Raw genomic sequence first — 55,799 nt, 5'->3', positions numbered from 1 at the left:
GACGAGCGGGTCCGCGCCGGGATCCTGCTCGCGGCGACCGGGCTCGCCGGGGACGACCTCGCGCCGTTCGCCCGCGAGCACTTCCCCTTCCTGCGGCCCTCGTTCGCCGAGCTGACCACACCGACCCTGGTCGTCGCGGGCGACCGTGACCAGTCGCGGATGTCGCGGCGCGGCCCCGACTGGTTCACCGACGCCTTCACGCACAGCCCCGGCGCCTCCGACCTGCTGACCCTCCACGGTGCGGAGCACTCGCTCGGCGGGATCGTCGGGGACTCGGTGGCGGAGACGACCGACGCGGACCCCGTGCGCGTCGCCGCGCTGCAGCGGCTGAGCACCGCCTACCTCCGCACCGCGCTCGGCGTCGATCCGCGGAGCTGGGGCGCCGCGCGGGACGCCTTCCGACACCACGGGGCCGCCCTCGGCCGGATCGACGGGAAGTAGCGGCTGCGGTCGACCCCCGGTGAGCACCGCCCGATGCGCGCGGTCCGCACGGCCGAGCGCGACCCCTCTCGATCCGTCGCGAACGGCCCGTCGCCGAGGGGCGGACGGGCCGTTCGCGACGGATGAGCGGAGCGGGTCCTGCCGTCAGCGCGGGGCGCGCAGCCCGGCGAGCGGGCCGTCGTGCAGCGGCTCCGTCTCCCAGCGGACGCGGGCGGTGCGGTCGGGAGCGAGCTCGACGTGCAGGCGGTGCGGGGTCTCGAGGAACACGACGTCGACCAGGACTCCGTCGCCCGAGGGTCCGGCGCTCGCCGCGAACAGCCCGTCGACGGTCCAGGCTCCCGCGCCGGGCGTCACCGTGAAGCGCTCGTCGCCCTCGGTCAGCGCGAGCGTCCAGCCGCCCTCGTCGGCCGTCACCTCGACGGCGTCGGGCCACGATCCGACCGGCGTGTAGCTCCCGGTCGCGGGGGAGGCGCCCTCGAGCGGGGGCAGGGCGAGCTCCGACAGCCGGTCGGCCAGCCGGGCGTCGGCCTCCGCCGTGGACCCGCGGCCGACGGCGGGGAGCAGGTGCTCCCAGGCGAGCGCGAGCAGCGTCTGCGTGTCCGAGGTCTGGCCGGTCAGCGCGATCACGAGCTCGCGCTCGGGCACGATCAGGCTGAACTGCCCGTACGCGCCGTCCGCGCGGTAGCCGTGCAGCGACCGCCAGAACTGGAAGCCGTAGCCCTGCTGCCAGTCCGGTCCGCCGTCCTCGTGGGTCGGGACGTGCGCGCGGGACGCCTCGGCGACCCACTCCGGCGAGAGGATCCGCCGGTCGCCCCAGCGCCCCTCCTGCAGGTACAGCAGTCCGAGCGCAGCTGCCGCCTCGGTGGTGGCGTGCAGCCCGCTGTAGCCGAGCTCGCGCCCCGAGTCGTCGCGATGCCAGGCGACCTCGCCGATGCCGAGCGGATCGAGCAGGCGCGGGCGCAGGTAGTCGGTCAGCGACTGCCCGCTCACGCGCTGCACGATCGCGGCGGCGGCGAAGGTGCAGGGCTGGTTGTAGGCGAAGACGCTGCCCGGCTCCTGCTCCGGCGGGAGGAGGAGGAAGCCGCGCACCAGGTCGGCCGGGTCCGTCTCCTCGGCGCGGTCGATCGTCTCGGCGGAGTGGCCGCTCGCCATCGCGAGGACGTGGCGGACGCGGATCGCACGCGAGCGCGGGTCGGTGATCTCGTCGTCGAGCTCGGGGAAGTACGAGAGGACGGTGGCGTCCAGGTCGACCAGGCCCTCGGCGACCGCGAGGCCGACGGCGGTCGCGGTGAAGCTCTTGCTCAGCGAGTAGAAGAGGTGCAGCCGCTCGGCCGAGTACGGCGCCCACCAGCCCTCGGCGACGACGTCGCCGCCCTGCACGACCATCAGGCCGTGCAGCTCGACGCCGGGAGCGGCCTCGACGCCTTCGACGAAGGCCAGCACTCCCTCGGCGTCGACGGAGCGGGCGGACGGGGTGCTTCTCGGCAGTGAGCGCGTCATCCTCCGATGCTACGACCGGCGCGGCGCCGCCTCCGCCCGGGGGCAGGAGGCGGCGCCGCCTAGGCGGTCGGCTCGGCGGGGAAGGGCCCGAGGCCGAGCAGGAAGCGGAGGATCGCGTCGGCCGGCACGCGCAGGGCGGGGCCGGAGCCGAGCTCCCACTCCGCGTCGGTCGGAGCGAGGGTGCGACCGCGGACGGCGGCGCGGATCGCGAGCGGCGCGCGCTGCAGGCGGTCCAGGGCCACCCCGCCGGTGATGCGGGAGGAGAGGGCGAGCGGCTCGGGGGAGAGCGCGAGCTCGACGCGGACGACCTCGACCAGCTCGGCGACCGAGCGGGGACCCGCGCCGGCGCGGCGAGCGGAGGCGAGAGCGGCCAGGGCCGGGGCGATCTCGGCGGCAGGGGGAGGGGAGGAGGCCTCGCGGGCGCCCATCCGCGTCGCGAGGCGCTGGCCGGTGCTGCTCGAGAGCCGCACGACGAGCTCTCCGAGCAGGGCGTCCCGGGAGACGGCACTGGCCGCCTCGCCTTCCGTGGTGGAGGGCGAGGCGGCCAGGACGGCGAGGCGGTCGAGCCTCTCGGCGACGAGGGGGCGCCAGTCGTTGCTGACGCCCGTCTCGTCGACCGAGGGCCCGGTGCTCAGCGGCAGGAACCGCGACCAGTCGGGCACGACCGCAGGGCCTAGCGTCCGCCCGAGCGGCGCTTGTTGTAGACGTCGAAGGCGACCGCGAGCAGGAGCACGAGGCCCTTGACCGCCTGCTGCCACTCGATGCCGATGCCCATGATCGACATGCCGTTGTTCAGGACGCCGATGATGAGGCCACCGATGATCGCGCCGCCGATGGTGCCGACGCCGCCCTGGACCGCCGCGCCGCCGATGAACGCGGCCGAGATGGCCTCGAGCTCGAAGCCGTCGCCCGCCTTCGGGCCGGCGAGGTTGAGTCGCGCGGTGAAGACGAGGCCGGCCAGCGCCGCGAGGACGCCCATGTTGACGAACAGCCAGAAGGTGACGTTGCGGGTCTTGATGCCGGACAGCTCCGCGGCGTGCAGGTTGCCGCCGATCGCGTAGACGTGGCGACCGAAGACGGAGCGGTTCATGACCACGCCGTAGATCAGGACGAGCACGGCGAGCACGATCAGGGTGACCGGGATGCCCTTGAAGGTGGCCAGCGCGAAGGAGAAGGCCGCGATCACGACGGAGACGAGGACGAGCTTGGTGACGAACCAGGCGCCCGGCTCGACGCTCTGCGCGTACTTCTGGCGGCCGCGGCGGGTGCGCACGGACTGCACGGCGAAGGCGACGATCGCGAGCGCGCCGATGACGAGCGACAGCGGGTCGAGATCGGTCTCGCCGAACAGGTCGGTGAGGAAGCCGTTGCCCAGCGCGCGGTACTCGGTCGGGAAGGAGCCGATGTTCGCGTTGCCGAGGACGACGAGCGCCAGGCCGCGGAAGATCAGCATGCCCGCCAGGGTCACGATGAACGCCGGGATTCCGACGTAGGCGATCCAGAAGCCCTGCCACGCTCCGACCAGGGCGCCGATGAGGAGGGAGAGGATGATCGACAGCCACCACGGGAGACCCATGTTGACCGCGAAGACGCCCGAGATCGCTCCGACGAACGCCGCGACCGAGCCGACCGAGAGGTCGATGTGCCCGGCCACGATGACCATCACCATGCCGATGGCGAGGATCAGGATGTAGCCGTTCTGGACGATCAGGTTCGAGATGTTCTGGGGGCGGAGGAGGATTCCGCCGGTCATCACCTCGAACAGCAGCACCACCACGATGAGGGCGATGAAGATGCCGTTCTTGCCGAGGTCGCCCAGCACGTGGCTGAGGCGCTTCGTGAAGGCGTTCTCGGTGGGCTTCACCTGCGCACCGGCCGCGGTGGACGGTTCGTTCTGCAGATCGGTCATCGTTGCTTCTCCTGGGTCATGAGGGTGAGGACCGCCTCGGGCGTCGCCTCGGCGATGGGCAGCTCGCCCGTGATCCGGCCCTCCGACAGCGCGTAGACGCGGTCGCAGATGCCGAGCAGCTCCGGCAGCTCGGAGGAGATGACGATGATCCCCTTACCCTGCGCCGCGAGCCGGTTGATGATGGTGTAGATCTCGTACTTCGCACCCACGTCGATGCCGCGGGTGGGCTCGTCGAGGATGAGGACGTCCGGGTCGGAGTAGATCCACTTCGACAGGACGACCTTCTGCTGGTTGCCGCCGGAGAGCTTCCCGGTCTTGGCGAGCACGGTCGGCGACTTGATGTTCATGCTGCCGCGGTACTCGTTGGCGACCTCGAACTCGCGGTTGTCGTCGACGAGTCCGCCGCGGGCGACCTTGTCGAGCGAAGCGAGCGAGATGTTCCGCTTGATGTCGTCGATGAGGTTGAGGCCGTAGTGCTTGCGGTCCTCGGTCGCGTAGGCGAGCCCGTGGGCGATCGCCTCCGAGACGTTGCGGATCTTGATCTCCTTGCCGGCCTTGAACACCTGGCCGGAGATGCGGCTGCCGTAGGAGCGGCCGAAGAGGCTCATCGCGAACTCGGTGCGCCCGGCGCCCATGAGCCCGGCGATGCCGACGATCTCGCCGCGGTGGACCGACAGGTTGACCTTGTCCACCATGACGCGGGTCGGGTCCTGGGGGTGGTGGGCCGTCCAGTCGACCACGCGCAGGATCTCCTCGCCGATGTGCGGCGTGTGGTCCGGGTAGCGGTGGTCGAGGTCGCGGCCGACCATGTCCTTGATGATGCGGTCCTCGGTGACGTCGTCGTGCGCGATCGTCTCGATGGTCTTGCCGTCGCGGATGACCGTGACGGTGTCCGCGATCTTCTTGATCTCGTTCAGCTTGTGGCTGATGATGATCGACGTGATGCCCTGCTCCTTGAGGTGCAGGATCAGGTCGAGCAGATGGTCCGAGTCCTCGTCGTTCAGGGCCGCGGTGGGCTCGTCGAGGATGAGCAGCTTGACCCGCTTGGAGAGCGCCTTCGCGATCTCGACGAGCTGCTGCTTGCCGACTCCGATCTCCATGATCTTGGTGGTCGGGTTCTCGCGCAGACCCACGCGGGCCAGCAGCGCCGCCGCCTCCTGGTTGGTCTTGTTCCAGTCGATCAGGCCGCCGAAGCCGCGCACCTCGTTGCCGAGGAAGATGTTCTCCGCGATGGAGAGGTAGGGGCTGAGGGCCAGCTCCTGGTGGATGATGACGATGCCCTTCGCCTCCGAGTCGCGGATGCTGGAGAACTGCATCACCTCGTCCTCGAAGACGATGTCGCCCTCGTAGGTGCCGTGCGGGTAGACGCCCGACAGGACCTTCATCAGCGTCGACTTGCCGGCGCCGTTCTCCCCGCAGATCGCGTGGACTTCGCCGCGCTGTGCGTTGAGCGTGACGTCCTGGAGCGCCTTCACGCCCGGGAACGTCTTGGTGATGCCGCGCATCTCGAGGATGTTCGAGGTCACGCCGCCTCCCTTCCTTCGTAGTGGGGGAGGGCGCCCAGTGGGCGCCCTCCCGGGGTGTTCCTTCTCGGGTGAGGAGAGAGGACTAGCCGTTCACTTCCGCGTCGGTGTAGTAGCCGCCGTCGACGAGGACGGACTGGATCTGGTCCTTGGTGACGATGACCGGCTCGAGCAGGAAGGACGGGACGACCTTCTTGCCGTTGTCGTAGGTGTCGGTGTCGTTGACCTCGGGCTCGGTGCCCTCGAGCACGGCCTGAGCCATCTTCACGGCCTCCTTGGCGAGCTCGCGGGTGTCCTTGTAGATGGTCGCGTACTGCTCGCCGGCGATGATCGCCTTGACGGAGTCGAGCTCGGCGTCCTGACCGGTGATGATCGGGAAGTCGGAGCCGACGGTGTAGCCGGCGTCGGTCAGAGCCGAGATGATGCCGCGGCTGAGGCCGTCGTAGGGCGAGAGGACGCCCTGGACCTTGGAGCCGTCGGAGTACGTCTTGGTGAGGATGTCCTCCATGCGGCTCTGGGCGACCTCGCCGTCCCAGCGCAGCGTGGCGACGGTGTTGAAGTCGGTCTCGCCGGACTTCACGACGAGCGTCTTGTCGTCGATGTACGGCTGGAGGGTGTCCATCGCGCCGTTGAAGAAGAACGTGGCGTTGTTGTCATCGGGGCTGCCGGCGAACAGCTCGACGTTGAACGGGCCGGCGGGGGCGTCGGCGGCCTTCGCGCCGGTGAGGTCGGTGAGACCGAGGCCCGCGAGGAGCGAGGTGGCCTGCTGGACGCCCACCTTGTAGTTGTCGAACGTGGCGTAGTAGTCCACGTTCTCGGAGTCGCGGATGAGGCGGTCGTAGGCGATGACGGGGATGTCGTTGGCCTTGGCCTCCTCGAGCACGCTCGTGAGGGTGGTGCCGTCGATCGAGGCGACGATCAGGGCCTTGGCGCCCTTGGTGATCATGTTCTCGAGCTGCGAGACCTGGGTGGGGATGTCATCCTCGGCGTACTGCAGGTCGACCTGGTAGCCGGCCTCCTCGAGCTGCGACTTGACGTTGTTGCCGTCAGCGATCCAGCGCTCGGACGACTTGGTCGGCATCGCGACGCCGACGAGGCCGCCGTCGCCGGATCCCGAGCCCGAGCCGCCACCGGTTCCGGAGGAGCAGGCGGCGAGGGAGAGGATCATCGCTCCGCCGGCGATGCCGGCGATGAGAGCGCGCTTCATTGTGGTCACTGTGATTCCTTCGTCATTGAATGCAGTGGATGCAGGGCCGCCCTCGGGATCGGGGCGGAGATGTGATGCCATGTGAGCGATCACATTGCGTCATGCTAGACCCGACGGCGCCGTTCGTGTCAACGCGTACGTCTCGACTCGGTAACGGGACACCGGCGGCGCGTCGTCCGCCCTCGGAGCGGTGCTGTCAAGGGTCCCCGGCCCCGGAAGGGAGCCGGAGCCGTCGGCGTTGCGTCCAGCACTGTCGAAAGGACGCACACCATGACGAAGACCTGGTTCATCACCGGCGCCTCGAAGGGCTTCGGCCGCGAGTGGGCCGAGGCGGCGCTCGAGCGCGGCGACTCGGTCGCCGGCACCGCCCGCCGGATCGAGACCCTCGACGCCCTCGTCGAGGAGTACCCGGACACGTTCCTCCCGCTGACCCTCGACGTGACCGACCGCGCGGCCGGCTTCGCCGCTGTGCAGGCTGCGGCCGAGCGGTTCGGCCGGCTGGACGTCGTGATCAACAACGCCGGCTACGGGCACTTCGGCATGATCGAGGAGCTCACCGAGGAGGAGGTCCGCGCGCAGCTCGAGACCAATGTCTTCGGCGCCCTCTGGGTCACCCAGGCCGCGCTGCCGATCCTCCGCGAGCAGGGCTCGGGGCACATCGTGCAGGTGTCCAGCATCGGCGGCATCAGCGCATTCCCCTCGATCGGCGCGTACCACGCGTCGAAGTGGGCGCTCGAGGGCTTCACCCAGTCGCTGGCCGCCGAGGTCGCCGGCTTCGGGATCCACGTGACCCTCGTCGAGCCCGGCGGGTACTCGACCGACTGGTCCGGTCCCTCCGCGTCGCGCAGCGAGCCGATCGCCGCGTACGACGAGGTCCGCGAGGCCGCGAGCCGACGCCCCTCGGCCGCTCAGCAGGGCGACCCGCGGGCCTCGCGTCTCGGGATCCTCGCGGTCGTGGACGCGGACGAGCCGCCACTGCGGATCTTCTTCGGACGCGCGCCGCTGGGCATCGCGACGGCGGACTACGAGTCGCGCCTCGAGACCTGGAAGCGCTGGAACGACGTGTCGATCGCTGCTCACGGCGAGTGATCCCGGGCGGTCGCGGCGCGAGGGCGTCGCGGCCGCCGGTCAGCGCGAGGCGGTGACGCTCGCGCTCCGGGGGACGGCCGTGGATCCGCGGACGACCAGCTGCGGAGCGATCGGCGCCGCCTTCTCCGGCCGGTCGCCCTCGATCAGGCTGAGCAGCGCGGCCACGCACCGGCGTCCGAGCTCCACGAAGTCCTGGCGGACGCTGGTCAGCGGCGGCCAGTAGAACGCCGCCTCGGGGATGTCGTCGAAGCCGATGACGCTGACGTCCTCCGGCACGCGGACGCCGCGCTCGTGGAACGCGCTCATCAGTCCGAGCGCCATCTGGTCGTTCCCCGCGAACACCGCGGTGAAGTCGAGGAAGCGCGAGAGCTCGAGGCCCACGCGGTGGCCGCGCTCGGCGCTCCAGTCGCCGAGCAGCGGCGGGCGCAGCGGGATCGAGCGGTGGTCGAGCTCGGCGAGGTAGCCGCGCATCCGCGCCTCGGCCTCGATCCAGTCCTGCGGGCCGGCGAGGTGCACGATCTCGGTGTGCCCGAGGTCGATCAGGTGCCCGGTGGCGATGCGGGCGCCGGCCATCTGGTCGACGTAGAGCGCGTCGTCGCGGTCGTCCTCGCTCGTCTGCAGCGTCACGTGCGGGATGCGCAGCGCGACTCCGGAGAGGATGTCGAAGACGCGGATCTGCGGCGCTACGACCACGAGGCCCTCGACCGCCTGGTTGAGCAGATGCCGGATCCCGGCCTGGATCGACGCGCCGTCGGTGCCGTCGACGTTGGCCGTGACCACGAGGTAGCCCGCGTCGCGCGCCGCCACCTCGATGGCCTGGATGCTGGAGGCCGGACCGTACTGCAGGCTCTGCGAGGACAGCACGCCGACGGTGCGGGTGCGGCTGGTGACCAGTGCCCGCGCGGCGAGGTTGGGGCGGTAGTCGAGCTCGGCCATGACCTCGAGCACGCGCTTCTTCGTCTCGGCGCGCAGGCTCGGGTGGTCGTTCAGGACCCGGGAGACGGTCTGGTGCGAGACGCCGGCCGCGCGGGCGACGTCGTAGATGCTCGGCGCCCGCGACGCGGGCTTGTCTTCCGGCATCGGGCACCGCGGCTCTCTGTGATCGGCGCCTCCGACGCAGGACCGGGGCGCCCTTACGGGCGGCTCGCCCGTCCGCGGGCGCGTGTGAGCACACTTTACGTCCCTCGGCGCGGGGGCCTGCACACCGACGGAACCTCGACGGCTCGGACGGGTGCCGCTCCCGGATCGGCCGGACGTTCCGGCACCGCTGGTGCGGTCGCGCCGGAACGACGCGATCCGCGCCTCCGCCCCGCGGTCGTCGCAGCGGGTGGTCGCCGCGGTCGGGTCAGCCGTCGAAGACCTCGGCCGAGGCGAAGGCCGCATCGGTGCGGAGCACGGCGACGAGGTCCGCGGGACAGTCCTCGAAGGCCGTCCTCTCCGGACCGGGAGGCGTGTGCGCTCGGAAGTCGACGACGGATCCCTGGGGCGCGACGGCGTCGGGCGATCACAGGCGCCACCCTGCGGTCCGGGGTACTTTCCCGCGTGTGAACGACAGCGACGAGAAGTCCGGGAGAGGCTGGCGCATCGATCTCGGCGAGCCGCCGGAGAGCGTGTCCGGCGATGTCGTCGACGCCCTCGATAAGGTGTCCGCGGAATTCGCGGCATTCCGGAGCGGGACTTCCGGCGAGGGCGGAGAAAGGGCCGCGGCCCTCCGCGGAGCCGCCCGACTCGGGGCCGGAGAGCATCGGCTCGCCGTCGCCTCGGGACTGACGCTGGAAGGCGTCCGCGCCTTTCTCGCGGGGGAATGACAAGCCGTCGGAGAGGCGGTTCCCCCGTGCCTCGACAAGCCGGCGCCGAAAGAAGAGAAAGGCCTCGAGAAGGCGCGGCATCCAGAGAGATCGGAGACGACGAATGGACGACGAGGAGTGGGCTAGCTACCTTCTCGCGGGGACCAGCGGTGCACCGACGGATCAGGACGGCGCGACCGCGGAACGCCGTGACGCGATGCTGGCGGCCGTCCTGCGGGAGCTGGACGCGGTCGATCCGTATGGACTCGAGCCGGGTCGCGAGGACGGCGCTCCCCGCGAGGAGTACGCGTCTGAGGCGGCCCCGATCGCGAGCATCCTCCTGCGCCGAGGACGGATCACCGGCGAGGAGCTCGACGCCGTCTGGCGGTTCTGGTTCGGCGAGCCGCTGAGCGCCCTGTTCGGCGACGGCTTCGCCCCGCTCCTGGCGCGGCTCGACCGGCCCGCTCCTCCCTCGGCGGAGGACTGACGGGCGCCGGGTTCCGGCGTCGGACCGGCCGCGATCCCGGCGTCCCGTATCGCTCCGCCCAGCTCCGCCCAGCTCCGCCCAGCTCCGCCTAGCTCCGCTCGCGGAAGAAGCGGATGAGCTCGCGCAGGGCCGGGAGCGTCGCGCTCTCGGCCTCGGCGTCGTCGAGGTCGTCGAAGGAGGTGCGGAGCCCGGCGGCGTCGGCGTCGGCGGCGGACTCGAACGCCATCGACCACTCCGGGAACAGCCGCTCCCGGATCGGCTCCTCGAGGAGGGTGCGCAGCTGCGCGTGGCGCTCATCGGCGGCGATGACGGCCATCCGCTCGCGCAGGACCGCGTCCGGCCCCTCGAGCACCTGGAGGAATCGGCCGTCGCGGTGCAGGAGCATGCCGGTCAGGCCGAGGCGCTCGTTGTTCGCGCGGCACTGGGCGAGCAGCGCGGGGAGGTCGGCGTCCGTGAAGCCGGCGGAGGTGCGGCTGGAGTAGACGAGGGAGAGCATGGCGTCCGTTCCGGGTGGGGGAGGCGGGCGCCTCCGCTACCAGTGGACCACCGACAGCGCCTCCCGCACGGCCACTTCCGCCGGCGGCGGCGGGCTGCTAGAGCTAGCCGACCGTGATCGGAGCGGCGGACGGACGGGTGCCCTGCCGCATCCAGACGAAGAACCCGACCAGGGTGAACGCGCCGTAGAAGACGTACATCAGCCCCGACGCGTAGTAGCCGGCCGAGAACAGCAGCGGCACGCCGACCAGGTCGACGGCCACCCAGATGAGCCAGAACTCGGTCCAGCCCTTCGCCATGCCGTAGGTGGCGAGGACGGAGCCGACGAAGATCCACGCGTCGCTCCAGACCGGCTCGTAGGAGCCGAGCGCGCGGAACACCGGGGTCAGCACCGCGGTGCCGCCGACCATCCCGAGCACCAGCAGGCCGCGGGTGCGCCACGACGCCCAGCGCGGTTCGATCAAGGTGGTCGAGTCGTCGGGGCGGTGGGTCCACCGGTACCAGCCGTAGACGCTGACCAGGATGAACATCACCTGCCGCCCGGCCTGGCCGAGCAGGTTGACGGGGTTCGGAGTGCCGAACAGGGCGCCCATGAAGACCGTGAACAGCAGCACGTTGCCGATGAGGCCGACGGGCCAGGCCCAGACCTTCCGCCGCATCCCGCCGAGGGCGCTGAGGAGCCCGAAGACGTTGCCGATGACCTCCCGCCAGAGGACGGTCTGCTCGCCGATGACGATCTGCGCGTCGAACAGCCAGTGCACGAGGTCCACGAGGCCTTCTTCCTGAGTCGGGATGCCGGGTGGTGCAACCCTGCCCCATCCCGGGCCATTCCCGTCGCGGGCGGATGCGGGCGCCGCGCTCGGACCACGCTGGATCCCGCTCCGGGGCGGGGAGCGCGACCGGCGCCCCGCTGTGCCGCCGCGACCGTAGGCTGGCGGGATGACGTCCCGGGTGCGACTCCTGCTGGCCTCGTCGCACCCCGGGCCGACCGTGACGGTCACCGTGCTGGCGACCGTGATCGCGGCGGCGTCCGGGCATCCGCTCGGGCAGGTCGTGCTGGTGGCGCTCGCCGTGCTGCTCGGGCAGCTCTCGATCGGGCTCGCGAACGACTGGATCGACGCCGACCGCGACCGCGCGGTGGGGCGCACCGACAAGCCGGTCGCGCAGGGGCTGATCGGCGTGGGCGCCGTCCGCGCCGCCGCACTGGGGACGGCCGCGGCCGCCGTGGTGCTCTCGCTGCTGCTCGGACCGGTCGCCGCGGTCGCGCACCTGGTGCTGGTCGCCGCGGGCTGGGCCTACGACGCGGGGCTCAAGCGCACGGTCTGGTCGGTCGCTCCGTTCGTGGTCGCCTTCGGGCTGCTGCCGGTGGTGGCGGTGGCGGCGGGCGACGGCCGGCTCCCTGCCTGGTGGGCGATCGCGACCGGCGCCGTGTTCGGCGTCGCGATCCACTGCACGAACGTGCTCCCCGACCTGGTCGACGACGAGGCCACCGGGGTCCGCGGCTTCCCGCACCGCCTCGGCCTGCGGCTCTCCGGAGTCGTCGCCTTCGGGTCGCTGGTGGTCGCCGCGCTGCTCGTGCTCGTCGGACAGCTCGTCGGCGACCAGCCGGTGCGCGGGACGGGCGTGGTGCTCGCGGTGATCGGGACCCTCGCGATGGTCGTGCTCGCCGCGGCGGGCATCCGCCTGGTGCTGACCGGCCCGCCCACGCGCACCCTGTTCCGGCTGGTGATCGCGGCCTCGCTCGTGCTGGTGGTCGAGCTCGGGCTGGCGGGCGCGCGGCTGGTCGGCTGACCGGCCGCCCGCGACCTCAGGACCAGCGCATCGCGTAGACGCGGGCGAGCAGGTCCGAGGTCGGCAGGGCGAGGGCGGTGCGGAGGAACGCCTCGCGGCCGCGGTGCGCGAGCGTGCCGAGCGGGCGTCCGAGCGCCATGTTCGCCTCCGCCTGCCGCGCCGCGCGCCGGGCCGCGGTGGTGCGCCGCCGGGCGAAGCCGGGCCAGGGGCCGGCCTCGCCGCGGCGCACGGCACCGGCCAGGAGCGGGGCGAGCTCGGCGGCGTCGAGCCAGCCGAGGTTCATGCCCTGCCCGCCGATCGGACTGATCTCGTGCGCGGCGTCGCCGATGAGCACGACGCGGCCGACGCCCATCAGCTCGGCCTCGCGGCGCCGCACCTGGAATCCGCTGAGCATCGTGCAGGTCTCCGGGTCGGCGTCGGCGCCCGTCCGGTCGCGGACAGCGGCGGCCAGGGCGCGCGCGGCCTCCTGGTCGGGGGCCTCCTCGGGCCGCCAGGCGGGGGCGCCGAGAGAGCGGTCGGGGCCGCTCAGGGCGACGTACCGGCGCCGGCCGCCCGGCAGCGGGAAGGACTCCACCACTCCGGCCGGGCCGACGTCGACCAGCGCGGTGCCGGTGAGACCGCCGGGCTCGGGGTCGGCGAAGTCGCCCATCACGTAGCGGTCCGGGTAGTCGCGGCCTGTGGTGCGGATCCCGAGCAGGTCGCGGACGGTGCTGCGGGCGCCGTCGGCTCCCACGACGAAGGCGGCGCGGACGGAGACCGGCTCGCCGCCCGGTCCGGTGCCGGTCGCCTCGACGGTGGAGCCGCGACGGAGCAGGCCGGTCAGCGCGACCCCGGGGCGCAGCGCGTCCGGGGACGCCGCCTCCAGGCGCTCGCGGAGGATCGCCTCGGTGCGGTGCTGGTCGAGGGTGACGACGTAGGGGTGCGTCGCGGAGGCGCGTGCGAACGAGAGCGTGCCGAGGGTGCGGCCCCGGCTGCGCGCGACGCCCTCGCGGACCCGGGTGGCCTCGGCCAGCACGGGAGCATCGGCGCCGACCGCCGCGAACGCGTCGAGCGACGGCGGATGGATGCCGATCGCCCGCGAGCCGCGCGGCACCGAGGAGCGCCGCTCCCACACCTGCACGTCCACTCCGGCCCGCGCCAGGAGCGCGCCGAGCAGGAGTCCGACCGGACCGCCGCCGACCACGAGCACGTCCGTCTCCGCTGTCACGGGTCGAGCCTAGGGAGCGGCGGTGCGGCGGGCGAGGGGGTGCGCTCGACCGCCGCGCGTGCTCAGGGTGCGAGCGGAGGTGTCAGAGCGCGTCGACGGCGGCGAGGATCTCCTCGGTCTCCGTGCGCGTCGTGTAGTCGACGTGCACGTCCGCCGTGCGGACGATCCGGTCGGCGTCGACGACCAGGACGGTCGGGTACGGGACGGCCGGGGTGTCGTCGGCGTTGCTGTCCTTCACGGCGAAGCCGAGCGCGGTGTGCGCCTCCTGCGCCTCGCCGCTGGGGGCGGTGACGATGCCGAGAGCGCTCGCGAGCGTGTTGCCGGGGTCGGAGACGACGGTGAAGCCCAGGTCGCCGTTCGCGACCGCCGCGCGCGACCCGTCGGGGGTCTGCGGGCTGATCGCGACGAGGGCGACTCCGCGCGACGCGAGCTCGGGGGCGAGGGTCTCGTTGTAGTGCTTGAGCGTGATGTTGCAGTACGGGCACCAGGCTCCGCGGTAGAAGACGAGGACGGCCGGGCCCGCGCCGAGGACGTCCGCGAGGTCGACGGTGTCGCCGTCGACGGTCACGACGGAGGCGGCGGGGAGCGCGTCGCCGGCGGTGACGGCTCCGCTCGGGGCGCCGACGGCGACGAGGTCGTCGCGCTCGCCGGAGAAGACGGCGGCGAGCTCGGGGCCGACCGTCTCGTCGAAGCCGACGGTGAACTCGTCGAGCTGGGTGCGGACGGAGGTGCTGGTCATCGGAAGTCCTTCGGTCGTGACGGTCGTGGTCCCCCGTCCGGGAGCCTAGGCATGCGGGGGACCGGGCGCCGGGCGCCCGTCACACGGCGTCACACGACGGCCGACGCGTGTCGGCCGGCGTGCGTGGGGCCCGGCCCCGTCGCTCCGTCATTCCGGGGCGACGACCAGCTCGCCGCCGGCGGAGCGCGAGACGCACGGCATGATCCAGCGGTCCTGCTCCTCGGGGGTCAGCACCAGGTCGCGGTGCTCCGCCGTCCCGCCGACGAGGCGCAGGCGGCAGGTGCCGCACGTGCCCGACTCGCAGGAGGAGTCGACGTCGATCCCGGAGGAGCGGAGCGCGGTGAGGAGCGAGCGGTCGGCCGGGACCTCCACAACGGCTCCGGTCGGCTCCCAGACGGCGGCGAAGGGGACGGCCCGGTCGCCGACGGCGTCGACGCCCGCGAAGTCCTCGACGTGGATCCGGCTCGGGCGCCAGTGCATCGTGAGGGCGAGGACCTCGTCGATCAGCGCGGACGGACCGCAGCAGTAGATCCGGGTGTCGTCGTCGGGCTCGGCGACGAGCGGCCAGAGGTCGAGCCGGCCGTGGATCGCACTGTGGTGCACGAGGGAGCCGTCGGCGGAGAACTCGTCGAGCCACGCGGTGTCCTCGGGGGTGCGGCTGAGGTACACGACCTGCACGGCCGAGCCCTGCGCCCGGAGCTCGGCGGCCATGGCGCGGATCGGGGTGACCCCGATCCCGCCGGCGATCAGGAGATAGCGGGCGGCGGGCCGGAGGACGAAGGTGTTCGCGGGCGGCGCGGAGGAGAGGACGTCGCCGACGCGGACGTCGTCGTGGAGGCTCCGCGATCCGCCCCGGCCCCCGGGCTCCCGGCGCACCGCGATCGCGTAGTGCGACGGCTCCGCGGATCCCGGCTCGACGAGGCTGTAGCTGCGGCGCTCGCCGGAGGGGGTCGTGAGCGTGAGGTGCGCGCCGGCGGAGTAGCCGGGCAGCGGGGCGCCGTCCTCGCTCCGCAGCACGAAGCGGGTGACGGCCGGGGTGAGCGCCTCGCGCTCGGCCACCACGAGCCGCAGCTCAACCACGGAGCACCAGCTCGTCGCCCACGCCGAGCGTGCCGCCGTCGAGGACCTCCGCGTAGACGCCGAGGAGCTCGTGGCCGTAGGTCTCGTGCAGCAGGCGAGGGACCGGCAGGTCGCGCCGACCGGTGCCCGGCTCGACCTCGGTCGCGGCGCACCGCTCGGTGGCCTTCGTGATCCGCAGCCGCAGCCCGCCCGCGGTGAGCTCGCGCCCGAGCAGCTCGAGCTCGCTCCACGCGGGCAGCCCCTCGAGGTGGATGTTCCCGCGGAACCGCAGCGGATCGACGCTCCGGCCGGTGCGCCCGGCGAGGTCGCGGACGCTCGCCAGGTTGATCAGCGAGACGTACTCCATCTCGATGTCGGAGTTGTGGGCCGTGTCGGTGTAGCGGCGCCCCGCGTCCTGGGCGATCACGGGCTCGACGCCGGGCGGCAGGTCGAGCACGCGGGCGGCGAAGGAGCGCAGTGCGGCCCGTCCGTCCTCCGCGCCGAGGTCGGCGGAGAGGACCCGGTGGCCGCGGACGTCGACGGTGAGCACTCCGCTGTCGGGGTCGAGGTGCGTGGTCAGGCCGGCGAGGCGGGCCTCGGCGACGAGGACGAAGTACTCGCGCTTGGAGATGCCGTGCCGCATGCCGGGCCGGTAGGCGCCGCCGGGGCGGGCGAGGGCGATCGTGCGGTCGAAGGGGACGCCGCGGCCGGCGGTGAGCTCGACGCGGGGGAGCGGCTGCGGGGTCAGGCCCTTCACCGGGTAGACGAAGAGGCCGTCCACGCGTGTCGTCATGCCCCCATCCTGGCGCATCGCGGGGGAGCCGGCAGGGCCGTCGCGGCGCAGGGGAGCGCGAGGAGCGGACGCGGCGCCGTGCGGATCCTGCGAGGCCGCGGGGCGGATGCGCTCCGGCGGGCCTCGTCAGTACTGGAGCGAGAGGCCGACCAGGGGCGGGACGACGAGCGCTCCCAGCTCGACGATCGCGACGCTGGCGCCGACGCCGAGCGTGACGGCCGAGAGCAGCCGGGCGCGGTCCTTCCGCGCGACGCCGATGACGCCGACGATCGCGGTCGCCGTCGCGAGCACGAGCATCGTGACCCCGAGGGCGGCGAAGAGCGCCCCGATCTGCGTGGTGTCGAAGCCGCCCCGGAACGCGAGGACCGGGATGGCCGTGGTGAGCGCGGTCCGCCCGATCTGCGCGAGGACGAGGACGATCGCGAGGACGAGGCCGACGATGCCGACGACGTCGCGGGGCCGGGAGTGGGGGGCGGGGACGGAGGCGGTCACGCCGTCGAGCCTAGGGGCGGGCGCGGCGGCGGGGCGAGTGCCGAAGGGTGTCGCCGAGCTCGATTTTTCGTCTCATGACCGGCGCCCCTGGCGGGCTTCTTCCGAACGAGAACCGGCTTCCCGTGACTGCTCGGCACCCTGTCATGCACTTCGTGCTCACGAGCGCTTCGGAAGGAGGAACGCCGGGAACACCTCAGCGAATCTCTCGGCGGTGACTATGAGCCATTGAGCGAGATCAGGAGCGGTGGCCTCGTCGCGCCACTCGCCGGTTTCGCGTAGGAGGACCTGGCTAGACAGGTTCCCCGGCTCATTGAGCCACTCGAGATCCACGCCGACGGCAGCCTCGATCTCCACGCGATGGTCGAGCAGGCGGGCGAAGAGCGCCTTGTCCTCTCGGATCTTCAGCGCACAGGAGACGCCGGCGGGTTCGCGGGACGACAATCCGAGGACGATGACGGATCCGGGCACGCCGAGACTCACGTCGACAGTGGATCCGGTCGATCCGCTGGGCCAGGACGTGATCCTCGTCTGGAGACTCTCGCCGAGGTCGTGGACCTTGAGGAAGAACGCCTTCCTCTGCGCGAGGAGCGGCCGGGTCCCAGGCACCCGATGTCGATCCTGGTCGATCTCCAGCCCCGCGAGATCGGCGAGGTCTTCGGCGCGGAGGAACTGCGCCGGATCGGCCCGGCCCTCGCGATCGAAGGTGAGACCCTCGGACTCGAGGAACTCGCGCGGAGGATCGGTCCGGTCCGAGTCCATCCATCTGAAGCCCGGCGCTATCGTGCCGCCGCTTTGAAGTACTCTCCACGCGCCTTGCATCGGGTTGCTCGCGAGGACGGCTGCGACGGGTTGAGGGTAAGAGCCGGCGACCAGGGCGACCTCGCCGTAGGACGTCCATCTGCCGGCGGGGATCTCGGCGACTATTGAGGCCACGACGCTCCGCATCGCGGAGGGCTCTGCCCCGCCGGACGACGTCAGGTCTTCATCAGGACCAGGCCACAGAGCGATGATCCTCTCTGCGAGAGCGGCGCTGCGCTTCGCGATCTCCGGAGCGCCCCACTCCTCCTCGCCCGCGATCTCCTGATTAAGGCGAAGGCCACTCTCGGCCAGCATCCTGCGCTTCTGGTCGAAGGGGCGGTTGCTGAGCTCGCTGTTGTACCCGGTGAGAGTGAGGTTGCCGATCGTGTGGACGAGGCGGTCGTGCTCATAGGCGAGATCGGATCCGTCGGGCAGGCCCCGCTCGAAACCACGCCGCACGGCGTCGGTCAGGGTCTGAGGCAGGACGTGCTCGATGGTCAGGTTGCCCGGGTCGATAGTCTCCTTCGACTCGTAGGACTCCTCGAGCCACAGCAGGATGAGCTTCTTCTGAGCGGCCCGACCCTGCCAGTAGAACGGGACATTCGTCACCGCCTCCCGCACCTGCTTGTCCGTGCCGTAGTACTTGCGGCCGCGCGACAGGTGCTCGCGCAACGCGACGTCGATATCGGGGGCGTCGGCAATGGCGCTCACTGCTTGAAGGAGCGTTCGATTCAAGCTCGCAGTCGCGCGCCCGATGACGATGCGCCGGACGAAGTAGGACTCGAGGTAGGTCAGGGCCTGAAGCACCTGATCAGCGGACGCGGTTCCTGCAGCCCGCCGGTCCAAGAGGCGCATGACGACGGGATACGCAGTCGTCGAGCCCCATGCTCGGATCCGCGTCAGGCGTCTCTGGATTCGGTTGTCGACCTCGAGCGAAGGATCGAGAATAGCCGCGAGTACGTCGCCCAGCTTCGCGATTCGCACGACCTCGGCCACGATTTCGGCCGGGCCGGCGAGCTTCTCCAAGCGCTTCTGCTGCCCTGTATACGTGTCCGACTGCTTGGCGCGTTCGTCCGTCTGCACCAGGTCGAGCCAGAACAGCAACTCGAGGCTGTCTGCACTGAGCTTCTTCTCCAGAGGCAACCAGACCGATTCGTAGACCTCGACGCCGCTGTCGCCGAGCCGCATGAACAGATAGTTCTTCAGGAGATCCGACTGGGTCAGCTGAAGGCCGGTGTTGTTCAGCGATTCGAAGATGCGGTGTGCATTGTCCCGGGGCTCTGCCGTCACGACGACGAGGGCGAGGCCGTTGACTATGACGTTCTCGATCTCCTCGAGATCGTGCGGATCATCCGGGTCGTCGGCCGCAGCGATCTTCGAGCGGAAGTGGTTGTACGCCTCGCCGATCCGGCCGATACCTCCTGCGTCCGGAGCCGACCGAATGACCGCCAGGTAGGAGGCTCTATCCGCCTGCGTGGGCAGAACTTTCGCCGGCTTGTCCTTGTCGTACACATTGACCAGGTACTGCGCCTGGATGCCCTCAGCCTTTTCGGCGTCGCCGGTCTCGTTCAAGTGATCTCGGAGGGCGGCCAGGAGGAGCGTGAGGGTCGTCAGGCGCTGCTGCCCATCGACCACGAGCAGCTTCGAGACGCCGACAACCGAGAAGTCGGGGCTCTGGGCGAGTACCAGCGAGCCGATGAAGTGCGTCGCGGTGGGCTCCTCGCGGCGGGTGTTCGCGAGCTCGGCGATGTCGTTCCACAGCTGGTCGAGCTGCGGCTTCCCCCATGAGTAGACCCGCTGGTAGAGCGGCACCTGGTACTGCTTCTTACCCTCCAGCACACCGGCGAGGTTCGTCTCCGCTGCCTTGACCATTCTTACCTCCGCGTTGAAGTGTCTTCGAGATCGGCTTGCGCCCGTGGACGGCGCCTAATGATCGGCGGGCGCTGCCACTGAGAGGCCGCCCCTATTCGGGGTGAGCTCGAGGACGGTCTGGTCCGAGTCGGTGAGAACCGGGATCCCGTCGGGCAGCGTGTGGAGCGCCCGGGCGAGACGGCTGAAGGTCGTTCGAGCCTCGAGAGTTCCTTTGCCGGCGAAGGCGATGAGAATCCTGCTCGCGTCGATCTGCAGAACGCTCAGATCATCGAGGAGCCCGACGAGCTGCACCTGTCGTGCCGCGATCCGCCCGAGCTCGTCGCGGAGGACCCCCTCGACGGAGAGCAGCGACCGGTCCGGATTCGCATGCTCGGCCGCGACCCTCTCGAGCACCGCGATCCGAGCTCGAAGAGAGAATCCCTCGTACATCTGGGCGACGATGCGTTCGAATTCCCTCATCGGATCGTCGCGCTTGCCCACGAGTGCGACGAGGAGCTCGGGCGCGTACACCCGGTCAACGCCCTCGTACTTGGCCACGACATCGAGCCAGCGGTCGAGACGATCCTCGTAGCTGTTTGCAAGCGCATCGAGCGCACCGAAGGCATGGGCGGCTGAAGAGATCGCCGGGATCCTCGCTTGGTCGAGCAGGTAGCCGGCGACTTTCCGCGTCTGCTGCGCCGCGGTGACCAGTACCGATCGGTCCTCCTCGTTGGCCCGATTCTCGATTCCGAGCAGTGTCGTCGTGATCCTCTCAAGCTTCTTGTTCATCTGGTGCTGCGCGAGCATATCCCCGGCGACGGCGAGACCCACCGTGGCGATAAGTGGTCCGGCCGCAGCAGCGGCGCCCGTCCCCGCCACTGCCGGGACGAGCCGAGCATGAGCCGAGAGTTTCGTCGACCCGGCCGCCCGGACGATTCCGCGGAACCCGCCCCCTACTGCGGGAACGAGATCGCGAGCGACCGCGCCGGTCGGGAGGATGACGCGGTAGAGGCCCTCAGCGGATCCGGGCGATCGGGTGAGGCCGCCCGCAGCCTGACCGATCGCCTTCGCGAAGGCCCCTGCGGTCTGAGCCACGAGACCCGAGGCCACCTGGCCGGCCGGTGTCGGCACGCGACTGATGAGCAAAGCATCGCGATTGAGGAGCATGCGGAGCATCCCCTCGGTGCTCGGTTCCGACGGCGTCGGGACCAGGGGGACGACGACAGCTTCTTCGGGATTCACGGCGCCTCCAGCTGGTGTGTGTATCTCATCCTGTCAGTCGGCGGGGACCGAGCCGACGCATCCCGTTCGGACCGATCAGTCGGCAGCGCTCCTGAAAAGGGACCACCCGGATGCCCGTCCACTGGTTATGGCGCGATGACCCGAGTGCGGCATGTCAAGGTCCGTTCTGCAATGTCCTGTTCGCCTGCCGCCCCTTGCCCGCGCGCCGCTCCGCGCGCACGCTGGAGTCATGACCGCCTGGAGTCCTCTCGAGATCGTCGGCGCCGTGGTGATCGCCCTCGCGCTGATCGGGCTCGCCGTCGCGGCCGTGGCGGTCGGAGCGGGCGACGAGATCGCGTTCATCGGCGTGCTGGTCGCCTTCGCGGTCGCGGTCACCGGGCTCGGCCTCCACATCGCCGGCCGCGAGGCGCGGTACCGCCGCGACAACCGGTGACGCCGACGCGACGACCGCTGAGCAGACGCGCTCCCGCCGCGACGGCCGCTGAGTGGAAGAGACTCCCGCCGCGACGACACTCGGCCGGTCAGTGCCCGAGCTCCACCAGCAGCACGCCGGCGATGATCAGGCCGATCCCGCCGAGCATCGTCCAGGTCAGCGGGTCCTGGAACAGCCAGCGCCCGAGCACCGCGGTCAGCGCGACTCCGACCGCCGCCCAGATCCCGTAGGCCACCCCGATCGGCATGCCCTGCGCGAGCGCCCCGGCCAGCAGCGAGAACGCGACGACGTAGCCGACTCCGACCACGACGTACCAGCGCTTCCGGCCGTCCGTCGCGGGCTTGAGGCTCATCGTCGCGGCGACCTCGGTGAGGATCGCGCCCGAGAGCAGCAGCCAGGCCATCAGCGCACCGCCCGGCGCGCGGCCTGCGCTCGCTGCGACCCGATCTCGACCATCAGCACGCCCGCGATGATCAGCACCAGCCCGATCGTCATCACGCCCGTCAGCGGCTGCCCGAAGAGCACGGCCGCGAGGACCGCCGTCAGCGCGACGCCGCACGCGGCCCACACGCCGTAGGCGACTCCGATCGGCATGCCGGCCCTGAGCACCCGGCTGAGGAGGACGAACGCCGCCAGGTAGCCCGCCACCACGAGCGCGTACCAGCCCGGCGACCCGATCGCGGCCTGGAGGGCGAGCGACGCCGTCACCTCGGTGAGGATCGCGCCGGTGAGGAGCACCCAGCTCATCGCGTGCCGTCGGATCGGGTCATCCGGCCAGCGTAGGGCGGGCGCGGAGGCGGGGGCCGCGGATCGAGGGCTCAGCGCGCGGGGAGGGGTGGGAACGATCGTTCTCCGGGCAGTGGCGCGCTCACCGCGCGAAGTGCTCGCGCACCTCCGCCTGCCAGCGCTCGCGGTCCTCCTCCGTGATGAACGCCGCGTCGAAGGAGTTGAGCGCCAGCTGCTCGAGCTGCGCGTCGTCCATCCGCAGCTCCTCGACCAGGGCGCGGTAGTTCTCATCCACGTAGCCGCCGAAGTAGGGCGGGTCGTCGCTCGAGACCGTCACGACGAGTCCCTCGCGGAGCATCGCGGGCAGCGGGTGGTCGGCCATCGTGTCCACAGCGCGCAGGGCCACGTTCGACAGCGGGCACACCGTCACCGGGATGCGGCGCTCGCGGAGCATCGCGACGACCTCCGGGTCCTCCATCGCGCGGATCCCGTGGTCGATCCGCTCGACCTTCAGCAGCTCGACGGTGGCCGCGACCAGCTCGGGCCCGCCCTCCTCGCCGGCGTGCGCGACCAGGCGCAGTCCCTCCGCCGCGGCGCGCGCGTAGACGTCGACGAACAGCTCCGGGCCGAAGCCCACCTCGTTCGAGTCGAGCCCGACGCCGATGATGTGCTCGCGCCAGGGGAGGATCGCCGTCAGCATCTCGTCGGCCGCGTCGGCGCCCAGGTCGCGGAGGAAGCACATGATCAGGTCCGTCGAGATCCCGTGGGTCTCCTCGCTCCGACCGAGCGCACGGGTGATCCCGCTCATCACGGTGTCGAGCGCGACGCCGTTGCCGAGGTGCGTCTGCGGGTCGAAGAAGATCTCGGCGCGGCGGACGTTCGCCTTCTGCGCCCGGTCGAGGTAGCCGGTCGCGAGCTCGAAGAAGTCCCGCTCCGTCTTCAGCACGGTGAGGTTCGAGTAGTGCAGCTCCAGGAACGACGCGAGGTCGGTGAAGGAGTACCGGGCGCGGAGGGCGTCGAGGTCCTCGGTGGGCAGGGCGACTCCGTTGCGGCGCGCCATCTCGACGATGTGCTCGGGCTCGATCGTGCCCTCGAGGTGGATGTGCAGCTCGGCGCTGGGCGGGGCGGGGAAGGCGGGGCGGGGCATGCGGGTCCTCCAGGGAGCGGCCGGGGCGGCGGGGTCGCTCCCGACCGTAGGCCTCCGCTGTTTCGCGCGCGTTTCCGGCGGGAGGCGCGCGATCCGGATCCGAGCGGCCCCGCCCCCGGGTGCTAGAGCTCGCCCTGCTGCGAGGTGCCGGCCGGGATCGGGACGAGCCGCGTCACGACGGGCGGGTGGGCGACGAGTCCGCGGATCGCCGCGTTGAGGCGGACGACCGGCTCTCCGGCGCCGTGCGCGTCGAGCAGGTCGCCGCTCGTCCACTTCTCCAGCATGACGATGGTGCCGTCGGGCGAGTCGTGGATCGCGTAGAGCTCGCAGCCCTCCTCCTCGTGCACCTCCGCGATGGCGGTGGAGAGGGCGGCGACGAGCGCGTCGCGCTGCCCCTCGGCGGGAGTGAAGATCGCGGTGACGACGACGGGATCGGACATGGCGTGCCTTTCGGAGGGGGGAGGGGGATCAGCGCTGCGGGGGTGCGGCGCAGCTGGAGCGGATGACGAGGTCGGCCTGCACCTCGATGTGCTGCGGGGCCTCGGGGAGGCGGCCCTGCATGCGGGCGAGGACGAGCTCGACGCTGTGACGGGCGAGCATGTCGATCGGCTGGCGGACGACGCTGAGCGGCGGGGTGACCAGCTCGCTCCACGGGTTGTCGTCGAACACGACGACCGAGAGGGCCTCCGGGATCCGGATCCCGAGCTGGAAGAGCCGGTGCACGGCGCTGCGCACCTGCGCGGTGTTGGCGACGACGAGGGCGGTCGGCGGCTCCGGCAGCGCGAGGAGGGCGGCGACCGCCTCGCCGCCGACGTCGCCGCGGAAGGGCACGTCGCGTACGAGCGTGGAGTCCAGCGGCAGGCCGGCCGCGGTGAGGGAGGCGCGGTACCCGGCGACGCGGGCCTGGCCGGTGGAGGTGTGCGCGGGTCCGGAGAGGATCGCGATCCGGGTGTGGCCGAGCGCGATCAGGTGGTCGGTGGCCCGGGCGGCGGAGGCGGAGTTGCCGATGCTGACGACATCGACGTCGTCGAGCCCGGGCGTGGTGCGGTCGACGAAGACCACGTCGACCCCGGCGCGGCGCAGGCGCGACCACTTCTCGAGGTTGTCGCCGGAGGGGGTGGCGATCACGCCTCCGACGGAGCGGTCGAGCAGGCTCGTGAGCGACTCGCCCTCGACGTGGGAGTCCTCCTGCGTGGTGACCAGGAGCACCTGGGCCCCGCGGGCGCGCGCCTCCCAGACCACCTTGTCGGCGAGGCGGGCGAAGAACGGGTTGGTGAGGTCGGGCAGGACCAGGCCGATCGCGAGGGCCTGCCCCTGGCTGAGCTCGCGGGCGGCGGCGCGGGGGCGGAAGCCGAGCTCGTCGATCGCCTCGACCACGCGGCGCCGCGTGTCGACCGCGACCGGGCCGGTGCCGTCGTTGAGCACACGGGAGACGACCGAGACCGAGACGCCCGCGGTGCGGGCGACGTCGCGGATCGTCGGAGCTTTCTGCACGGGTCCTCCCGGGGGCCGGCGGGGTCCTCGTCGAACGCCGCGATGCGAACTGCTGTTGACACAGCCTAACGGGCGCTGGTACAAAACTGGTACCGGTTCCACCCCGACCGGTCAGCAGAATTCCTCCGAAGAAGACTGCGCACGACGACGACGTCCACCGCCCTCACCGGCGGCTCTCCGCGTCCGTGCGCCACCGGACCAGAGAGGTCAACGTGAACCTGTACAAACTCCTCGGCGATCGCGAACGCGAGGGCCGCCCCATCCGCGTCGGGCTGATCGGCGCCGGCCGCTACGGCACCATGTACCTCTCGCAGGCGCGCAACATCCCCGGCGTTCACGTGGTCGCCATCGCCGACGTGAACGTGGCCCGGGCCCGCGGCGCCTTCGAGCTGGTCGACTGGCCCGCCGAGGCGATGGCCGCCGACATCCCCGAGGCGCTCGCCAACCGCACCACCACCATCGTCGACAACGCGGCCGTCCTCTTCGAGCACGACATCGACGTCATCGTCGAGGCGACCGGCAACCCCATCGTCGGCGTGCACCACGCCCTCCGCGCGATCGAGACCGGCAAGCACATCATCATGGTCACCGTCGAGGCCGACGCCCTCGCCGGACCGGCGCTCGCCAAGCGGGCGGAGAAGGCGGGCATCGTCTACTCGATGGCCTACGGCGACCAGCCCGCCCTCATCATGGAGCTCGTCGACTGGGCCCGCACCAGCGGCTTCGACGTCGTCTGCGCCGGCAAGGGCGCCAAGTACCTCGAGCACTACCACCAGATGAACCCCGACAACGTCTGGGAGAACTGGGAGTTCAGCAAGGAGCTCACCGACTCCGGCCAGCTCAACCCCTACATGCACACCTCGTTCCGCGACGGCACGAAGGCCGCCATCGAGATGGCCGCTGTCGCCAACGCGGCCGGGCTCGTCCCCTCCGACGCCGGCCTCACCTTCACCCCGGGCGACGTCGAGGAGATCGCCACGATCAGCCGCCCCCGCTCGATCGGCGGAGCGCTCGACCACGAGGGCACCGTCGACGTGATGTCGAGCGTCACCCGCGACGGCGCCCTCATCCCGCACAACACCCAGGAGGGCGTCTACGTCGTCGTCAAGGCGACCAACCCCTACGTGTCGACCTGCTTCGACGAGTACCCGTGGCACCCGGACCCGACCAAGCAGTACGCGGCGCTCTACCGCCCATACCACTACGTCGGCCTCGAGCTGAACATGTCGATCGCCAACGCCGCCCTGCGCGGCATCTCGACCGGCCACCCCGAGGGCTTCTACGGCGACGTGGTCGCGACGGCCAAGAAGGACCTCAAGGCCGGCGAGTTCCTCGACGGCGAGGGCGGCTTCACCGTCTACGGCAAGCTCGTCTCCGCGAAGCTCTGCTACATCACCCGCACCCTCTCCAACGAGTTCTGGGGCTACGAGCGCGACGGCTTCGAGAACCGCGCGAAGGAGCTCGGCGTCGACTACCAGACCTTCGACGTCACCGACGAGTCCTCGATCACCGAGCAGCTCGACAAGGCCAAGAGCGCCATGAACCAGGGCTGCTCCGCCATCCTCGCCTCGCCGATCTCGGCCACGGGCCTCGACTCGATCTTCGAGTCGGCGCTCGCCGACGGCATCCCCGCGATCGTCCTCAACGACGCCAAGAGCGGCGTGGCCGGCACCGTCTACGTCGGACCCGACGCGACCACCATCGGCGCGACCGCCGCCGACTACATCGCCGACAAGCTGCCCGACGGCGGCAAGGTCGCGATGATCGAGGGCGATCCGGGCTCCTCCAACGCGATCAACCGCGGAGACGGCTTCACCGCCGCCCTCGCGAAGCACGAGAACCTCGAGCTCGTCGCCTCCCAGACCGCCTCGTGGGACCAGACCAAGGCGCAGGAGATCGCGACCACGATGCTGACCGCGAACCCCGACATCGCGGCCTTCTACTCGCAGAACGACGGCATGGCGCTCGGCGTCCAGGCCGCCATCGACGCGAAGGGCCTCACCGGCGAGGTGATCCTGGTCGGCACCGACGGCATCCCGCAGGCCAAGAAGCAGATCCTGGCCGGCGACTACACCGCCACCGTCAGCGAGCTGCCCACCACCGAGGGCGCGACCGGCGTCGACGCCGCGCTGTACCTGCTCGCCGGGAAGAAGGTCCCCGCGTGGATCGACGTCCCCGCGTTCATCATCGACAGCACCAACGTCGCGCAGTACGAGACCGGGATGCCGTAACCCGTCACCTCCTCCCTCCCCACGACCTCCTCGACAAGGAAGTAGACGGAACATGGCCGAGCATCTGCTCGAGGTCCGCGGCATCGCGAAATCGTTCCCGGGCGTCCGCGCCCTGGACGGCGTGAGCTTCACGCTCGACCGCGGCGAGATCCGCACCCTCGCCGGCGAGAACGGCGCGGGCAAGAGCACCCTGCTGAACATCCTCGGCGGGGCCCTGCGCCCGGACCGCGGCTCGATCACGATCGACGGCGTCCGGCGGATGGAGTACACCTCCCGCCAGGCGCTCGCCGAGGGGGTCCGCATCGCGCACCAGGAGCCGGCCATCGTGCCCCAGCTCACGGTGATGCAGAACCTGCTCCTCGGGCGGACGCGCAAGCAGCGCGCGTCCGCCCAGGACGACATCGACCGGGCCCTCAAGGACGTCCACCTGATGGGCTTCCCGATGGAGGCGAGGACCCCGGTCGGCCGGCTCAGCCCGGCGCAGCGGCACGCGCTCACCATCGCGCGGGCGTTCGCGTTCGGCGCGAAGATCGTCGCGCTCGACGAGCCGACGACGAGCATGCTCGAGCACAACGTCGAGGGTGTCCTCACCCGGGTCCGCGAGATCGCCCACGGGCGCGGCGTCGGCGTCATCTACGTCTCGCACAAGATGCCGGAGGTGATGAGCGTGTCGGACACGGTCGTCGTCCTCCGCGACGGCCGGCCCGCCTACGACGCTCCGATCGGCGAGACCTCGTCCGAGGACATCGTGCGGCGGATGGTCGGCCGGGAGCTGCTCTCGTTCGAGCGGCGCCACCCGGTCGCCCCGGACGCCGAGGTGCACTTCGAGGCCACGGGCGTCGTCCACCCGAGCGGAGTCGGACCGGAGTCGATCAGCGTCCGCCGCGGCGAGGTCGTCGGCATCGCCGGCCTCGTCGGCTCCGGCCGCACCGAGTTCCTCCGCGCGCTCATCCGCGCCGACGACGGCACCGAGGGGACCGTCCGCCTGGGCGGCCGTCCGCTGCGCATCCGCTCGCCGCGCGACAGCCGCGACGCCGGCATCGCGTTCATCCCCGAGGACCGCAAGCACCAGGGCCTCGTCCTCCAGACCCCGGCCTACGCGAACGTCGCCCTCACCTCCGACCGGCAGCTGAACGGCTTCGGCCCCTTCATCAGCACGAAGCGGCAGATCGAGACGGCGGAGGAGATGGGCCGGCGCATGTCGCTGCGTCCCGCCGACGTCCGCCTCAACGCCCGCCAGTTCTCGGGCGGCAACCAGCAGAAGATCGTGATCGCGAAGTGGATCTGGCTCGGAGCGAGCGTCTTCCTCTTCGACGAGCCGACCAAGGGCGTCGACGTCGGCGGCAAGGTCGAGATCTACGAGCTCATCGATCAGCTGGCCTCCGAGGGGCACGCCGTGATCGTCGTCTCGAGCGACCTGCCCGAGATCATCTCCATCAGCGACCGGGTCCTCGTGATGAGGTCCGGGCGCTTCGTCTCCGAGCACGTCGGCGACGACATCACCGAGCACAGCATCGTGGCCAACGCCATGGGCGTGGCGAAAGGAACCTCATGACCTCCCCCGAGACCGGGAGCGTCGCCACCCCGCGCCGGCGCTCCTTCAACCTGCAGGCCTTCGGCATCTACATCGCCGCCGTCGTCCTCTTCGTCATCCTGGGCGTGCTGAACCCCAACTTCCTCACCATCGGCAACCTCCGCGACGTCGCGGTGTCGGCCAGTGTGAACGCCATCATCGGCATCGGCCTGACCTTCGTCATCATCACCGGCGGCATCGACCTCGCCGTGGGCGCCATGGCCAGCTTCGTCGGGATCGTCAGCGCCTCGCTGATGGTCAACGGCGGCGTGCCCCCGCTGCTCGGTCTCGCGGCCGGCATCGTCCTCGGCCTGATCTGCGGAGGGATCAACGGCCTGCTGGTCACCAAGCTGAACCTGCCGCCCTTCATCGCCACGCTCGGCACGATGAGCGTGTTCCAGGGAGGCGCCTACGTCGCCACCAACGGCAAGCCGGTCTACGACGTGCCGAAGGAGTTCATCCTCCTGCTCAACAGCTACATCGGAGGCGTGCCCGTCGTGGTCGTCATCGTGGCGGTCGTCGGAGTCGCGGCCTGGCTGCTCCTGCGCAAGACCGTGTTCGGCCAGAACGTGATCGCGGTCGGCGGCAGCGAGGAGACCGCCTGGCTCTCGGGGGTCCGGGTCCACCGCGTCAAGATCGCCGTCTACTGCATCTCCGGCGGGCTCTCGGCCCTGGCCGGCCTGGTCATCGTCGCCCGCATCAACGCCGCGCAGCCGGACGCGGGCAGCCCGTACCAGCTCACCGCGATCGCCGCGGCGGTCATCGGGGGAGCGAACCTGATGGGCGGCGAGGGCCGCATCGCGGGCACCCTGGTCGGCGCGCTCATCCTGGGCGCGCTCACCAACGGCCTGGTGCTTCTGAACGTGCCGAGCTTCTACGAGCAGATCGTCACCGGCCTCGTCGTCCTGATCGCCGTCACGCTCGACCAGGGCAGCAAGGGCTGGCCGATGTTCTCGAGAGGCCGCCGGAAGAAGCAGGAGGACGTCGCCGCTCCTCCGACCGAGTCGACGCCGTCGGTGAACGCGTGACGGCGCTGACCGCCCTCGACGGCGCGCGGGTCCTCGTGACGGGCGGCTGGGGCCTCATCGGGCGGCCCACCGTCGCGGCGCTCCTGGCGGAGGGAGCGGTCGTCACCGTCCTCGACCGCAGCGACGCGGGGGCGGACCCGGCCGTTGGGACCGTCGTCGGCGACGTGACCGACGAGGCCGTCCTCGCCGAGGCGCTGGCCGGCCAGCACGCGGTCGTCCACCTCGGCGGCTACGCCGGACTCGGAATGGCCGACGCGGTCGAGACCTACCGCGTGAACGCCGTGGGCACCTTCGCGGTGCTCGCGGCGTCCGCGGCGGCCGGAGTCGCCAAGGTCGTCTACGCCTCCAGCATCAACGCGAACGGCTACCCCCTCGGGGCCGAGCAGGCGCTCCCGCCCGTGTTCCCCTACTCCGAGGACGCGGCGCCCCGGATCTCGGACGAGTACTCGCTCTCGAAGCTCGCGAGCGAGGACGCGGCCCGGATGGCGCACGCCACCTGGGGCCTCGAGCTCACCGGCCTCCGCTTCCCGCTGGTGCGCGACATCACCCTCGACGGCGGGCGGCGGTTCGGCGAGCACCTGCGCACCGCGATCGCCGCCGACCCGCGCCGCCAGGCGGCGGAGGGCTTCAGCTACCTCGACGCGGCCGATGCCGCCCGCTCGGTGCTCGCGGCGCTGCTGCACGACACGCCTCCCGCGCCGGGGATCCTCGTCGCCGCTCCGCTCACCTACCTCCGCGGCGAGACCGCGGCCGCCCTCGACGCGATCGCCCCCGGCGTGCCGCGCGGCGAGCTGCCGGGCCGCTCCGTCGGGCTCGACCTCACCCGCTCCCGCGAGCTGCTCGGCTTCGAGGCCGCGGTGCTGCTCGACGACGTGGCGCCGGACCAGCTCGCCGAGGTCGCCCCGTGACGCTCTCGCTGCTCGGCCTCGGACCGATGGGCGCCCCGATGGCGCGGAACCTCGTCGACGACGGCGGCCTCGTGGTCTGGAACCGCACCCGCGCGAAGGCCGACCCCTTCGCCGCGCTCGGGGCCCGTGTGGCGGCGACTCCGCGCGAGGCGGCGGCCGACATCACGCTGACGGTGCTGCCGGACCTCGCGCAGGTCGAGTCGCTGCTGGACGGCGAGGACGGCCTGCTCGCCGGCTGGCGCGAGCAGGGCATCGCGGATCCGGTGCTCGTCGTGCACGGGACCGTCTCGCCCTCGGCGGTGGCCGTGCTCGCCGCCCGTCTCGCCGAGGAGCACGGCGTCCGCGTCGTCGACGCCCCGCTCAGCGGCGGCACGGTCGGCGCCCGGGACGCGACCCTCAGCATCATGGTGGGCGGAGAGGAGGAGGCGGTCGCCCGCGTCCTCCCCGTGCTCGCGCGGCTCGGCCGCACGGTCCGCCACCTCGGCCCGAGCGGCGCCGGAGCGACCGCCAAGCTCTGCAACCAGATCGTGGTCGCCGGGACGGTCGCCGTCGTCTCCGAAGCCCTGCTGCTCGCCCGCACCGCCGGACTCGACCCGGAGGTGATGGTCGAGCTGCTGCAGGGCGGCCTCGCCCGCACCACCGTGCTCGAGCAGAAGAGCGCCAAGTGGCTGGAGGACGACTTCGCCGAGGGCGGCAGCGCCCGCAACCAGCTGAAGGACCTCCGCTACGTCCGCGAGGCTGCGGACGCCGAGGGGGTCGTCCTGCCCGCGATCACCGCCGTGACCGGCCTGTTCGAGAGGATGGTCGCCGACGGCGACGGCGACCTGGACCACACCGGCGTCGTCCGGACGATCGCGCGACTCGGCGCTCCGACCCCGGGGAGGCACGCATGAGCGGACTCGTCGTCATCGACGCCCACCACCACCTGACGGATCTCCGCCGCTCCTACCCGTGGCTGGAGGGGCCGGCCGAGCCCTTCCGCTACCACGGCGACGACCGGCCGATCCGCCGCTCCTACAGCGTCGACGACTACCTCGCCGACGCCCGGGACGTGACGCTCGCAGCCTCCGTGCACGTCGAGAACGGCGCGGCCGACGCGCTCGCCGAGACGGCCTGGATCGACGCCCTCTCCCGCGAGCGCCCGGTGCCGACGGTGCACGTCGCGCACGTGTCGCTCCTGGACGCCGACGCGCCCCGGCAGCTGGAGGAGCACGCCGGGTACTCCGTGACGCGCGGCGTCCGCGACATCCTGAACTGGCACCCGGATCCGGTCTTCACGCACCGTGATCGGCCGGGGATCTCGGCCGATCCGGTCTGGCGCGCGCACTTCGCCCGGCTCGCGCCGCTGGGCCTGTCGTTCGACCTGCAGGTGTTCCCCTCGCAGCTGCAGGAGGCGGCCGAGCTCGCCGGCGCCTTCCCCGGCACCGCGATCGTGCTCGACCACCTCGGCATGCCGATCGGCCGCGACTCCGACTCGGTGGACGAGTGGCGGAGGGGGCTGCGCGCCGTCGCTGAGCGCGAGAACACGGTCGTGAAGATCTCGGCGATCGGCACGAACGACCACTCCTGGACCCGGGCGTCGATCGCGCCGTTCGTGCACGAGACGCTCGAGGCGTTCGGGCCGGCGCGGACGATGCTCGGCAGCAACTTCCCGGTCGACAGCCTCTACTCGAGCTTCTCCGAGCTGTACACCGCGTTCGACGAGCTCACCGCGGCACTCTCGCCTGCGGAGCGGCGCGACGTCTTCGCGGCGACGGCCGACCGCTTCTACCGGATCGGAGCGCCGCTGCCCGCGGTCTGAGGAGGCAGCGGGCGCCGCGGCGCGTCCGGGCGCCGGAGCAGCCGCAGGCCGGTCGCGAGCTGCCAGGCCGTGACGGCGTAGACGGAGGCGCGCTCCCAGACGCCGTCGGGCAGCAGATCGACGCCGGGCACGCGGGTGTCGACCTGCAGCATCAGCAGCGCGAGCAGGCCGGCCGCGCCGAGCACGATCCCGACCGTCCCGAGCGCCCACGGGGCGCGGCCGCGACGGGCCGCGGCACCGGCGACGATCGAGGCCGCGTTGCCGCCGACGATCGCCATCGCGGCGCCGACCACGTGCAGGCCGCCTATCCCGTTCTGCGCACTGGCGCTGCTCCCGTGCACGAGGCCCACCACGGCGATGCCCACGGCGTAGACCACGGCGAGGGAGAGGAACAGCCCCCGCGATCCGCCCCGCGCCGCCCGCACGGTCGTGACGGCGGCGGCGAGGTAGAGCGCCCCCTGCAGGAGGAATCCGGCGTTCATCACCGCGTGCAGCGGCGAGTCGATCGCGCGCCCCTGGAACACGCCCACCTCGGGCACGCCGAGATCGCTGATGTAGTTCCGTGCATAGCTGTAGCCCGGGAACACGGACGCGGCGACCGCCTCCGCTCCCACATAGGCGAGCGCGCTCACCACCCACAGCACTCCGGCCCCACGAGTTCCCATGCGCCCATCATCCCCGGGCCCGGCCGCGCCGGTCGTCGTCGCCGGACGGCTCCCCGCCGCTCCGGTCACAGGCTGAACCCGCCGTCGGTCGTGAGCACCTGCCCGACGACCCAGCTGCCCGCCGAAGTGGCCAGCCACGCGATCAGCTCCGCGGGGTCCGCCGGCGTGCCGACCCGGCCGAAGGGCGTGCTCGCGACGTACTCCTCGAGGTCCTCGAGTGACCGGTCGGTGGTCTCCGGGTCCAGGTATCCCGTGTTCACCGGACCGGGATCGATCGTGTTGAGCACGATCCCGAGCTCCAGGAGCTCGGCGGCGACCGTGGCGGTGACGCCGGCGAGTGCGGCCTTGCTCGCGGCGTAGGCGACCTCTCCGCGCATCGCGCCGTGGATCTGGCCGGACGTCATCCAGAACACGTGTCCCTGCGCCCGGGCGTAGGGCCCGGCCCCGACGATCCGGTCGCCGGGCCGGCGGGGTCCGTCGGTGCGCGGTGCCCGGAGCCGCGCGAACTCCGCGGTGAGCAGGAGGGTGGAGCGGGTGTTGACGTCCCAGAACGCGGTGAGCCGCTCGGGCGTCATGTCGAGGATGCTGCCGTCATCGCCGCTCTTCGCGTGGTTGCAGACGAGGACGTCCAGGCTCCCGGTGAGGTCGGCTGCGGTGGCGATCAGACCGGGGATCGTGGAGGGATCGGCCAGGTCCGCGGCGACGTCGGCGAACCGCGCGCCCTCCGCGAGGTGCGCGCGCAGCTCGGACCGGACCGCATGGAGGTCGTCGCCTCCCCAGGGGAGGTCGAGATCGTGAGGGCGGTGGTGGTGGACGACGAGGTGCGCGCCGAGGGAGGCGAGCTTCGCGGCGACGGCGAATCCGATGCCGCGCCGCCGCGAGACGCCGGTGACGAGAGCGGTCCTGCCCTGCAGGGGGAGGAGTGCGGACACGGGGAGCCTTTCGATCGTGCCTGAGCGGGCCGGAGGGAGCGGGACGGAGCGACGGGGATCGGGAAGGCCTCAGCCGCACTGCACGATCCCCACCGTATCGAGCCGCCGGTGGCCTCCGTCCGGCGATGAGGTGCCCCTCAGACCTGCTGGAAGACCCGCAGGCCCCGTCCCCGGGAGAAGCCGAGGCGCGAGTAGCTGTCCGCCAGCCGCTCGTCGGCGGCGACCGCCACGACGACTCCTCCCGCGGGGACCGTGGCCAGCAGCTCCCTCGTCGCGAGCAGCGCCGACAGGCGGGTCCCGGGTCGCTGCGAGAGCGCCATCACCGTCCACCGCCGCCCGGGAGGCGTCTCCGCGCCGACGGCCGCGGTGAGGGGGGTCCCGACCAGCAGGGCCCCCGCCCCCACGGCTCCGCCGAGGAGCGCCGCGAGGACCAGGACCGCGCCGAGCAGCCCCGAGAGCGCGACCCACACGGCCGCCACCACGGCCAGCAGGACGACCGGGACGGTGACGGCGATGCTCACCAGGGCGTCGGCGACAGGCCGGTAGCGCCCGAACACGACCAGCCCGTTCCGGTCGGCCGTCTCGTGGGCGGCGCGGCGGATCACGGAGGGCGTGAGCGAGAGCAGCGCCGTCGGGAAGGCCAGGACGGCGAGGACGCGGTGGCGCGTGAAGGCGCGCACCATCAGCCACGAGACGGCGGGCAGACGTCCCCATCCGACCGGTGCCGACGCCGCTGCCATCGAGCCAGTCTGCGCGATCGGGGAGGCGCGGGGCCACCCGGTACGAGGACGCCGCTCCGGCTCCGCTGCGCGAGGGAGGCCGACCTGGACTACTCCTCGTCCGCCCGGTAGACCTTCCGGAACGCGTCCTTGCGGGCGATCCTCCCGCCGCGGAACTCGTAGATGTCGCAGCCCCGCGTGACCTGGGGTCCGCCGTCGGGGCCGGTCCCGGTGAAGGACCAGGTGGCCGCGCCGCGCGTCCCGGCGATGAGGGGAGCCCCCTCCTCGTGCCGCTCCTGTCCGGTGTCGAAGGCGAGCATGAGCGCGAACCCCTCGCGGACCTGCTCCTTCCCCGTCCAGGTGCGGCCGGGCTCGGGGCCGACGGACGCGCCGTACACGCAGTCGTCGGTCATGTGGCTCATCAGCGCTTCGAGGTCGTGGCGGGTCCAGGCGTCGCTGAACGCGGCCAGCACCTCGGGCGTCATCTCGCTCGTGCTGGTCTCGGTCGAAGAGGAGTCGTCCATGGCGGGCCTCGGTCCTTCTGATCGGTGGACCGTCGTCGGTCGCTCTGCGACCGTGGCAGGTGAGCGGCCGCAGTGGCAACGCCCTCTAGCGGTCATGTCCGGAAGCGGACGGCCGGCGGATCAGCGGTCCGTCGACCCGCCGACCAGCGGGTGAGCGCGACGGCGGGGGGCGGTGCACTGCGGGCTGCGGGAGCGGCCGCCGAGGCGACCCGCTCCACCGGGCACTGCCGCGTCCCGATGCTGAGCCCCTTCGTGAAGGCCGTGCCGCAGTCGGACGCGGGCCGGCCCTCCTCCGCCTCCTCGGTCGCGGCTCCCGGGTCGCCGGCGGCGGCCGGATGCTAGGCGCTCGCCGCCTCCTCCGCCACCTCCTCCCCGCCGACCGGCGCCGACGCGCAGGATGAGGAGCACCGGTCGCGGCGGGCACCGACTCCGCACCCGACCGGCACCGAGACCGCCACGAGCCCGCGCCGGCGGGAGGACAGCGAGAGCACCATGGGATTCTGGGGACCGACCGACGAGACCCGCGGCACGCGCCCGGTCGACGAGCCGCTCGGCGAGCTGGAGCTCGTGCACGCCTTCACCAGCGGGCCGATGCCCACCGGCGTCAGCGTCTCGCACACCGGGCGGATCTTCGTGAACTTCCCGAAGTGGGGAGACGAGGTCCCGGCCACGGTCGTGGAGCTGGTCGACGGAGCGGCGGTGCCCTACCCGGACGAGGCCTGGAACACGCCGTCGGGAATCGACGACGCCGGCGCCCTCGTCTCGGTGCAGAGCATCGTCGTCGATCCGGCCGACCGGCTCTGGATCCTCGACACCGGCAGCCCGATGTTCGAGCCGACGAAGAAGGGCGGCCCCAAGCTCGTCCGCGTCGACCTGGCGACCGACACCGTCGAGCAGGTGATCGTCCTCGAGTCGGACGTCGCCCTGCCGACCACCTACCTCAACGACGTGCGCTTCGATCTGCGGCGCGGCATCGCCTACATCACCGACTCGGCCGACTCCGGCCCGAACGGGATCATCGTCGTCGACCTCGAGGCGGGGACCGCCTGGCGCCGCCTGCACGACCACCCGAGCACGAAGGCGCTCACTCCTCCGGAGCTCGTGCCGATGGCCGAGGGCCGTGTGCTGATGAAGCGCCCGGCCGACGGCGACCCGCAGCCGGTGACGATGGGCGCCGACGGCATCGCGATCTCGGCCGACGGCGAGCGCCTCTGGTACTGCCCGCTCGCCTCCCGCCGCTGGTTCAGCGTGGCGACGGCGGCCCTGGTCGACCGGTCGGTGCCGGACGAGGACGTCGCGGCGACCGTCGTCGACGAGGGCGACAAGGGCGGGGGAGCGGACGGCCTCGAGACGGATGCGCTGGGCCGCTTCTACGCCACGAGCTACGAGAACAACGCGATCGTCCGCCGTCGCACCGACGGCACGATGGAGACGATCGTGCACGACGAGCGGCTGCTCTGGCCCGACACCATGTCGATCGCGACGGACGAGCACCTGTACGTCACTGCGAACCAGCTGCACCGCCAGGCCGACTACCAGGGCGGCACGGATCTGCGGACGTACCCGTACTCGCTGTTCCGGGTGCGGATCGGCGCGGGGCCGGTCCTCCTCCGCTGAAGGCCCCCGCCTGGTCGCCTGCGCCGAGATCCGCAGCGCGGATCAGCGCCAGTGGGCGAGTTCCGTGCGGAGGGTCCCGCGGGCGCGGGCGAGCAGCCCGCGGACGGTCGAGGTCGAGAGGCCCAGCTCGTGCGCGATCGCGTCGTAGCTGCACTGCTCCAGCTGGCGCAGCTCCCAGCAGCGGCGCTGGGCCGGGGGCATCGCGGCGAGCACCCGGTTGGCGTCGGCGGCGAGCGATCCGCAGTGCGCGGCGTGCTCCGGGTCGTCGGCAGCGGAGGCGGGGAACTCGTCGTCCAGCTCGGCTCGCAGCCGCGAGACGCTGGAGCGGAGTCGATCGACGCTGCGGCGGCGGGCGGTCGTGACGAGCCAGCCGGCGATGGTCTCGCCGTCGATCACGCTGTCCACGTGGGTCCACGCCGCGAGGAAGGTCTCCTGTACCACGTCGTCGACGTCGGCGCTGCTGCGGAGGGTGCGGGCGGCCGTCGCGCGGAGCAGCCCGGTGTAGCGGCCGACGATGGTGGCGAACGCGCGGTCGTCGCCCTCCGCGGCGCGGATGACGAGCATCCGGTCCGAGTCGGGCTCGAGCAGTGCGAGCGGCGGCGCGGCGAGGGTCGAGGGGCGGGCCCTCGTAAGGCGTGCGGGGGTGGTGGCGGTGAGCATGCGGACTCCGGTCGACTTGATGTGCACGCATGATTCGGAGGCGCGCTCCCGCCCGGTTTCCCGGGGCGGGACCCCAGTGAGAGGGGCAGGTCTGTCCGGTTTCCGGGGACGTCAGCGCCGCCGCGACCACCAGCGGCGGGACCGCTCCGGCTCGGCGGCCGCCCGGGCCTCGGCCGCGGCGGCGCGATCGGCGCGCCGCTGCGACCAGGCGGCGACCTCCTCGTCGACGTCCCGGAGCGGGGTGACGACGGGCGGCCCGCCCAGCAGCTGGCGGCGCGCCTCGATCACCCGCGTGTTGAAGTCGGCGAGCTCGGCGCGCACCTCCTCCTCGCGGTGCAAGCGGTCGAGGCGCTCGTCGAGCGCGCGGTCCTCGGCGCGGAGGAGGAAGGCGGCCGGGCCGATCCCGGTGAGGTTCTCGCGCTCGATCTTGCGGCGGATCCACCAGTCCGGGTCGTGGGCCGCGCCCAGGTCCGGAAGCGGCTTCCCCGATCCCGGCAGGTCGTCGAAGTCGCCGCGGCGGATCGCGAGCTGGATCGCCGTCTCGACGAACGCGGCCCGCTCGAGCGGATCCTCCGGCAGGGCGGGCTGCTCCGCCTCCTCCTCGCCCGCGGCGCCGGCCCGGTACCGGGCGGCGCGCTCCCTCGCATCCGACATCCCTCCACGCTAGATCGGGCTCCTCGCCCGGGCAACCACCCCTCCCGCCGTCTCCGTGGTCGGCGGGCGCCGCGGGTCGACATCGCCGGACCGGCGTGCGTAGTATCGATACTCGATAACATCGACGATCGATAAGGAGCACGCCATGACGAGTGTCATCCCCAGCGGACCGGTCCGGGAGCGTCCGCGCGTGTTCCGGGTGGCCAGGGCGGTCCTGCTCATCGTCGCGGTCTTCTCCGTGCTCACCGCGCTCCTGCAGACCTGGACCGTCACCACCGGGCGCACCCTGCTGGTCTTCGGGGGAGCGGACGGCCGCCTCCCGCTCCGGAGCCTCCCGCAGCTGCTGCAGGCCGAGCCGCGCGAGGGCACCGCGCCCACGCTCGCCGACGCCGCCCTCTCCCTCCGCCTGCTCGGTGCGCTGCCGAGCCTCCTCCAGGCGGTCACGATCGTCCTCGCCACGGTCTTCCTCCTGCGGGTCCTCCGCGGCATCGCGGCCGGACGCCCGTTCGACCCCTTCGTCCTCGCGAACTGGCGCCGTCTGAGCCTCGCCCTGCTGATCGGAGGAGTGGCGCAGGGCCTCGCCGACACCGCGGCCGGCCTGTACCTCAGCTCCGGCATCGGCCTGCTCTTCGCCGCCGGCCGGGTGACCGACGAGCAGCGCGACGCCTTCCTCGGCGGCGACTACCAGGCCATCGGGACGAACCTGCCGCAGTGGCCCGTCCCCGTCCTGCTCGCCGGAGTGGTGGCCCTCGCCCTGACGGCGGCGTTCCGCGCCGGCGCGAAGCTCGAACGGGACGTCGACGGCGTTGTCTGAGCCCGCCGACGACGAGAGGCACCGGATCGACTGCCACCTCGGAGCAGTGCTGGCCGAGCGCGGCGTGACCCTCACCGCCCTCTCGGCCCGCACCGGCATCACGATGGCGAACCTCTCCATCCTCAAGAACAACCGCGCCCGCGCGATCCGCTTCACGACGCTGACGCTCATCTGCGACGCGCTCGACTGCACCCCGCAGGAGCTGTTCTCGATCCGGGCCGTCGACGAGCGGGGGTAGCGGCGGGCGGATCGGCCAGGGGATCTCTGCGGGGCCGATGGTAGGGACGCCGTCCGATCCGACCGTCGATCGAGCAGGCCTCAGTCGCGCTCCACGTCCGCCCCTCCTGGATCGGCCGGAGCTCCCCGGAGCTCGCTCTCGTCCCGACCCATGGATGAGCCTCACCAGCGCGGTCGGCGGCCTCGGCCATCGACCGTCCACAGGGGAGCGAGCTCGTCAGCGGGACCGTCGAATGCGCCTCCGGTGGATGCCGGCGGCTGCTCGCGGTCGTCCCGCCCGAGACGATGACTCCCGAGCAGTTGTCGCGCGAGCGCGGAACGACCCCGCAGACACGCATCGCGGGAACCCTCCGGGACCCTCGCTCCATCTCCGTGACTTCCACTGTCGAAGGGCCCCTCCTGAAGATCCGGGCCGACTACTGGTCCCAGGAGTACATCCCCTGGGGACGTGTGCGAAGCGTCCTCGTGCGTGCTTCCGCGAACCGGTCCCGTCGCGCTGTGCGATCTCCCTGAGACGGCGGCGGTGTACCCGTCGACGAGGCCGCCGGTCATCGTCCCCGCGAGGAGCGCCCGCTTCAGACCCGCACCGACGACGAACACGTCGATCGACCAGGGGTTCCCGAACGGGGGACGGACCGTGATGCACGTCTGGTCGTGCTGAGCGGCGGTCAGCGGTCGAGGACTTGACGAATGACGAGGACTCGGTTCTCCGTCGACTCCCGCCCGACCGGGTCGAACCCGCTCGCCGTCATCACTGAGACCCTGCTCGAGCCGGTCGGCGTGCTCGTGCGCGCCGCGCTGCGGCCGCTTCCCGCCCGCTCAGTCCAGCGGGTAGCCCGGCAGCCCGTCGATGCTGACCGCGTTCCGCGTGGCGCGGTACTCGGCCATGCCGTCGGGGCCCTTCTTCTCGGCCTGGAGGAGGAGCAGGTCGCGCTCGCCGACCGGCTCCATCACCGGCACGCCCCAGCCGCACGCGTCGCTGATGCGGGTGAGCTCGACGGTGACGACCGCGCGGGTGCTCGGGTGATCGGGGTGCTGCTCCGCGACCTCGGCGAACGCCTCCGAACCGGGCAGGTGCACGGAGCCGGTGCCGTGCAGGCGGACGATGCGCGGACGCGGTCCGAACGACGCGAACATCAGGCACACGCGCCCGTTCTCGCGCAGGTGCGCGATCGTCTCGACTCCGCTGCCCGTGTAGTCGACCCAGCCGACGCGCCGCGGGCCGAGGATCGAGAACGAGTCGTGGCCGCGCGGCGACATGTTGACGTGCCCGTCCGCGGCGAGGGGCGCGGTGGCGACGAACCACATCGGCTGCTCGTGGATCCAGGAGGCGAGGCTCTCGTCGATCTCGTCGTAGACGTGCGCCACGGGGTCAGGCTCCGGCCGCGCGGCGGACCAGCTCGGTGACGGCGGCGCGCGTCTCGGCGTCGGCGGAGACGAGCGCGTAGGCGGTCGGCCAGATCGTGCCGTCGTCGAGCTGGGCGCCGTCCTGGAAGCCGAGGGTCGAGTAGCGCGTGCCGAACTTCGCGCCGGGCTGGAAGAAGACGATCGCCTTGCCGTCCGAGCGCGCGTAGGCGGGGAAGCCGTACCAGGTCTTCGGGAGGAGATCGGGGGCGGTCTCGCCGACGACCTCGTGGAGCATCTGGGCGATCGGCCGCTCCTCGTCGGTCATCGCGGCGATCGCGGCCTCCGCGTCCCTGCGGTCGGCGTCGGCCTTGTCGGCGCTCTTCTGCCGCTTCGCCTCCGCCCGCAGCTCGGCCGCGCGCTGCTTCATCGCCGCGCGCTCGTCCTTCGAGAAACCGTCTTCGGAGGCCATGTCCGCCCGTCCCGTCCGTCTGCGGCTCCCGGTCCGGGAGCGTCCCCGCACATCGTGACAGCGCCGCACTCGTCGCACAACGGCGGGACCGGGCGCGACCGCGCCCCCCCCCCGGAAGCCCAGCCTCCGCGGTTAGCGTGGGCGGATGCGCCTCCTCCTGATCCGCCACGGCCAGACCCCCTCCAACGTCGCCGGGCTCCTCGACACCCGCATCCCCGGACCCGGGCTCACCGACCTCGGCCGCACCCAGGCCGCGGCGCTGCCCGGTCGGCTCGCCGGCGAGGGGATCGGCGCGCTGCTCGTCTCGACGATGGTCCGCACCCACGAGACGGCCGCCCCTCTCGCCGCGGCGCTCGGGCTCGAGCCGATCGAGCGCGACGGCATCCGCGAGGTCGCGGCCGCGGGGCTCGAGATGCGCGGCGACGACGCGGCGGTCGAGGAGTACATGGGCACGGTCTTCCGCTGGGCCGGCGGCGAGACGTCGATCCGGCTCGCGGGCGGCGAGACGGGCGACGAGTTCGCGGCGCGCTACGACGCGGTGGTGGCGGAGGCGGAGGCGCTCGGGCACGAGGTCGTCGCGCTGGTCAGCCACGGCGCGGCCATCCGCTGCTGGGCGGGTCTGCGCTCCCTCGACCTCGATGCGCGCTTCATCGCCGACCACCTGCTCGACAACACCGGCGTCGTCGTCCTCGAGGGCTCGGGCGACGCGTGGACGCTCGTGTCCTGGCAGGGCGAGCCCGTCAGCGGAGTCGGCGCGGCGGCCCCCTCGGGCCCGGCGGGCGAGACCACCGTCTGAGCTGCGGGGCCTCCTCGCCGGTCGAGCAGCGGCGGATGGAGACCGGCCGGAACGAGCGCCGCCGGCCGCGCCATCACGGTAACGATCGCGCAACACTCCGGAAACCAGTTCCGACCAGCACATTCGCTCGCGCCGATCGGTTCATCACCACCCCTGGACCCGCCCCCGCAATTGTCCGACGTTTGCCCCTCGGCGGCTCGGCGGCTACCGTGGTCGGCGGTCCTCAAGGGCCCCGATGAACCGGTCCGCGCTCGCACGGCGTCCCCCAGGACGCGCCGCGATCGTACGGTCAACGGGAGTGGAGGCGGCCCCGAGGCCGCCTCGGACGCTCTCGCCTCCACCCCCTGCCGCGCTGAGCGGCGGGACGCACGCGGAGGCTCGACGCACGGCTGTCCCACGCTCCCGACCCGGCACCACGAGATGAGCGCAGGGCGTCGTCCCTGCGCGCCGACGGAGTGTACGTGCACCAGAACCAGCAGATCATCAGCGAGCCCCGGAGCGAGGCGGGCGCCGATCCCGCGACCCCCGCTCTCGAGGCCCGCCACCTCTTCAAGGTGTTCGGCCGGAAGCCCGACGAGGTCGTCCGCCGACTGGGCGAGGGCGCCGACCGCGGCGAGCTCGCCGGACTCGGCACGGCCGCGGTGATCGACGCGTCCTTCACCGTGCGCCGCGGCGAGATCTTCGTCGTGATGGGCCTCTCCGGCTCCGGGAAGTCCACCCTCATCCGCATGCTGAACGGGCTCCAGGAGCCCTCCGCGGGCGAGGTCCTGATCGAGGGCTCCACCATCACCGGCGTCTCCGAAGCGGAGCTGCGCCGCGTGCGCCGCTCGTCGGTGTCGATGGTGTTCCAGCACTTCGCGCTCCTCCCGCACCGCACCGTGCTCGACAACGTCGCGTACCCGCTCGAGATCCAGGGCGTCCCCGCGGCCGAGCGCCGCGAGCGGGCCCTGCTCGCGGTCGAGCGCGCCGGTCTCGCCGGCTGGCACGAGAAGATGCCCGACGAGCTCTCCGGCGGCATGCGCCAGCGCGTCGGCCTCGCCCGGGCGCTCGCCGCCGACACCGACATCGTGCTGATGGACGAGGCGTTCTCGGCACTCGACCCGCTGATCCGCCGCGAGATGCAGGAGCAGCTGATCGAGCTGCAGCACGAGCTCGGCAAGACCATCGTCTTCATCACGCACGACCTCAACGAGGCCATGTTCCTCGGCGACCGCATCGCGGTGATGCGCGACGGCCGCATCGTCCAGATCGGCACCCCGGAGGAGATCCTCACCGACCCGGCGAACGACTACGTCGCCCAGTTCGTGCAGGACGTCGACCGCGCCCGCGTGCTCACCGCCTCCGCCGTGATGGAGCCCGCCCGCTCCGTGGTCACCCTCGCGGCCGGTCCCCGCGCCGCGCTGAGGAGCATGCGCGACCTGCAGACCTCGGCCGCGTTCGTGGTCGGCGGCGGACGCCGCCTGCTGGGCACGGTCCGCGACCGCGACGTGATCGAGCAGGTGCGCCGGAGCACCGGCGACCTCTCGGCGGTCCTCACCTCCGACGTCGTCACCGTCGGTCCGGACACCGCCCTCAGCGAGGTCATCGAGCCCGCCGTCGAGTCGGCGCTGCCGGTCGCCGTGGTCGACGCCGACGGGCGTCTGCTCGGAGCGATCCCGCGGGTGACCCTGCTCGCGGCGCTCGGCAACGTGCCCGCCCGCACCGGCGAGCACCCGGTGATCGAGCCGCCCGCCACCGTCTCGACCGAGGTCGTCACCGCGACCCTGCACGCGACCGGAGGCCCCGTCGACGATGCCGTCCTCGCGGCGGACGGAGGTGCACGATGACCGATCTCGGATTCCGCCTCCCGCTCGGCGCCCTCGCCGAGGGTGCCGTCGATGTCCTCACGCAGACCTTCCAGCCGGTCTTCGACCTGCTGCGCACCGTCTTCGGCGCCCTCTACTCCGGCGTCGACCTCGTCCTCGCCACGCCGCCCTTCTGGGTGATCGTCGCCTTCCTCGCCGTACTGGCCTACGCCGTCCGCGGGTGGGTCTTCGCGGCCGGCACCGCCGTGGGGCTCCTGCTGATCGTGGGGGTCGACCAGTGGGAGAACGCGATGGACTCCCTCGCGCTGGTGCTCGTCGCCTCCGTGATCGCCATCGCGCTGAGCGTGCCGCTGGGCGTGCTCGCCGCGCGCAACCGCACGGCCTCCGCGGTCATCCGGCCCGTGCTCGACCTGATGCAGACGATGCCGGCCTTCGTCTACCTGATCCCCGCGCTGATCCTGTTCCGGGTCGGAGTGGTGCCGGGCATCGTCGCGACCATCGTGTTCGCGATGGCGCCGGGCGTCCGGCTCACCGAGCTGGGCATCCGCGGCGTCGACCCGGAGCTCGTCGAGGCGGGGGAGTCGTTCGGCTCCTCGAAGTGGCGGATCCTCCGCCAGATCCAGCTGCCGCTGGCGCTGCCCTCGATCCTGGCGGGCCTCAACCAGGTCATCATGCTCTCGCTCTCGATGGTCGTCATCGCGGGCATGGTCGGCGCCGGAGGGCTGGGCGGCGACGTCGTCGCGAGCCTCAACCGGATCGACGTCGCGCTCGGCTTCGAGGCGGGCATCTCCGTCGTGATCCTCGCGGTCGTCCTCGACCGGATGACCGGCGCGCTGGGCTCGCCCTCGCCGGCGAGGGTCGCCCGGGCGAAGAACCGCCGCGCCGTCGTGGCGACCCGTTCGGCCGTCGGCGTCGTCTCGATCGGCCTGGTCGCGTCCCTCGGAGCCGCGACCCTCGCCGCTCCCGCCACCGCCGCCTCCGTCGACAACGGCGACCGCACCGACGTGACCGTCGCCGTGTTCCAGGGCTGGGACGAGGGGATCGCCGTCTCGGCTCTGTGGGAGGCGGTGCTCGAGGAGCAGGGCTACGACGTGACCCTGCAGAACGCCGACGTCGCCCCCGGCTTCCAGGGCCTCTCGACGGGCGACTACGACCTCGCCCTCGACACCTGGCTGCCGCTCACCCACGCCCGGTACGTCGAGCAGTACGGCGACTCGATCGTCGACCTGGGCGCGTGGAACGACGAGGCGAAGCTGACCATCGCGGTCAACGAGGACGCCCCGATCGACTCCCTCGAGGAGCTCGCCGCCGACCCGGGCGTCGTCGGGAACCGCCTGATCGGCATCGAGCCCGGCTCCGGTCTCAACAAGACGACGACCGAGGACGTCATCCCCGGCTACGGCCTGGAGGGGATGGACTACCTCACCTCGTCGACGCCGGCCATGCTCCAGGAGCTCTCGAGCGCGACCGCCGCGGGCGAGAACATCGCCGTCACGCTCTGGCGCCCGCACTGGGCCTACGACGCCTTCCCGGTCAAGGACCTCGAGGACCCGAAGGGCCTGCTCGGGCAGGCGGAGGGGATCCACTCCTTCGGCTCGGCCGCGTTCGACGCGGACTACCCGACGATGAGCCGCTGGATCCGCGACTTCCGGATGGACTCGAAGACGCTCTACTCGCTCGAGAACGCGCTGTTCAACGACGGGGCCGACGACCGCTCCGCCGCCCTCGCCGCGTGGATGGACGAGAACCGGGAGTACGTCGACACGCTGATCACCTGATCCGCCACCACGACGAAGGCCGAGAGGCCGGGCGGCCCCGGACCAGGGCTGTCCCGGCCTCTCGGCCTTCGTCGCGCAAGGGTCAGGCGGCGCTGACCCGGCGTCCCGCGGTGGCGCGGACCAGGAGGGTGACCACCAGCACCACGGCGGCGGCGACCAGCGCGGCGATCCCGGCGGGGACCGAGACGAGCTCGCCGGCGAAGCGGCCGACGGCGACCCAGGAGAGTCCCCAGACGAGCGAGAGCATCGGGGCGATGCGGCCGCGGCCGGTGACCGCGATCAGGAGTCCGACGAGCGCGGCGACGGCGAGGACGACGACCGCCCAGACCGCGGCGCCCGGACCGTCCGCGCTGCCGACTCCCGCGCCGACGAGCCCGGCGGTGACGTTCGCGGCCGTGGCCACGCACACCCAGCCGAGGTAGAGCCCGAAGGTGCCGTCCGTCACGATCGCGTCGACCACTCCGGCCGACCGGGTGGTCCGCAGGATCACGAAGATGCGCGCGAGCACGGCGAGCAGCAGGGCGATCACGACGACGCTGAGCGTCAGGAAGCCGGCCTGGACGACCAGGATCCACGCGGCGTTCAGGAGGAGGCTGGCGGCGGCCCAGTAGCCCAGCCGGCGGTGGCGGGTGCGGGCGGTCTGCGAGGGCAGGAACTGCCAGATCGCGTAGGCGATGAGGCCGGTGTAGATGACGCTCCAGATCGCGAAGGCGGGGCCGTCGGGAGCGATGGGGGTCGAGGACGCGGTCAGGGCGCCGCCGGCCGCGTTCTGGATCTGCGTGCCGCCCGCGGCGCCCGAGCCGATGAACGAGCCGATGAGGGCGAGCACCGCGCTCACGGCGACGACGACCTGGCGGATCCGGTCGGCGCGGTCGGGGGTTCGTGTGGCGGTCATGTCGCTCCTCCATTAGTCAGCTGGCTGAGTAATGAGAGTAGCGCGATTCCGCTCCCCGTCCACTGGGGCTTGCGGCGAGGCCCCGACCCTGGAGAGGGCCGGGGCCGGATTCTCAGGCGCGGGCGGCCGCGTACTGCTCGCGGATCACGGGGCGGTGGTCCGGCGCGGGCTCGGCCACCGAGGTGACGGTCCACGTCGGACGCGATCCTGTCAGCGCCCAGGCGGCCTGCACGGCGGCACCGTCGGCCACGTACTCGCCGGGCGTCGGCACCTGCACGGGCACGTCGAACACCTGCGAGGCCGCGAGCTGCACGGCGCGGTTCTGCGCGGCTCCGCCGATGAGGAGGATGCGCCGCGCCTCCACTCCCTGCGCGCGAACGGCGTCGAGGCCGTCGGCCAGTCCGCAGAGCATGCCCTCGATCGCCGCGCGGGCGAGGTTCGGTCGCGTGGTCGAGGCGATGGTCATCCCGTGCAGGCTCGCGGTCGCGTCCGGCAGGTTCGGCGTGCGCTCGCCCTCGAAGTAGGGGACCAGCACGAGGCCGTCGGCACCCGGCTCCGCCTCGAGCGCCAGTGCGGCGAACTCGTCGAAGTCGCTGCCGAGCAGGGTCGCGGTCGAGGCCAGCACGCGCGCGGCGTTGAGCGTCGCGACCAGCGGCAGGAAGCGCCCGCTCGCGTCGGCGAAGCCGGCGACGGTCCCGGAGGCGTCGCGCACCGGGTCGTCCGTGACGGCGAAGACGGTGCCGCTCGTGCCGATGCTGACGACCACGTCGCCGGGGCCGGCGCCGAGGCCGAGCGCGGCGCCCGCGTTGTCGCCCGCGCCGGGGCCGACGACGAGTCCGCTCTCGGTGCGGCCCGCCTCCTCCGAGGGGCCGAGCACGCGGGGGAGCAGCGGGCGGTGGCCGAGGGCGCGCTCGAGCAGGTCGAGGTCGTAGCCGTCCGCTCCCCAGTACGAGGTGCCGGACGCGTCGGACCGGTCGGTCGTGAGGGCGTCGAGCTGCGGACCGCGGGCGGAGTCGGGGCCGTAGCCGAGCAGGCGCCAGGTCAGCCAGTCGTGGGGGAGCGCGACGGCGGCGACACGGGCGGCGTTCTCGGGTTCGGCGTCGCGCAGCCAGCGGAGCTTGGTGGCGGTGAAGGAGGCGACCGGCACCGATCCGGTCCGCTCCGCCCAGGCCCCGGCTCCGAGCTCCTCGATGAGCGCGGCGGCGGCGGGCGCGCTGCGGGTGTCGTTCCAGAGCAGAGCGGGGCGGATGACGGCGCCGCTCTCGTCGAGGACGACCATGCCGTGCTGCTGGCCGCCGACCGAGATCGCGGCGACGTCGTCGAGCCCGCCGGCGTCGGCGAGGGCGAGCTGCAGCGCCTCCCACCACGCGGCCGGATCGACCTCGGTGCCGTCCGGGTGGCTCGCCCGGCCGGTGCGCACCACGGCGCCGGTGTCGAGGTCGCGGACGACCACCTTGCAGCTCTGGGTCGACGAGTCGATCCCTGCGACGAGCGTCATCGCTGTCCTCTTTCGTTGGGGGGGTGCGGGTTCGGGCGTCCGGTGCGGAACCGGGCCGGATGCAGGAGAACGGACGAGACCCCGTGCGGGTGCAGGGGATCTCGTCCGTCTCAGGTCGTCCCGCGGCGGACCGCGGGCTCAGGGGGTGCGGGTCAGCCGCGGGCGCCGAGCAGGTGCTCGGTGGCCAGCTGCTGCAGGCGCACGAAGCCGAAGCCCTTGCCGCCGAGGTAGGCGTCGGCGTCGAACGACTCGTACGAGGCGGTGTCCGCGAGCAGGTCGTCGTACGACTCGCCCTCGTTCAGCGTCGGGGTGGAGAGCTCGGCGACCTTGGCGGCGGCCAGCGCCTCCTGCACCTCGGGGTCGGCGCGGAAGGCCGCGGCGCGCTCCTTGAGCAGCAGGTAGGTGCGCATGTTCGCGGCGGCCGAGTCCCAGACTCCGGTCTCGTCCTCGGTGCGCGAGGGCTTGTAGTCGAAGTGGCGCGGGCCGTCGTAGGCCGGGACGCCGCCGGGGCCGCCGTTCTCGAGGAGGTCGACGAGCGAGAACGCGTTGTGCAGGTCGCCGTGGCCGAAGACCAGGTCCTGGTCGTACTTGATGCCGCGCTGGCCGTTGAGGTCGATGTGGAAGAGCTTGCCGTGGTACAGCGCCTGGGCGATGCCGGCGGTGAAGTTCAGGCCCGCCATCTGCTCGTGGCCGACCTCGGGGTTCACGCCGACGAGCTCGGGGCGCTCGAGGGAGTCGATGAACGCGATCGCGTGGCCGAGCGTCGGCAGCAGGATGTCGCCGCGGGGCTCGTTCGGCTTGGGCTCGATGGCGAAGCGGATGTCGTAGCCCTTGTCGGTGACGTAGTCGCCGAGCAGGTTGACGGCCTCGCGGTAGCGCTCGAGCGCGGCGCGGATGTCCTTGGCGGAGTCGTACTCGGCGCCCTCGCGGCCGCCCCACATGACGAAGGTCTTCGCGCCCAGCTCGGCGGCGAGGTCGATGTTGCGGAGGACCTTGCGCAGCGCGAAGCGGCGGACGTCGCGGTCGTTCGAGGTGAAGCCGCCGTCCTTGAAGACCGGGGCGCTGAAGAGGTTGGTGGTGACCATCGGCACGATGAGGCCGGTGGACTCCAGCGCGCCCTTGAGGCGGTCGATCTGGGTCTGGCGCTCGGCGTCGGTGGAGCCGAAGGCGAACAGGTCGTCGTCGTGGAAGGTGAGGCCGTACGCGCCGAGCTCGTCGAGCTTCTCGACCGCGTGGACGACGTCGAGCGGCTCGCGGGTCGGGCCGCCGAACGGGTCCGTCCCGTTGTAGCCGATGGTCCAGAGGCCGAACGAGAACTTGTCGGCGCGGGTGGGGGTCAGGGACATGGGATCCGAATCCTTTCCGGCGACGTCGCCGAATTGTTGTTGAGCCCAACATATCCCCTGAGGGTCGGGAGGCGCAACGAGCGGAAGGCCCGGCGCGTCGCCCTCCGGCCGATCGCGGGTGCCGCCCGTTCGTGCCGCGGAACCGCTCGCGGAGCGGGCCGGCGCCCGGGGAGGTCGTCGCGAGGATCGCTTGCGCAAGCGCTTCGACTGTGCGTACAGTCGCTCCAGCACGACCGGTCGAAGCGCTTCGAAGCCCGACCGCGACCGACGACGACGTCCGGCAGGAGGAGCCATGGCGACCATCCACGACGTGGCCCGCGCTGCCGGAGTCTCGATCAGCACCGTCTCCTACGCCCTCTCCGGCAAGCGCTCGATCGCCGCCTCCACCCGGCAGCGCGTCGACGACGCGGTGCGCCAGCTCGGCTACCGGCCCCACGCGGGAGCCCGGATGCTCGCCGGGGCGCGGACCCACATCCTCGCCCTCTCCGCCCCGATGCGCGGCGAGCTGCACCTGCCGACCCACATGCGCTTCGTCACCGAGGTGCTCGAGCGCGCCCGGGAGTCGGACTACGACGTCCTGCTGCTCGTCACCGACGAGGCCTCCAGCGGCATCGGGCGCGTCTCCTCCTCCTCGCTCGTCGACGGCATCGTCCTGATGGGCGTCGACGACGACGACGACCGCGCCGAGCTGATCCGCGCGGCGGGGGTCCCCGCCACCTTCATCGGCGTGCCCGCCGACTCCCACGATCTCGCCTGCGTCGACCTCGACTTCGCCGAGGCCGCCCGCCAGAGCGTCCGCCGGCTCGCCGAGCTGGGCCACCGCTCGCTCGGCCTGCTCGAGCACCCGCAGTCCTACACCGACCGCAACGCCGGCTTCGTCCGCCGCTTCGACGAGGCGTTCCGCGCCGAGGCTGCGGCGCTCGGAGTCGAGATCGCGGTCGAGCGCCCGCACATCGGCCGCCCGAGCGCACAGGCCGCGATCGACGCGATCCTCGCCGCACCCGTCCCGCCCACCGCGCTCGTGCTGCACTGCAACGAGCCCGTGGCGGAGGCGGCGATCGAGCGCGTCCTCGAGCGCGGCCTCTCCGTCCCCGGCGACCTGTCGATCCTGGCGGCCTGCGCCAGCTACGACGGCGGCGCCCTCCCTGTCCCCACCAGCAGTCTTCCCCTCCCGTTCGACGCGATGTGCCGAGCGGCCGTCGCGCGGACCCTCCAGCAGATCGACTCCGGCCGCACCGTCGGCGTCGAGCTGCTCCCGCCCTCCTACGTCGACCGCGGATCCCTCGCGGTCGCTCCGACCGGCGCTCCGGTGCCGGCGGTCCCGTCCGGCACTCCCGCGCCGGCCTCCCTCTAGTCCTCCATGCTCTTCCTGCCCGCTCCGGCTCTGCGCACTGTCGAAACGCTTCGACAGCACGCCCCCGCGAGAGAGCGCTCCCTGCACCACCTCCGCAGCACCACCGCACCGTTCGAAGGAGAACCACCGCAATGTCGCTCCGATCCCGCTCCGCCTTCCACCGCCCGACCGCCGGTCTCAGCCGGCGCAACCTCCTCGCCGGCGGAGTCGGCCTCAGCGCGATGTTCGCGCTGGCCGCCTGCTCCGGTGGCGGCTCCGACGCCGGCTCCGATGCGCTCTCGACCACGGTCGACGGCGCCGGCCGCACCCTCACCCTCTGGGACTTCGAGACGCCCGACAGCGACCGCGGCATCGCGTGGCTCGCCGCCCGCGACATCTTCACCCAGGAGACGGGGGCCGAGATCGCGTACGAGTTCAAGGCCTTCGAGCAGCTGCGCACCGGCGCCAGCCAGATCTTCAACTCCAACTCGGCACCCGACGTCGTCGAGTACAACAAGGGCAACGCGACCAGCGGACTCCTCTCGAGCCAGGGCCTGCTCACCAACCTCGACGAGGCGGTCGCGTTCTACGGCTGGGACTCGCTGATCCCCGGCGCGCTGCAGACCACCGCGAAGTACGACGAGAACGGGATCATGGGCTCCGGCTCCTGGTACGGCATCCCCAACTACGGCGAGTTCACCTTCGTCTACTACAACAAGGACGCCTTCGCCGCGAACGGCCTCGAGGTCCCCACCACCTACGAGGAGTTCACGGCCGTCCTCGACGCCTTCGTGGCCAAGGGGATCACCCCGCTGGCCGAGGCCGGCGCCGAGTACCCGCTGCAGCAGCTCTTCTACCAGCTCGCGCTGCTGAAGGCCGACCGCTCCTGGATCACCGACTACCAGACCTACACGGGCGAGGTCGACTTCGAGGACGCGGCCTGGAGCTACGCGGCCGACCAGCTGAAGACCTACGTCGACAAGGGCTACTTCTCGGCCGACGCCTCCGGGCTGAAGGCGGAGGACGCGGGCACGGCGTTCATCTCGGGCGAGTACCCGATCTTCTTCTCGGGCTCCTGGTGGTTCGGCCGCTTCAAGACCGAGATCACCGGATTCGAGTGGGACACGTTCCTCTTCCCGGGCGCCGAGTTCACGATGGGCTCCGCCGGCAACCACTGGGTGATCCCGGAGACGGCGAAGAACAAGGACCTCGCCTACAAGTGGATCGACATCACGATGCGACCCGAGATCCAGAACCTCATCGGCAACAACGGAGGCATCCCGCTGGTCGTCGACGAGAGCGCCATCACCGACGAGAAGAGCAAGGCGCTGCTCTCGCAGTGGAAGACGGTCGTCGACGGCGACCAGCTCTCCTTCTACCCCGACTGGCCCACCGCGACCTTCTACGACGACCTGGTCGCCGCCACGCAGGAGCTCATCAACGGCTCCTCCGACGAGTCCGCCATGCTCTCCGACCTCCAGGCCAAGTACGACGACGGAGTCGCCGACATCACGTGACGCGGAAGCGTCACGTGATGTCGGCCACGGCGGCAGGCCCCGCGCCTGCAGGCGCGGAACGGCCGCGGGAGACCTGAGGACGTGACGGCGACCCCTCGAGGGGGTCGCACGAACACCGCCGAGCCTCCACCCCCCCCGCTGGATGCCGCTCCGGTACGCGACACGCCGTCGCCTCCGTACCGGAGCGGCATCCCGCGGCAGCACACCCACGACCCCGTCCGACCTAGGAGTACCCATGACGACGACAGCACCTCGTCGCGCGGAGAGCGCGCCGCCTCCCACGACGCCGCCCCGCGAGAAGCGCTCCGGCGGCTACTGGCTCTACCTGATCCCCGGGTTCGTGCTCTTCACGTTCATCGTGCTGATCCCGCTGATCTGGAACGTCTACATCAGCTTCACGTCCTGGCGCGGCATCAAGCCGCCGATCTTCATCGGCCTCGACAACTGGATCGAGCTGATGGGCGACGACCAGTTCTGGACCTCGTTCCTCAACTCGGTCTACATGATCATCGCGATGGTGATCGTCCCCACGATCCTCGGACTCCTGCTCGCGGCGATCCTCTTCGATCTCGTCGGCAAGAAGTTCGGCGGGCGCCTGGCGAGCTTCCTCCGCGCCACCTACTACCTCCCGCAGATCCTGCCGACCGTCATCGCCGCGATCGTCATCGGCTGGATCCTCCGCCCCGACAACGGCGCGCTGAACTCGATCCTCGAGGCCGTCGGGCTCGGCTCCCTCTCGCACGACTGGCTCGGCAAGCCGGACACCGCGATGCTCTCGATCATGGTCGTGATGATCTGGGTGCAGCTGGGCTACCCGGTCGTCATCTTCATGGCGGCGCTGCAGCGCGTGGACCCCGAGCTCTACGAGGCGGCGGAGCTCGACGGCGCGAACTGGTTCCAGCGCTTCCGCTGGATCACGGTCTCGATCATCCGGCCCGAGATCTTCGTGGTCACCCTGACCTGCACCATCGCCGCGCTGAAGGTCTTCGGCCCGATCTACGCCCTGACCCGCGGTGGCCCCGGCGACTCCACGATCGTCCCCTCCTACTACTCGTACACCGAGTTCTTCCAGAAGCAGCAGGTGGGCTACGGCGCCACCATCGCGACCGCGCTCACGATCGTCATCGTGATCCTCGCCGTGCTGTTCATCCGCGCCCAGGAGCGCGTCGAGCGCAGCGAAGGAGCCCGCTGATGTCGGCCATCGAGACCCTGCCCCTCACCCAGGCCGGCACGCAGGACGCGGACCTCTCGTCCTCCCGTCCCGCCAAGCCCGCGAAGGGCACGACCAAGCGCACCCTCGGCGACTGGGTGATCCTCGCCGTCGCCGTGGTGATCGGGCTCGTGATCATCAGCCCGGTGCTGCTGATCCTGCTCAACTCCTTCAAGACCCCCGCGGAGTACTCGGCGAACGGCCCGCTCGCCTTCCCGACCGGCCTCTCCTTCGACGGCCTCTCGACCTTCTGGAGCCGCGTCGACTTCCCCGAGAAGCTCGGCAACTCGATCCTCATCTCGGGGTCGGTCGCGATCCTCGCCGTCGCCCTCTCGGTGCTGAACGCCTACGCGATCGGCATCGGCCGTGTCCGCGGCCGGAGCTGGATCATCGTCCTGTTCCTGCTGGCGAACATGCTCCCGCAGGAGGCCCTGCTGTACCCGCTGTACTACATGTTCAAAGCGGTCGGGATCTACGACACCCAGCTGTCGGTCATCGTCATCTTCACCGTGATCCAGTCGGCGTTCGGCACCTATCTGCTCTCGAGCGTCTACGGCACCTTCCCGAAGGAGATCCTCGAGGCCGCGGCTCTCGACGGCGCCTCGAAGTGGCAGGTCCTCACCCGGGTGATCGTCCCGATCTCGCGGCCCACCCTCTCGGTGCTGATGATCTTCTTCTTCATCTGGACCTGGAACGAGTTCCTCATCCCGCTGGTCTTCCTGGTGAGCGACGCGACGCAGACCGTCCCGATCGCGATCTCGAGCCTCCAGGGCGACAAGATCATGGACGTCACCACGACCAGCGCGAGCGCCCTCCTGGGCCTTCTCCCGACGCTGATCTTCTTCCTGATCTTCCAGCGCACCCTCACCCGCGGCATCACCGCCGGCGCGGTCAAGTAGCCCTCTCTCCCTCCGTCGGCGCCTCCCTCGCGGGATCCGCCGGCGCGCCATCGAAAGGCACCCCCATGAAGTTCACCGACGGGTTCTGGCAGACGCGGGCCGGATTCACGCCCCTGTTCGCGCAGGAGGCGTACGACATCCGCACCGACGGCACCACGCTCGAGGTGATCGCCCCGACCCGGGTCATCCAGGGCCGCGGCGACGTCCTCAACCGGCCGGCGCTCACGGTCACGGTGTCCTCGCCGGCCGAGGGGGTCGCGCGGGTGCGGATCGAGCACTGGCGCGGGACGGCGGTGCGGCCCGGCTTCGAGCTGGCCGGGGGCGACGTCGGAGCGGCGGAGGTGACGGAGTCCGGCGGCGTGCTGCGCACCGGCGACCTCGAGGTCCGGATCAGGCAGGGCGCTCCGTGGTCGCTGGAGTTCTGGGACACCTCGACCGGCACGCGCCTCACCGGCTCCGGGCACAAGGCGCAGGGCTACCTGACCGGACCGGACGGAGCCGCCTACCTGCACGAGCAGCTCGACCTCGGCGTCGGCGAGCTGGTCTACGGGCTCGGCGAGCGCTTCGGCCCCTTCGTGAAGAACGGCCAGACCGTGGATGTGTGGAACGCCGACGGCGGCACCTCCTCGGAGCAGGCCTACAAGAACGTCCCGTTCTACCTCTCCAGCCGCGGCTACGGCGTGCTCGTGAACGATCCCGGCCTCGTGTCGTTCGAGATCGGCTCCGAGGCGGTCGAGCGCGTGCAGTTCTCGGTCGGCGGCGAGGCGCTGGAGTACCTGGTGATCCAGGGCCCGACGAAGAAGGACGTGCTGCGGCGCTACACCGGTCTCGCGGGCCGCCCCTCCGTCGTGCCCGCCTGGAGCTACGGGCTCTGGCTGACGACCAGCTTCACCACGAGCTACGACGAGGAGACGGTGAACTCCTTCATCGACGGCTTCGCGGAGCGGGAGCTGCCGCTGTCGGCGTTCCACTTCGACTGCTTCTGGATGCGCGAGTTCCAGTGGACCGACCTCGAGTGGGACCCGCGCACCTTCCCGGACCCGGAGGGGATCCTCGCCCGCCTGCACGAGCGCGGGCTGCACACCTGCGTCTGGATCAATCCGTACATCGCGCAGGCGTCGCCGCTGTTCGCCGAGGGGCGCGAGAAGGGCTACCTGCTCAGAACGGCGTCCGGCGACGTCTGGCAGTGGGACATGTGGGTCGCCGGCATGGCGCTGATCGACTTCACGAATCCGGAGGCGACCTCCTGGTTCCAGGAGAAGCTCCGCGTCCTCGTGCGCCAGGGCGTCGACTCCTTCAAGACCGACTTCGGCGAGCGGATCCCGTCGGAGGGCGTCGTCTGGGCCGACGGGACCGACCCCGAGGCCATGCACAACTGGTACACCCAGCTCTACAACCGCGCGGTGCACGAGGTGCTCGAGCAGGAGCTCGGCGAGGGCCGCGCGGTCCTCTTCGCCCGCAGCGCCACGGTCGGCGGGCAGTCGCTGCCGGTGCACTGGGGCGGGGACAACACCTCCTCCTACGTGTCGATGGCCGAGACCCTGCGCGGAGGCCTCTCGCTCGCGCTGGGCGGGTTCGGCTTCTGGGCGCACGACATCGGCGGCTTCGAGGGCACGCCCGATCCCGGAGTGTTCAAGCGCTGGCTCGCGTTCGGCCTGCTCTCCTCGCACTCGCGGCTGCACGGATCCTCCTCGGTGCGCGTGCCGTGGGCGTTCGACGAGGAGGCCGTGGAGGTCACCCGGCTCTTCACCCGGCTGAAGCTCTCGCTGATGCCCTACCTCTTCGCGGCGGGGGCGGAGGCGGCGAGCACCGGCGTCCCGATCATGCGGCCGATGGCGCTCGAGTTCGAGGACGACCGCAGCGCCGCCCACCTCGACACGCAGTACCTGCTCGGGCACGACCTGCTCGTCGCTCCGGTGTTCACCGAGGACGGCACGGTCGAGTTCTACCTCCCGCGCGGGACGTGGACGAGCTGGTGGACGGGCGAGCGGACCGTCTCGACGGGGGAGTGGCGCCGTGAGGTCCACGGCTTCGACTCGCTGCCGCTGTACGTGCGCGAGGGCGCGGTGATCCCGGTAGGGGCCCGCCAGGACTCGGCCGAGTACGACTACCTCGACGGGCTCGAGCTGAGGGTGTTCCCGGGACCGGACGGAGCGACGCCGGTCCGGGTCGTCGCGCACGACACGGGGGAGGAGACGGTCTTCACCGTGACGCGCACCGGCGGCGAGGTCTCGGTCGACGGCCCGGCCGGCACCTGGACCTGGGTCGAGGCCTGAGCGGCGCCCTCCTGCTGATCGAGCAGCGGGCGCAGCCCTCCCCTCGAGACCCCGGCC

Annotated in this window: 54 protein-coding genes (1 of these 54 running past the window's edge); 23 read left to right on the top strand and 31 right to left on the bottom strand. The window is 71.9% G+C overall.

Annotated elements, in window-relative coordinates:
* Positions 1–441, top strand: the final stretch of a protein-coding gene (locus C5D66_RS09980; RefSeq protein ID WP_258061410.1) for a chlorophyllase. 504 nt of this gene lie to the left of the window's left edge; only the last 441 of its 945 coding nucleotides appear in the window; its start codon lies beyond the left edge, outside the window; it ends in the stop codon at positions 439–441.
* Between the two features lie 144 nt (positions 442–585).
* On the opposite strand, the gene C5D66_RS09975 is transcribed toward C5D66_RS09980, so the two are convergent.
* From C5D66_RS09975 to chvE, 5 genes are all read right to left on the bottom strand, one after another.
* A complete protein-coding gene (locus tag C5D66_RS09975; protein ID WP_104256399.1) occupies positions 586–1,941 on the bottom strand; it encodes a serine hydrolase in 1,356 nt (451 codons plus the stop codon).
* Positions 1,942–2,000: 59 nt separating this feature from the next.
* Positions 2,001–2,603, bottom strand: a complete 603-nt coding sequence (locus C5D66_RS09970) for a hypothetical protein (RefSeq protein ID WP_104234507.1) — start codon at positions 2,601–2,603, stop codon at positions 2,001–2,003.
* An 11-nt stretch (positions 2,604–2,614) separates the two neighbouring features.
* Positions 2,615–3,850, bottom strand: coding sequence for a multiple monosaccharide ABC transporter permease (gene mmsB / locus C5D66_RS09965; protein WP_104227395.1), 1,236 nt, complete (start codon positions 3,848–3,850; stop codon positions 2,615–2,617).
* Complete coding sequence (mmsA, locus tag C5D66_RS09960) at positions 3,847–5,376, bottom strand: multiple monosaccharide ABC transporter ATP-binding protein (RefSeq protein ID WP_104256398.1); 1,530 nt, start codon at positions 5,374–5,376, stop codon at positions 3,847–3,849. The genes mmsB and mmsA overlap by 4 nt, the downstream gene beginning before the upstream one ends.
* 82 nt (positions 5,377–5,458) lie before the next feature.
* On the bottom strand, positions 5,459–6,580 hold the full coding sequence (chvE, locus tag C5D66_RS09955) for a multiple monosaccharide ABC transporter substrate-binding protein (RefSeq protein WP_104224984.1): 1,122 nt from the start codon (positions 6,578–6,580) through the stop codon (positions 5,459–5,461).
* A 270-nt stretch (positions 6,581–6,850) separates the two neighbouring features.
* Here chvE and C5D66_RS09950 point away from each other — a divergent pair, with 270 nt between their 5' ends.
* Complete coding sequence (locus C5D66_RS09950) at positions 6,851–7,669, top strand: SDR family oxidoreductase (protein WP_104256397.1); 819 nt, start codon at positions 6,851–6,853, stop codon at positions 7,667–7,669.
* 39 nt (positions 7,670–7,708) lie between these two features.
* On the opposite strand, the gene C5D66_RS09945 is transcribed toward C5D66_RS09950, so the two are convergent.
* A complete protein-coding gene (locus tag C5D66_RS09945; RefSeq protein ID WP_104234510.1) occupies positions 7,709–8,749 on the bottom strand; it encodes a LacI family DNA-binding transcriptional regulator in 1,041 nt (346 codons plus the stop codon).
* Positions 8,750–9,213: 464 nt separating this feature from the next.
* Between C5D66_RS09945 and C5D66_RS09940 the strand changes: the two genes are divergently transcribed.
* Both C5D66_RS09940 and C5D66_RS09935 read left to right on the top strand, forming a co-directional pair.
* Positions 9,214–9,477, top strand: coding sequence for a hypothetical protein (locus C5D66_RS09940; RefSeq protein ID WP_104256396.1), 264 nt, complete (start codon positions 9,214–9,216; stop codon positions 9,475–9,477).
* Positions 9,478–9,580: 103 nt separating this feature from the next.
* Entirely contained in the window at positions 9,581–9,943 is a 363-nt protein-coding gene (locus C5D66_RS09935; RefSeq protein WP_104256395.1) for a hypothetical protein, read from the top strand.
* Positions 9,944–10,031: 88 nt separating this feature from the next.
* On the opposite strand, the gene C5D66_RS09930 is transcribed toward C5D66_RS09935, so the two are convergent.
* Complete coding sequence (locus tag C5D66_RS09930) at positions 10,032–10,439, bottom strand: BLUF domain-containing protein (RefSeq protein WP_104227402.1); 408 nt, start codon at positions 10,437–10,439, stop codon at positions 10,032–10,034.
* A 103-nt stretch (positions 10,440–10,542) separates the two neighbouring features.
* Entirely contained in the window at positions 10,543–11,208 is a 666-nt protein-coding gene (gene pnuC / locus C5D66_RS09925) for a nicotinamide riboside transporter PnuC (protein ID WP_104227403.1), read from the bottom strand.
* Positions 11,209–11,377: 169 nt separating this feature from the next.
* On the opposite strand from pnuC, the gene C5D66_RS09920 reads away from it, so the two are divergent.
* Positions 11,378–12,229: a UbiA family prenyltransferase gene (locus tag C5D66_RS09920; RefSeq protein ID WP_104256394.1), complete on the top strand. Its 852-nt coding sequence runs from the start codon at positions 11,378–11,380 to the stop codon at positions 12,227–12,229.
* A gap of 16 nt (positions 12,230–12,245) precedes the next feature.
* Here the strand turns inward: C5D66_RS09920 and C5D66_RS09915 are convergent, their stop codons facing one another.
* From C5D66_RS09915 to C5D66_RS09885, 7 genes are all read right to left on the bottom strand, one after another.
* Positions 12,246–13,436, bottom strand: coding sequence for an NAD(P)/FAD-dependent oxidoreductase (locus C5D66_RS09915; protein ID WP_104256393.1), 1,191 nt, complete (start codon positions 13,434–13,436; stop codon positions 12,246–12,248).
* Between the two features lie 82 nt (positions 13,437–13,518).
* Positions 13,519–14,175, bottom strand: coding sequence for a peroxiredoxin-like family protein (locus C5D66_RS09910; RefSeq protein ID WP_104256392.1), 657 nt, complete (start codon positions 14,173–14,175; stop codon positions 13,519–13,521).
* 147 nt (positions 14,176–14,322) lie between these two features.
* Positions 14,323–15,255 (bottom strand): PDR/VanB family oxidoreductase, encoded by a 933-nt coding sequence (locus tag C5D66_RS09905; RefSeq protein WP_104256391.1) that lies wholly within the window; start codon positions 15,253–15,255, stop codon positions 14,323–14,325.
* Positions 15,248–16,027: an MOSC domain-containing protein gene (locus C5D66_RS09900; RefSeq protein ID WP_181028821.1), complete on the bottom strand. Its 780-nt coding sequence runs from the start codon at positions 16,025–16,027 to the stop codon at positions 15,248–15,250. The genes C5D66_RS09905 and C5D66_RS09900 overlap by 8 nt, the downstream gene beginning before the upstream one ends.
* A gap of 126 nt (positions 16,028–16,153) precedes the next feature.
* Positions 16,154–16,519, bottom strand: coding sequence for a hypothetical protein (locus tag C5D66_RS09895; RefSeq protein WP_104256389.1), 366 nt, complete (start codon positions 16,517–16,519; stop codon positions 16,154–16,156).
* Positions 16,520–16,675: 156 nt separating this feature from the next.
* Positions 16,676–19,189, bottom strand: a complete 2,514-nt coding sequence (locus C5D66_RS09890; protein ID WP_104326895.1) for a DUF4268 domain-containing protein — start codon at positions 19,187–19,189, stop codon at positions 16,676–16,678.
* A gap of 54 nt (positions 19,190–19,243) precedes the next feature.
* Complete coding sequence (locus tag C5D66_RS09885; RefSeq protein WP_104256387.1) at positions 19,244–20,410, bottom strand: hypothetical protein; 1,167 nt, start codon at positions 20,408–20,410, stop codon at positions 19,244–19,246.
* Between the two features lie 229 nt (positions 20,411–20,639).
* On the opposite strand from C5D66_RS09885, the gene C5D66_RS09880 reads away from it, so the two are divergent.
* Entirely contained in the window at positions 20,640–20,843 is a 204-nt protein-coding gene (locus tag C5D66_RS09880) for a hypothetical protein (protein ID WP_104256386.1), read from the top strand.
* Positions 20,844–20,931: 88 nt separating this feature from the next.
* Here the strand turns inward: C5D66_RS09880 and C5D66_RS09875 are convergent, their stop codons facing one another.
* The 5 genes from C5D66_RS09875 to C5D66_RS09855 all read right to left on the bottom strand — a co-directional run bounded on the left by C5D66_RS09875 (position 20,932) and on the right by C5D66_RS09855 (position 24,210).
* Positions 20,932–21,246 carry a multidrug efflux SMR transporter gene (locus C5D66_RS09875; RefSeq protein ID WP_104239710.1) on the bottom strand — a complete coding sequence of 105 codons (315 nt, stop codon included), beginning with the start codon at positions 21,244–21,246 and terminating at the stop codon, positions 20,932–20,934.
* Complete coding sequence (locus C5D66_RS09870) at positions 21,246–21,590, bottom strand: multidrug efflux SMR transporter (protein ID WP_104256385.1); 345 nt, start codon at positions 21,588–21,590, stop codon at positions 21,246–21,248. The genes C5D66_RS09875 and C5D66_RS09870 overlap by 1 nt, the downstream gene beginning before the upstream one ends.
* Positions 21,591–21,711: 121 nt before the next feature.
* Positions 21,712–22,716: an adenosine deaminase gene (locus C5D66_RS09865; protein ID WP_104274255.1), complete on the bottom strand. Its 1,005-nt coding sequence runs from the start codon at positions 22,714–22,716 to the stop codon at positions 21,712–21,714.
* A 122-nt stretch (positions 22,717–22,838) separates the two neighbouring features.
* Positions 22,839–23,156 carry a putative quinol monooxygenase gene (locus C5D66_RS09860; protein ID WP_104224889.1) on the bottom strand — a complete coding sequence of 106 codons (318 nt, stop codon included), beginning with the start codon at positions 23,154–23,156 and terminating at the stop codon, positions 22,839–22,841.
* Between the two features lie 28 nt (positions 23,157–23,184).
* Complete coding sequence (locus C5D66_RS09855) at positions 23,185–24,210, bottom strand: LacI family DNA-binding transcriptional regulator (RefSeq protein ID WP_104274254.1); 1,026 nt, start codon at positions 24,208–24,210, stop codon at positions 23,185–23,187.
* Positions 24,211–24,422: 212 nt separating this feature from the next.
* Here C5D66_RS09855 and C5D66_RS09850 point away from each other — a divergent pair, with 212 nt between their 5' ends.
* Genes C5D66_RS09850 through C5D66_RS09825 form a run of 6 tightly spaced genes read left to right on the top strand, consistent with a single transcriptional unit; the run spans position 24,423 to position 31,751 of the window.
* Positions 24,423–26,441, top strand: a complete 2,019-nt coding sequence (locus tag C5D66_RS09850) for a substrate-binding domain-containing protein (protein ID WP_104326894.1) — start codon at positions 24,423–24,425, stop codon at positions 26,439–26,441.
* A 52-nt stretch (positions 26,442–26,493) separates the two neighbouring features.
* Positions 26,494–27,996, top strand: a complete 1,503-nt coding sequence (locus C5D66_RS09845) for a sugar ABC transporter ATP-binding protein (protein WP_104239248.1) — start codon at positions 26,494–26,496, stop codon at positions 27,994–27,996.
* Positions 27,993–29,042 carry an ABC transporter permease gene (locus C5D66_RS09840; RefSeq protein WP_104239249.1) on the top strand — a complete coding sequence of 350 codons (1,050 nt, stop codon included), beginning with the start codon at positions 27,993–27,995 and terminating at the stop codon, positions 29,040–29,042. Before C5D66_RS09845 ends, C5D66_RS09840 begins: the two co-directional genes overlap by 4 nt.
* Positions 29,039–29,950 carry an NAD(P)-dependent oxidoreductase gene (locus C5D66_RS09835; RefSeq protein ID WP_181028844.1) on the top strand — a complete coding sequence of 304 codons (912 nt, stop codon included), beginning with the start codon at positions 29,039–29,041 and terminating at the stop codon, positions 29,948–29,950. The genes C5D66_RS09840 and C5D66_RS09835 overlap by 4 nt, the downstream gene beginning before the upstream one ends.
* Positions 29,947–30,843 (top strand): NAD(P)-dependent oxidoreductase, encoded by an 897-nt coding sequence (locus tag C5D66_RS09830; RefSeq protein WP_258061531.1) that lies wholly within the window; start codon positions 29,947–29,949, stop codon positions 30,841–30,843. The genes C5D66_RS09835 and C5D66_RS09830 overlap by 4 nt, the downstream gene beginning before the upstream one ends.
* Complete coding sequence (locus C5D66_RS09825) at positions 30,840–31,751, top strand: amidohydrolase (RefSeq protein ID WP_104256481.1); 912 nt, start codon at positions 30,840–30,842, stop codon at positions 31,749–31,751. The genes C5D66_RS09830 and C5D66_RS09825 overlap by 4 nt, the downstream gene beginning before the upstream one ends.
* Here C5D66_RS09825 and C5D66_RS09820 read toward each other — a convergent pair.
* The 4 genes from C5D66_RS09820 to C5D66_RS09805 all read right to left on the bottom strand — a co-directional run bounded on the left by C5D66_RS09820 (position 31,718) and on the right by C5D66_RS09805 (position 34,591).
* The gene (locus C5D66_RS09820) at positions 31,718–32,416 is read right to left on the bottom strand and encodes a DUF998 domain-containing protein (protein WP_104256482.1); all 699 of its coding nucleotides are present in this window, start codon (positions 32,414–32,416) and stop codon (positions 31,718–31,720) included. The two genes, C5D66_RS09825 and C5D66_RS09820, sit on opposite strands and share 34 nt — an antisense overlap.
* 65 nt (positions 32,417–32,481) lie before the next feature.
* Positions 32,482–33,348 (bottom strand): SDR family oxidoreductase, encoded by an 867-nt coding sequence (locus C5D66_RS09815; RefSeq protein ID WP_258061530.1) that lies wholly within the window; start codon positions 33,346–33,348, stop codon positions 32,482–32,484.
* A 137-nt stretch (positions 33,349–33,485) separates the two neighbouring features.
* Positions 33,486–34,088 (bottom strand): hypothetical protein, encoded by a 603-nt coding sequence (locus tag C5D66_RS09810; protein WP_146079346.1) that lies wholly within the window; start codon positions 34,086–34,088, stop codon positions 33,486–33,488.
* Positions 34,089–34,177: 89 nt separating this feature from the next.
* A complete protein-coding gene (locus tag C5D66_RS09805) occupies positions 34,178–34,591 on the bottom strand; it encodes a nuclear transport factor 2 family protein (RefSeq protein ID WP_219812314.1) in 414 nt (137 codons plus the stop codon).
* A 492-nt stretch (positions 34,592–35,083) separates the two neighbouring features.
* Between C5D66_RS09805 and C5D66_RS09795 the strand changes: the two genes are divergently transcribed.
* Positions 35,084–36,208, top strand: a complete 1,125-nt coding sequence (locus C5D66_RS09795) for an L-dopachrome tautomerase-related protein (RefSeq protein WP_104256485.1) — start codon at positions 35,084–35,086, stop codon at positions 36,206–36,208.
* Positions 36,209–36,250: 42 nt separating this feature from the next.
* On the opposite strand, the gene C5D66_RS09790 is transcribed toward C5D66_RS09795, so the two are convergent.
* A complete protein-coding gene (locus C5D66_RS09790) occupies positions 36,251–36,895 on the bottom strand; it encodes an RNA polymerase sigma factor (RefSeq protein ID WP_104256486.1) in 645 nt (214 codons plus the stop codon).
* A gap of 84 nt (positions 36,896–36,979) precedes the next feature.
* Entirely contained in the window at positions 36,980–37,522 is a 543-nt protein-coding gene (locus tag C5D66_RS09785) for a DUF1992 domain-containing protein (RefSeq protein WP_104256487.1), read from the bottom strand.
* A gap of 145 nt (positions 37,523–37,667) precedes the next feature.
* Between C5D66_RS09785 and C5D66_RS09780 the strand changes: the two genes are divergently transcribed.
* Both C5D66_RS09780 and C5D66_RS09775 read left to right on the top strand, forming a co-directional pair.
* Positions 37,668–38,336 carry a hypothetical protein gene (locus C5D66_RS09780; protein ID WP_104227364.1) on the top strand — a complete coding sequence of 223 codons (669 nt, stop codon included), beginning with the start codon at positions 37,668–37,670 and terminating at the stop codon, positions 38,334–38,336.
* Entirely contained in the window at positions 38,329–38,574 is a 246-nt protein-coding gene (locus C5D66_RS09775) for a helix-turn-helix transcriptional regulator (RefSeq protein WP_104224883.1), read from the top strand. Before C5D66_RS09780 ends, C5D66_RS09775 begins: the two co-directional genes overlap by 8 nt.
* A gap of 818 nt (positions 38,575–39,392) precedes the next feature.
* Here C5D66_RS09775 and C5D66_RS09770 read toward each other — a convergent pair.
* Positions 39,393–39,941: a pyridoxamine 5'-phosphate oxidase family protein gene (locus C5D66_RS09770; RefSeq protein ID WP_104256488.1), complete on the bottom strand. Its 549-nt coding sequence runs from the start codon at positions 39,939–39,941 to the stop codon at positions 39,393–39,395.
* A gap of 4 nt (positions 39,942–39,945) precedes the next feature.
* Positions 39,946–40,389, bottom strand: a complete 444-nt coding sequence (locus tag C5D66_RS09765; RefSeq protein WP_104224881.1) for a hypothetical protein — start codon at positions 40,387–40,389, stop codon at positions 39,946–39,948.
* Positions 40,390–40,534: 145 nt separating this feature from the next.
* Between C5D66_RS09765 and C5D66_RS09760 the strand changes: the two genes are divergently transcribed.
* The 3 genes from C5D66_RS09760 (at position 40,535) to C5D66_RS17595 (ending at position 44,768) form a co-directional block, all read left to right on the top strand.
* Positions 40,535–41,185, top strand: coding sequence for a histidine phosphatase family protein (locus C5D66_RS09760; RefSeq protein ID WP_104224880.1), 651 nt, complete (start codon positions 40,535–40,537; stop codon positions 41,183–41,185).
* Between the two features lie 461 nt (positions 41,186–41,646).
* Complete coding sequence (locus tag C5D66_RS09755; RefSeq protein WP_374952941.1) at positions 41,647–43,011, top strand: glycine betaine/L-proline ABC transporter ATP-binding protein; 1,365 nt, start codon at positions 41,647–41,649, stop codon at positions 43,009–43,011.
* Positions 43,008–44,768 (top strand): ABC transporter permease/substrate binding protein, encoded by a 1,761-nt coding sequence (locus tag C5D66_RS17595; protein WP_104248115.1) that lies wholly within the window; start codon positions 43,008–43,010, stop codon positions 44,766–44,768. Before C5D66_RS09755 ends, C5D66_RS17595 begins: the two co-directional genes overlap by 4 nt.
* 82 nt (positions 44,769–44,850) lie before the next feature.
* Here C5D66_RS17595 and C5D66_RS09745 read toward each other — a convergent pair whose 3' ends face one another.
* The 3 genes from C5D66_RS09745 to xylA form a co-directional block, all read right to left on the bottom strand.
* The gene (locus tag C5D66_RS09745; protein ID WP_104224878.1) at positions 44,851–45,663 is read right to left on the bottom strand and encodes a tryptophan-rich sensory protein; all 813 of its coding nucleotides are present in this window, start codon (positions 45,661–45,663) and stop codon (positions 44,851–44,853) included.
* 112 nt (positions 45,664–45,775) lie between these two features.
* On the bottom strand, positions 45,776–47,161 hold the full coding sequence (xylB, locus tag C5D66_RS09740) for a xylulokinase (protein WP_104227358.1): 1,386 nt from the start codon (positions 47,159–47,161) through the stop codon (positions 45,776–45,778).
* Between the two features lie 152 nt (positions 47,162–47,313).
* Entirely contained in the window at positions 47,314–48,507 is a 1,194-nt protein-coding gene (gene xylA / locus C5D66_RS09735) for a xylose isomerase (protein ID WP_104224876.1), read from the bottom strand.
* Between the two features lie 292 nt (positions 48,508–48,799).
* Between xylA and C5D66_RS09730 the strand changes: the two genes are divergently transcribed.
* The 5 genes from C5D66_RS09730 to yicI all read left to right on the top strand — a co-directional run bounded on the left by C5D66_RS09730 (position 48,800) and on the right by yicI (position 55,742).
* Positions 48,800–49,861 carry a LacI family DNA-binding transcriptional regulator gene (locus C5D66_RS09730; RefSeq protein WP_104227356.1) on the top strand — a complete coding sequence of 354 codons (1,062 nt, stop codon included), beginning with the start codon at positions 48,800–48,802 and terminating at the stop codon, positions 49,859–49,861.
* A gap of 131 nt (positions 49,862–49,992) precedes the next feature.
* Positions 49,993–51,357, top strand: a complete 1,365-nt coding sequence (locus C5D66_RS09725) for an ABC transporter substrate-binding protein (RefSeq protein WP_258060612.1) — start codon at positions 49,993–49,995, stop codon at positions 51,355–51,357.
* A gap of 235 nt (positions 51,358–51,592) precedes the next feature.
* A complete protein-coding gene (locus tag C5D66_RS09720; protein WP_104224874.1) occupies positions 51,593–52,549 on the top strand; it encodes a carbohydrate ABC transporter permease in 957 nt (318 codons plus the stop codon).
* Complete coding sequence (locus tag C5D66_RS09715) at positions 52,549–53,466, top strand: carbohydrate ABC transporter permease (RefSeq protein ID WP_104256489.1); 918 nt, start codon at positions 52,549–52,551, stop codon at positions 53,464–53,466. The genes C5D66_RS09720 and C5D66_RS09715 overlap by 1 nt, the downstream gene beginning before the upstream one ends.
* Before the next feature lie 65 nt (positions 53,467–53,531).
* The gene (gene yicI / locus C5D66_RS09710) at positions 53,532–55,742 is read left to right on the top strand and encodes an alpha-xylosidase (RefSeq protein ID WP_104256490.1); all 2,211 of its coding nucleotides are present in this window, start codon (positions 53,532–53,534) and stop codon (positions 55,740–55,742) included.
* Positions 55,743–55,799: the final 57 nt, after the last annotated feature.

Origin of the sequence: Rathayibacter sp. AY1B4 (assembly GCF_002932815.1) — a bacterium.
Taxonomy (GTDB): domain Bacteria; phylum Actinomycetota; class Actinomycetes; order Actinomycetales; family Microbacteriaceae; genus Rathayibacter.
This window is presented reverse-complemented; position numbering and strand designations above follow the sequence as displayed.

Coding starts and splice junctions, on each gene's coding strand:
- C5D66_RS09975 (WP_104256399.1), bottom strand. CDS start 1,941: ATGACGCGCTCACTGCCGAGAAGCACCCCGTCCGCCCGCTCCGTCGAC.
- C5D66_RS09765 (WP_104224881.1), bottom strand. CDS start 40,389: ATGGCCTCCGAAGACGGTTTCTCGAAGGACGAGCGCGCGGCGATGAAG.
- mmsB (WP_104227395.1), bottom strand. CDS start 3,850: ATGACCGATCTGCAGAACGAACCGTCCACCGCGGCCGGTGCGCAGGTG.
- C5D66_RS09950 (WP_104256397.1), top strand. CDS start 6,851: ATGACGAAGACCTGGTTCATCACCGGCGCCTCGAAGGGCTTCGGCCGC.
- C5D66_RS09860 (WP_104224889.1), bottom strand. CDS start 23,156: ATGTCCGATCCCGTCGTCGTCACCGCGATCTTCACTCCCGCCGAGGGG.
- C5D66_RS09875 (WP_104239710.1), bottom strand. CDS start 21,246: ATGGCCTGGCTGCTGCTCTCGGGCGCGATCCTCACCGAGGTCGCCGCG.
- C5D66_RS09945 (WP_104234510.1), bottom strand. CDS start 8,749: ATGCCGGAAGACAAGCCCGCGTCGCGGGCGCCGAGCATCTACGACGTC.
- C5D66_RS09720 (WP_104224874.1), top strand. CDS start 51,593: ATGACGACGACAGCACCTCGTCGCGCGGAGAGCGCGCCGCCTCCCACG.
- yicI (WP_104256490.1), top strand. CDS start 53,532: ATGAAGTTCACCGACGGGTTCTGGCAGACGCGGGCCGGATTCACGCCC.
- C5D66_RS09795 (WP_104256485.1), top strand. CDS start 35,084: ATGGGATTCTGGGGACCGACCGACGAGACCCGCGGCACGCGCCCGGTC.
- C5D66_RS09730 (WP_104227356.1), top strand. CDS start 48,800: ATGGCGACCATCCACGACGTGGCCCGCGCTGCCGGAGTCTCGATCAGC.
- C5D66_RS09825 (WP_104256481.1), top strand. CDS start 30,840: ATGAGCGGACTCGTCGTCATCGACGCCCACCACCACCTGACGGATCTC.
- C5D66_RS09805 (WP_219812314.1), bottom strand. CDS start 34,591: ATGGACGACTCCTCTTCGACCGAGACCAGCACGAGCGAGATGACGCCC.
- C5D66_RS09880 (WP_104256386.1), top strand. CDS start 20,640: ATGACCGCCTGGAGTCCTCTCGAGATCGTCGGCGCCGTGGTGATCGCC.
- C5D66_RS09845 (WP_104239248.1), top strand. CDS start 26,494: ATGGCCGAGCATCTGCTCGAGGTCCGCGGCATCGCGAAATCGTTCCCG.
- C5D66_RS09870 (WP_104256385.1), bottom strand. CDS start 21,590: ATGAGCTGGGTGCTCCTCACCGGCGCGATCCTCACCGAGGTGACGGCG.
- C5D66_RS09820 (WP_104256482.1), bottom strand. CDS start 32,416: ATGGGAACTCGTGGGGCCGGAGTGCTGTGGGTGGTGAGCGCGCTCGCC.
- C5D66_RS09930 (WP_104227402.1), bottom strand. CDS start 10,439: ATGCTCTCCCTCGTCTACTCCAGCCGCACCTCCGCCGGCTTCACGGAC.
- C5D66_RS09890 (WP_104326895.1), bottom strand. CDS start 19,189: ATGGTCAAGGCAGCGGAGACGAACCTCGCCGGTGTGCTGGAGGGTAAG.
- C5D66_RS09840 (WP_104239249.1), top strand. CDS start 27,993: ATGACCTCCCCCGAGACCGGGAGCGTCGCCACCCCGCGCCGGCGCTCC.
- C5D66_RS09920 (WP_104256394.1), top strand. CDS start 11,378: ATGACGTCCCGGGTGCGACTCCTGCTGGCCTCGTCGCACCCCGGGCCG.
- xylA (WP_104224876.1), bottom strand. CDS start 48,507: ATGTCCCTGACCCCCACCCGCGCCGACAAGTTCTCGTTCGGCCTCTGG.
- C5D66_RS09715 (WP_104256489.1), top strand. CDS start 52,549: ATGTCGGCCATCGAGACCCTGCCCCTCACCCAGGCCGGCACGCAGGAC.
- C5D66_RS09910 (WP_104256392.1), bottom strand. CDS start 14,175: ATGACCAGCACCTCCGTCCGCACCCAGCTCGACGAGTTCACCGTCGGC.
- C5D66_RS09780 (WP_104227364.1), top strand. CDS start 37,668: ATGACGAGTGTCATCCCCAGCGGACCGGTCCGGGAGCGTCCGCGCGTG.
- chvE (WP_104224984.1), bottom strand. CDS start 6,580: ATGAAGCGCGCTCTCATCGCCGGCATCGCCGGCGGAGCGATGATCCTC.
- C5D66_RS09745 (WP_104224878.1), bottom strand. CDS start 45,663: ATGACCGCCACACGAACCCCCGACCGCGCCGACCGGATCCGCCAGGTC.
- C5D66_RS17595 (WP_104248115.1), top strand. CDS start 43,008: ATGACCGATCTCGGATTCCGCCTCCCGCTCGGCGCCCTCGCCGAGGGT.
- C5D66_RS09725 (WP_258060612.1), top strand. CDS start 49,993: ATGTCGCTCCGATCCCGCTCCGCCTTCCACCGCCCGACCGCCGGTCTC.
- C5D66_RS09900 (WP_181028821.1), bottom strand. CDS start 16,027: ATGACGACACGCGTGGACGGCCTCTTCGTCTACCCGGTGAAGGGCCTG.
- C5D66_RS09935 (WP_104256395.1), top strand. CDS start 9,581: ATGGACGACGAGGAGTGGGCTAGCTACCTTCTCGCGGGGACCAGCGGT.
- C5D66_RS09785 (WP_104256487.1), bottom strand. CDS start 37,522: ATGTCGGATGCGAGGGAGCGCGCCGCCCGGTACCGGGCCGGCGCCGCG.
- C5D66_RS09760 (WP_104224880.1), top strand. CDS start 40,535: ATGCGCCTCCTCCTGATCCGCCACGGCCAGACCCCCTCCAACGTCGCC.
- C5D66_RS09865 (WP_104274255.1), bottom strand. CDS start 22,716: ATGCCCCGCCCCGCCTTCCCCGCCCCGCCCAGCGCCGAGCTGCACATC.
- C5D66_RS09810 (WP_146079346.1), bottom strand. CDS start 34,088: ATGGCAGCGGCGTCGGCACCGGTCGGATGGGGACGTCTGCCCGCCGTC.
- xylB (WP_104227358.1), bottom strand. CDS start 47,161: ATGACGCTCGTCGCAGGGATCGACTCGTCGACCCAGAGCTGCAAGGTG.